Genomic DNA, 57,348 nt, shown 5'->3' with positions numbered 1-57,348 from the left:
CACCCTGCACCTGATCCTGCTCGACGTGCCGGCCGGCACCGCCCGGCAGGGCCAGCGCGAGCGCGGCCGGGGCGTCTCCCGGTACGCCTTCCGCCGTCACCGCGGCGCCACCGCCCGCCTGCTGGGCGCCGTGGAGCGCGGCGAGAGCCCCGCCGACTGCGGCTCGGTGGTCCTGCTGGACCGCGCCTCGGCGGACGGCCTGCGGCGGATCGAGTTCGCCGAGTGAGCGCGGGCAGCCGTACCGGATAGCCTTCTGCACCACAGCATGACTCCCAGCAGGCGGTAGGCACATGGACTTCCCGGCGGACCTTCCCGCGGACTTCCCGGCACAGGCACACCCCCACCCGCACGGCGGTTGGCCCGGCAACGAACTGGAGGAGGTCCTCTCCGCCTCCCTCGGCATACCCGAGGCCGGCGCCCGCCTCATCGAGGTACTGGCGCGCGGCTTCGTGTGGATACCCCTGCCCAGCGGCGGCGGCCCGCACAGCGGCCCGCTCGACCTGCCCACGGTCGACATCGACGGCCAGGTGTACGTCCCGGTCTTCTCCTCCGAGGAGCAGTTCCGCCAGTCGCCGGGCGGACACCTGCCGCACACCGTCGCGCCCGCCGTGGAGTTCGCGCGCGGTCTGCCGCCGCAGGCGGGCATGGTCATCAACCCCGGCGGCGTGGTCGGACTCCCGCTGCCCCCCGAGGCGGTGGCCGAGCTGTGCCGCTCGGGGCGCACCCCGCTGGACGGTCCGGCCACGGGCGGCCGGGTCCGGCTCTTCGAGCCCGACTGGCAGGAGGACCCGGTGGACTTCCTCGCCGCCGCCTCCGCCGAGTTCGCCGCCACCGGCGTCGTCGTCAGCGCCCGCCGCTGCCTCGCCGTCATCGAGACCGCCGACCCGGTCCTCTTCGTCGGCGTCGAACTCGCCCACTGGGAAGGCGACGTGCAGGCCCTCCCGCTGGACGCCCTCGGCAAGGCCCTCGGCCGCGCCCCCGCCCCCTGGCCCGTCAACCTGGTCCTCCTGGAAGCCGCCCAGGACCCGGTGGCCGACTGGCTGAGGAGCAACGTCCGGCCGTTCTACCAGTTCGGCAACTGAGGAACAGAGGCCCGCGGGGCCGACCTCGCGGGGGCGCGGTGGGCGCTTAAGCTGTCTCCCGACGTGGGGAACTTGCAATGAAGGGGCGGTAGGACAGGTGAGCGCGAGCCCAAGCGGCAGCGTCGAGCACATGCTGCGCCAGGTCACTCCCGGACGCTACGACGCCTACGAGGCACTGCTCCGCGCCCTCGCCGACCCCTCGTCCGGCCAGATCTGGATGCTGCTGTGGCACGGCCAGGCCGGCTCCCCCGACGCGCAGTACGCGAACATGCGGGTCGAGGAGTTCGGCTACGCCCCCTGCGTGACCTCCGCGCAGGAACTCTCCGCCAGCGGCTGGAGCCGGTCCTACGAGGTGGTCGACGGCCTCGACGTCGCCCGCACCCTCTACCCGGACCACTACGGCCTCTGGCTCAACCCGCACGCCCCCGGCGGCGGCGTCGGCATCCCCTGGCTGGACCTGCGCCGCATCGCCACCGGCCTCGACCGCCGGCCCGCGGGGCCCCTGCGGCTGTCCGAACCGGCCATCGAGGTACCGCAGTTCTACGCCCTGCTCGCGCAGAACGCCCACCGCACCCCGGCCCTGCGCTCCCTGCGCCGCGCCTGGGTGCAGCCCGCGCTCGGCGCCCCCTACCTCGCCCTCGGCCTGGACGTCTACGACACCACCCCGGCCGCGGTCGACTCGGTCCGCGCGATGATGCAGCAGTCGGTCGGCGCGGTCCCCGAGGGCCTGCCGGTCTCCACGGTCGCCATGACCGACGCGTACGACCCCGTCGTCATGTGGATGCGCGCCAACGCCCGCCCGTTCTACGACCGGGAGGCGCACGGCGCCGCACCGGCCACCGGCGGCTACCCGGTCGCGCCCCCGCGCGGCGCCTACTGATTCCCGGGCGCGTACCCCGCGCCTTTCTCTTTTCGTTCTTTACCTTTTCCTGGTAATTCCGCGTTCCGGAATCCCGCATTTCACGGGGCCACTCCGGTATTTCGGCATGCCCGAAGCGTGCGGCCGGGCGGCGGGCGGGCGATCCGGAACATCTGTGTGAACTGAGTGTTCGTCACACCCTGTTCCGGGTAGGTCACGTGGAGGTCCCGTGTCGCGTCGGTGTGAACTGCACACTGAATAGGACGTGTTCACGCGGAGATGCGAGTGAATGGCAGTCTTTGGCTCGCGTCGTCCCGAATTCACACGTGTCCTACCGCTGTTACCCGCCGTTCGGATATCGGAACGTGCCAGGTTGCATCACGTTTAGGCATCCATTCATCGTCAAGTCTGGAAACCGATCGCCCAAGCGTTGAAGACTCCCGATCCAGGGGTGCTCACCCCGTGTACGACAGTCTTCGAAGCCGCTCGCGCGGCAAGTGTGGGCCGGTTCAGGCCGGTTGAGAGGGGTCCCTGTCAGAATGACGGCACCATTGCACGAGCCGACCGCTGACGCGGCCCCGAACGCGCTCGAGGAGGCGGCGGTGGCGAGCGCCAAGGCGAAGGACGTCCAGGGACGTTCGCTTGGGCGCATCGCCTGGGAGCGGCTGAAGCGGGACAAGCTCGCCCTGGCCGGCGGCACCGTCGTCGTCCTGCTCATCGTGATCGCCCTGCTGGCGCCCGTGCTGACCTCGCTGCTCGGGCAGGACCCGGACGCGTACCACGAGAGCCTGATCGACCCGCTGTTCGGCACCCCCAAGGGGTCCCTGGGCGGCATGAGCGGCGATCACCTGCTGGGCGTCGAGCCGGTCAACGGCCGCGACATCATGGCCCGCATCCTCTACGGCGCACAGATCTCGCTCCTGGTCGGCTTCCTGTCGGCCGTGGTGGCCGTCGCCCTCGGCACCGTGCTCGGCATCCTCGCCGGGTTCTTCGGCGGCTGGGTCGACTCGGCGATCAGCCGGGTGATGGACGGTCTGCTCGCCTTCCCCCAGCTCCTGTTCATCATCGCGCTCGTCTCCGTGATGCCCAACAGCATGCTGGGACTGAGCGGCTCGGCCGTGCGCGTCTTCGTGATGATCCTGGTCATCGGCTTCTTCGGCTGGCCCTACATCGGCCGCGTGGTGCGCGGTCAGACCCTCTCGCTGCGTGAGCGCGAGTACGTCGACGCGGCCCGCTCGCTGGGCGCCGGACGGTTCTACATCCTGTTCAAGGAGCTGCTGCCCAACCTGGTCGCGCCGATCATCGTCTACTCCACGATGATGATCCCGACCAACATCCTCACCGAGGCGGCCCTGAGCTTCCTGGGCGTGGGCGTCAAGCCGCCCACCGCCTCCTGGGGCCAGATGCTCTCGAACGCGATCGACTACTACGACTCGGACCCCATGTACATGGTGGTCCCCGGTGTGGCGATCTTCATCACCGTTCTTGCCTTCAACCTGTTCGGCGACGGCGTCCGGGATGCCCTGGACCCCAAGGCTTCCCGCTGACCATGCCGTACCCCCAAGCGACCCGTGGAACCAGCACGGGGTCTCTCATCAATTCCGGAGGAACCGAGATCGTGACTACCCAGCGCACCTCAGGGCGGGCCAAGCGGACCGCGGCCGCTGCCGCCGTGGTCGCGGCACTGCTGACCACGGCCGCGTGCGGCGGCGGCGACGACGACGGCGGTTCGAAGAACGGTGCGGCCGGCTTCGACGCGGCCAACAACAAGGTCGCCCAGGCGTCCGAGGCCAAGAAGGGCGGCACCCTGCGCTTCGGGTCCGCGCAGGACGCCGACTCGTGGGACACCACGCGTGGCTACTACGGCTTCATGTGGAACTTCTCCCGCTACTACAGCCGCCAGCTCGTCACGAACAAGACCGAGCCGGGCGCCGCGGGTGCGGAGATCACCCCGGACCTCGCCACCGCCGCCGCCAAGGTGACCGACGACGGCAAGACCTACACGTACACCCTGCGTGACGGTGTGACGTGGGAGGACGGCAAGCCGATCACCTCCAAGGACGTCAAGTACGGCATCGAGCGCGTGTGGGCGCAGGACGTGCTGTCCGGCGGTCCGACCTACCTGAAGGAGGTCCTGGACCCCAAGGGTGAGTACAAGGGCCCCTACAAGGACAAGGCCAAGGACCACCTGGGCCTGAAGGCCATCGACACCCCGGACGACAAGACCATCGTCTTCCACCTCCCCGCGGCCAACTCGGACTTCGAGGAGATGCTGGCGCTGACCTCGGGTTCCCCGGTCCGCCAGGACAAGGACACCAAGTCCAAGTACGGTCTGCACCCGTTCTCCTCGGGCCCGTACAAGTTCGCCTCCTACGCCCCCGGCAAGGACCTCAAGCTGGTCCGCAACGCCAACTGGAAGGCGGCCTCGGACCCCGTCCGCAAGGCGTACCCGGACGCGATCACGATCAAGTTCTTCTCCAACGCCAACGACCTGGACCAGCGCCTGATCAACGGCGACCTGGACATCGACCTGGCCCAGACCGGCATGTCGCCCCAGGGCCGCACGGCCGCTCTGAAGCAGCACAAGGCGAACCTGGACAACCCTGTCTCCGGCTACGTCCGTTACGCCACCTTCCCGCAGAGCGTGAAGCCGTTCGACAACGAGCACTGCCGCAAGGCCGTGATCTACGGTGCCGACCACGTCTCGCTCCAGACCGCCCGTGGCGGCCCGGTCGCCGGCGGCGACATCGGCACCAACATGCTCCCGCCGTCGGTCCCCGGCGCCGAGGGCCAGAAGTACGACCCGTACGGCATGGCCGGTGCTAACAAGACCGGTAACGTCGCCAAGGCCAAGGAAGAGCTGAAGGCCTGCGGCAAGCCGAACGGCTTCAGCACCACCATCGCGGTGCGTAACAACAAGCCGGTCGAGGTGGCCACCGCCCAGTCGATGCAGGCGGCGCTGAAGAAGGTCGGCATCAACGCCCAGATCGACCAGTACGACGGTTCGCAGATCGCCGGCATCATCGGCAGCCCCTCGAACGTCAAGAAGAAGAACTACGGCATCATCATCATGGGCTGGGGCCCGGACTTCCCGTCCGTGCAGGGCTACGGCCTCCCGCTGTGGAACAGCAAGTACATCCTCGAGAGCGGCAACAACAACTACGCCCTCATCAAGGACAAGAAGATCGACGGTCTCTTCGGCGACTACGTCAAGACGCTGGACGACGCCGGCAAGGCCAAGATCGCCACTGAGATCAACCACAAGGTGATGGAGGGCGGTTACTACCTGCCCTTCGTCTTCGAGAAGTTCATCAACTGGCGCTCGAACCGAGTGGCGAACATCTACACGTCGAACGGCTACAGCGGCATGTACGACTTCGTCAACCTCGGTCTGAAGTCCTCGAAGTAACCCCGGCACACCCGCCGAACGGCACGAAAGGCAGGTGAAGGCCGGCGCGGCGAGACCGTGAACCGCCGGATGAACTCCGGCGGTTCACGGTCCGCGGCGGGCCGTAAGCTGTGCTCGCTTACCTCATCAGGCGGCTCTTCGCCGCCGTAGTGATGCTCGTGGTCATCGTCATGGTGGTCTTCGGCATCTTCTTCCTCGTCCCCAAGTGGGCGGGGGTCGACGTCGCCACGAGTTTCGTGGGCAAGCAGGCCGACCCCGCGGCAGTCGAGGCGATCCGGGAGAAGCTCGGTCTGAGCGACCCGATCTTCCAGCAGGTGTGGGAGTTCTTCAAGGGCATCTTCGTGGGCCGCACGTACGCGGCCGGCGGCGATGTCACCCACTGTGCCGCACCGTGCTTCGGTTACTCGTTCCGCAGCGAACAGGCCATCTGGCCGGTGCTGACGGACCGTTTCCCGGTCACGCTGTCCCTCGCGCTCGGCGCGGCGATCCTGTGGCTGGTCTTCGGTGTCGCGGCGGGTGTCCTCTCCGCGCTCAAGCGGGGCACCCTGTGGGACCGCACCGCGATGGTGGTGGCGCTGGGCGGCGTCTCGCTCCCCATCTACTTCACCGGTCTGCTCTCCCTGGCGATCTTCTCCTACGGGCTCGGTCTCATCGACGCGCAGTACGTGCCCCTGGGGGACAGCGTCAGCGGCTGGCTCGGCGGCATGATCCTGCCCTGGATCACCCTGGCCTTCCTGTACGCGGCGATGTACGCCCGGATCACCCGCGCCACCATGCTGGAGATCCTCGGCGAGGACTACATCCGCACCGCGCGCGCCAAGGGCCTCAAGGAGCAGACGGTCATCGGCAAGCACGCCATGCGCTCCACGATGACCCCCATCCTGACCATGCTCGGCATGGACCTCGGCGCCCTCATCGGCGGCGCGATCCTGACCGAGACGACGTTCAGCCTGCCCGGCCTCGGCCAGGCCGTCCTCAACGCCATCAAGAATCAGGACCTGCCCGTCATCCTGGGCGTCACCCTGATCACCTCGGTGGCGGTGCTGATAGCCAACCTCCTGGTGGACATCCTGTACGCCGTGATCGACCCGCGCGTGAGGCTCTCATGACCGAACTCAGCAAGACCGGAGCCGCGGTGGGCGAGCCCGCCGACACCAAGTCCGCCGACAAGGCGTTCCTGGACGTGCGCGACCTGAAGGTGCACTTCCCGACCGACGACGGCCTGGTCAAGTCCGTCGACGGACTGACCTTCACGCTGGAGAAGGGCAAGACCCTCGGCATCGTGGGCGAGTCCGGCTCCGGCAAGTCGGTCACCTCGCTCGGCATCATGGGCCTGCACACCGCCGGCCAGTACGGCAAGCAGAAGGCCCGCATCTCGGGCGAGATCTGGCTGAACGGCACCGAGTTGCTGTCGGCCGATCCCGACCAGGTGCGCCGGATGCGCGGCCGCGAGATGGCGATGATCTTCCAGGACCCGCTGTCCGCGCTGCACCCGTACTACACGATCGGCCAGCAGATCGTGGAGGCGTACCGCATCCACCACAAGGTCGACAAGAAGACCGCGCGCAGGCGCGCGGTCGAGATGCTCGACCGCGTGGGCATCCCGCAGCCGGACAAGCGGGTGGACAGCTACCCGCACGAGTTCTCCGGCGGTATGCGCCAGCGCGCCATGATCGCCATGTCGCTGGTCAACAACCCCGAGCTGCTCATCGCCGACGAGCCGACGACCGCCCTGGACGTGACCGTCCAGGCGCAGATCCTCGACCTCATCCGCGATCTGCAGAAGGAGTTCGGCTCCGCGGTCATCGTCATCACCCACGACCTGGGCGTCGTCGCCGAACTCGCCGACGACATCCTGGTGATGTACGGCGGCCGCTGTGTCGAGCGGGGCCCGGCGGAGAAGGTGTTCTACGAGCCCCGGCACCCCTACACCTGGGGTCTGCTCGGTTCGATGCCGCGGCTCGACCGCGAGCAGCAGGACCGTCTGATCCCGGTGAAGGGCTCCCCGCCCTCCCTGATCAACATCCCGTCCGGCTGTGCCTTCAACCCGCGCTGCCCGTACGCCGACCTCCCCAAGGACAACGTGACCCGCACGGTCCGCCCCGAGCTGACCGAGGTCGGCAGCACGCACTGGGCCGCCTGCCACATGAGCACGGAGCAGCGGGAGCGGATCTGGACCGAAGAGATTGCGCCGAAGCTGTGAGCGACGAGAAGGCAGTGACGATCCCCGCGCAGGCCAAACGCGCCGACACCGCGGACGGCGAGATCCTGCTCAAGGTCAGCGGCCTGAAGCGGCACTTCCCCATCAAGAAGGGGCTGCTCCAGCGGCAGGTCGGCGCGGTGCACGCGGTCGACGGCATCGACTTCGAGGTGCGCGCCGGTGAAACCCTGGGCGTCGTGGGCGAGTCGGGCTGCGGCAAGTCCACGATGGGCCGGCTGATCACGCGCCTGGACGAGCCGACCGCGGGCACCATCGAGTTCGAGGGCAAGGACATCACGCACCTCGGGGTCTCGGGCATGCGCCCGATGCGCCGCGACGTGCAGATGGTCTTCCAGGACCCGTACTCCTCGCTGAACCCCCGGCACACCATCGGCACCATCATCGGGGCCCCCTTCCGGCTCCAGGGCGTCGAGCCCGAGGGCGGCATCAAGAAGGAGGTCCAGCGGCTGCTGTCGGTCGTGGGTCTCAACCCCGAGCACTACAACCGCTACCCGCACGAGTTCTCCGGCGGCCAGCGCCAGCGCATCGGCATCGCCCGCGCGCTCGCGCTGAAGCCGAAGCTGGTCGTGGCGGACGAGCCGGTCTCCGCGCTGGACGTGTCGATCCAGGCCCAGGTCGTCAACCTCATGGACGACCTCCAGGAGGAACTGGGCCTGACGTACGTGATCATCGCGCACGACCTCTCGGTCGTCCGGCACGTGTCGGACCGGATCGCGGTGATGTACCTCGGCAAGATGGTCGAGATCGCGGACCGCACCTCGCTGTACGAGGCGCCGATGCACCCGTACACCAAGGCGCTGATGTCGGCCGTGCCGATCCCGGACCCCAAGCGCCGGGGCGCCAAGAGCGACCGCATCCTGCTGCGCGGCGACGTGCCCTCGCCGATCTCGCCGCCCTCCGGCTGCCGGTTCCACACCCGGTGCTGGAAGGCCACGCAGATCTGCAAGACCACCGAGCCCCTGCTCCTGGAGCTGCGGCCGGGGCAGAAGGTCGCCTGCCACCACCCGGAGAACTTCGCCGACCAGGCCCCGCAGGACACCGTCCTGCTGACGGCGGCGAAGGAAGCCTCCGAGCTGGTGCCGGACGCGGTGCTCGAGGAGTCGGCGGAGACGTCGGCCGCCGTCGCGGCGGAGGTCGCGGAGACCGCCGCCACCAAGGACACCGAGGCCGACAAGCCCGCGGTGACCAAGACGGAGAAGCCCGCCGTCGCGAAGGTCGAAAAGGTCGAGAAGCCCGTCGTCGAGAAGACCGACGTGGCCAAGACCGACGCCGCGAAGGCCGACGCGCCGGAGGCCGACGAGAAGTGAGCCGGGCGGCCGCCGTTTTCACGGCGGCCGCCCCTCCCGCCTTGCTTCGCAAGGTGCGCACCCCGCGACAAGTCAGAATGTGCGGGTGCAGCTCGATCAGATCTTCAGTCCCTCCGTCCAGCACACGCTCGATGTCATCGGCATCTTCGTGTTCGCCATCTCCGGCGCCCTGCTGGCCGTCCGCAAGAACTTCGACGTCTTCGGGATGGCCGTCCTCGCCGAGGTGACCGCGCTGGGCGGGGGGCTGATCCGTGACCTGATCATCGGCGCCGTGCCCCCGGCCGCCTTCACGGACCTCGGGTTCTTCGTCACCCCCCTGCTCGCCACGGTCGTGGTCTTCTTCCTCCACCCGCACGTGGAGCGCATCCAGGCGGCGGTGCTCGTCTTCGACGCGGCCGGACTCGGCCTGTTCTGCGTCACCGGCACCACCAAGGCGTACAGCCACGGTCTCGGCCTGACCGCCTCCGCCACCCTGGGCCTGGCCACCGCCGTCGGCGGCGGTGTGCTGCGCGACGTGCTCGCCAACGAGGTGCCCTCGCTGCTGCGCTGGGACCGCGACCTGTACGCGGTGCCCGCCATCGTCGGCGCCACCATGGTGGTGCTGTGCATCCGCTTCGACGCCCTGACCTCCCTCACCAGCGGGATCGCCGCCGCCGTGGCGTTCTTGCTGCGGCTGCTGGCCATGAAGTTCCACTGGCGGGCCCCGCGCGCCTGGAACCGCCGCTCCACCGTGACCGAGGAGTGAGACCCGCTGTTCACGCGGTCGCAACGCAGAAAGCTACCGCTTAGTAATGAGCTGTTGTACCGTTCAGCCATGCCAGAAGCAGCCTCCGTATCCGTCCCCCGAGCCGTGATCGGCGACAGCGAGTTCGACCGTGACACCGAGGTCGTCCGGCGCGCGCCCGGCGTCTACGACATCGACCTCTCGGCCGGCTGGACCATCATCAACGCCGTCAACGGCGGCTATCTGCTGGCCGTGCTCGGCCGGGCCCTCGCGGACACGCTCCCGCATCCGGACCCGTTCACCGTCTCCGCGCACTACCTGACGGCCTCCCAGCCCGGCCCCGCGGTCGTCCGCACCGAGACCGTGCGCACCGGCCGCACCCTCTCCACCGGCCAGGCGTCGCTGTTCCAGTACGACGCCGAGGGCAACGAGGTCGAGCGCATCCGCGTCCTCGCCTCCTACGGCGACCTCGCCGCCCTGCCGGACGACGTGCGGACGACGGCCGTCCCGCCCGCGATCCCGCCCCTGGACCGGTGCCTCGGTCCCGCGGACGGTCCGGCGCCGGTCGACGGCAGCTCGGCCATCACCGAGCGGCTGATGCTCAAGCTGGACCCGGCCACCGTCGGCTGGGCGGTCGGCGCGCCCTCCGGCAAGGGCGAGATGCGGGCCTGGTTCGGGCTGGCGGACGGCCGGGACGCGGACCCGCTCTCGCTGCTGCTCGCGGTGGACGCGCTGCCGCCGACCGCGTTCGAGATCGGGCTGACCGGCTGGGTACCCACCGTCGAACTGACCGTGCACGTCCGGCACCGGCCCGCGCCGGGTCCGCTGCGGGTGTCCATCACCACCCGCAATCTGGCCGGCGGCTTCCTGGAGGAGGACGCCGAGGTCTGGGACAGCGAGGACCGCCTGGTCGCCCAGTCCCGCCAGCTCGCCCGCGTCCGGCTGGGCTGAGCGCGCTTCCTCAGGGTGCGGAGGGCGCGTCCTGGTCCATCCAGTGCCTGCTGCCGAGGGTGATCAGGCGCAGTTGCTGGGTGGCCAGCCGGGTCGCGCGTTCCCACTCGCTCCGGGGGGCCTCCAGCGCCTCCAGGAAGAGCTGGGCCGTGATGAGCATCTGGTCGACGTAGAGATGCGCGAGCATCGCCAGGTCCTCGTCCCCCCAGCCCTCCGCCTCCCGGTCCTCGGCCAGCTCGGCCTTCACCTCCTCGGCGAAACGCGCCAGTTGGGCCCGGATCGCCTCGCGCACCGGCTGCACCCCGCCGTGCCGCTCGCGGGCGATGAAGCGGACGTGCGCCGGGAAGGCCCGTACATGCTGGTCGATCAACTCGACCGCGCGCCCGATGCGTTCCTCCGGGTCGTTCGCCGCCGACACCGTGGGCCCCACCATCGGGTGCAGGCTGCCCAGCGCCTCGTCGACCAGGGCCACCCCGAGGTCCGCCGTGGAGCGGAAGTGCCGGTAGAACGCGGTCGGCGCCACCCCCGCGGCACGGGTCACCTCGCGCAGACCCAGGCTGCTCAGGCTCTGTTCCTCCAGCAGCAGGAGCGCCGCGTCCAGGAACGCCTGACGGGTCTTCTGCTTCTGGGCCTGCCGGGCGCCGAGGGTGTGACTCATGTCATCCAGTTAACAACTGTTCTCCGGAATTGGAAAGCCGCGCGGAGGGTTAGACTCGGAGTCAGTGAACAACTGTTACTACAACTGTTCACCGAGACGTCCCTGAGGGGGGATCGAAACCATGCTGTTCCTCGTCGCCGCACTCATGCTGCTCGGTGTCGCACTCGGCACCGTGGCCCACGCCCCGCTGCCGGTGAGCGTCGCCGTCGCCGCCTTCATCGGCGTCTGGCTCGTGATCTTCGCCGTCCGTGAGCGCCACGGCCGCCGCCACACCTCCGCGGACTGATCCGACCACCCGTGAGCGACCATCAGGAGCTGAGCACCATGCATCTCACCGCACCTGCCACCGGTCACGTCGAGGCGAGGCCGCGCCCGCGCGACGCCGACGGCATGGCCGTCGCGTCCTTCATCCTCGGGCTGCTCGGGCTGCTCGTCCTCAACCTCTTCCTGGGACCGGTCGCCATCGTCCTCGCGGCCGTCTCCCTCTGGCGCGGAACGCGCCGCCGGGGCCGCGCGTTCCTGGGCATGGCCCTCGGTGTGGCCGACATCGTCGTCCTGGTCCTCGCCATGCGGTTGACCGACACCGTGTCCTGGAGTCTGTGAGGCACCGGCGCCGGGCCCGGACCGCCTCCGCGCGGCCCGTAGAATCGGCGTCACCATGGCTTACCTCGACCACGCGGCCACGACCCCGATGCTCCCCGAGGCGGCGCAGGCGCTGACCGCCCACCTGAGCGTGACCGGCAACGCGTCCTCCCTGCACGCCTCCGGCCGCCGGGCCCGCCGCACCGTCGAGGAGTCCCGCGAAACCCTCGCCGAGGCGCTCGGCGCCCGCCCCAGCGAGGTCGTGTTCACCTCCGGCGGCACCGAGGCCGACAACCTCGCCGTCAAGGGCCTGTACTGGTCCCGCCGCGCCGCCGACCCGAACCGGGTCCGGGTGCTGGCCAGCCCCGTCGAGCACCACGCCGTCCTGGACGCCGTGCACTGGCTGGGCGAGCACGAGGGCGCCACCGTCGAGTACCTCCCCGTCGACGCCCACGGCCGCGTCCACCCCGAGGTGCTGCGCGAGGCCATCGCCCGCAACCCCGACGACGTGGCGCTGGCCACCGTCATGTGGGCCAACAACGAGATCGGCACCCTGATGCCGGTGCGTGAACTCGCCGACGTGGCCGCCGAGTCCGGCGTCCCGCTGCACGCCGACGCGGTGCAGGCGTTCGGTCAGGTGCCGGTCGACTTCGCCGCCTCCGGGCTCGCCGCGATGACCGTCTCCGGCCACAAGGTCGGCGGCCCCTACGGCATCGGCGCCCTGCTGCTCGGCCGCGAGCACAGCCCCGTGCCCGTGCTGCACGGCGGCGGCCAGGAGCGCCATGTCCGCTCCGGCACGCTGGACGTCCCCGTCATCGCCTCCTTCGCGGTCGCCGGACGCCTCGCCGCCGAGCGGCAGGAGTGGTTCGCCCGCGAGATCGGCGCCCTGCGCGACCACCTGGTGGAGGCCGTACGCGCCGCCGTCCCGGACGCCCTGCTCGGCGGCGACCCGGCACCCGGCGGCCGGCTGCCCGCCAACGCGCACTTCACCTTCCCCGGCTGCGAGGGCGACTCCCTGCTCCTGCTGCTGGACGCCCAGGGCATCGAGTGCTCCACCGGCTCCGCCTGCACCGCGGGCGTCGCCCAGCCCAGCCACGTCCTGCTCGCCACCGGCACCGACCCGGACCTCGCCCGCGGCACCCTCCGCTTCTCCCTGGGCCACACCTCCACCCAGGACGACGTGGACGCCGTCGCCAAGTCCATCGGCCCCGCCGTGGAACGCGCCCGGGCGGCCGGACTCGTCTAGGCCAGGGTCGTACGCGCCCTGCGCACCAGGCGTATGTAGCGGTCCCAGTCCCAGTGCGGGCCGGGGTCCGTGTGGTCCGTGCCCGGCACCTCGACGTGCCCGATGATGTGCTCCCGGTCCACCGGCATGCCGTACCGCGCGCACATGGCGGCCGTCAGCCGGGCCGACGAGGCGTACATCGCGTCCGTGAAGGACTTCGGGTCGTCCACGAAGCCGACGTGCTCCACGCCGACACTGCGCTCGTTGAAGGACCGGTTGCCCGCGTGGAAGGCCACGTCCAGCTCCCGGACGAGCTGCGTGACGTGGCCGTCCGCCCGCACGATGTAGTGCGCCGCCGCCTGGTGCGCCGGGTCCTGGAACACCTTCACCGCCGACGCGTAGCCGCCCTGGGTGACATGGACGACCACCCGGTCCACCACGTAGTCGTCCGGGCGGTCCGCGTGCCGGTAGTTGGCGGGGGAGGCCGCCACCCAGCGGGCGCCCGCGAAGTCCACCGCGCCCGCCACCCGCTCCCGCTCCACGCCCGGCAGCCGCCAGTACAGCCGGGTCAGCTCCTCATGGGCCAGCGCGGCCGCGCCCGCGGCGGCCACCGCACCGCCGATGAGCAGCGCCCGCCGGCCCGGCCGCCGGTCCCCGTCGTCCGTCTCCACCCTGTACGCCCCCGTTTCCCCGAAGCCCCTCGTGATCGTCAACGCACACCCGGCGTTCGCGGTTCCCGCCGCCCCGTACCCTGGAAGGGCTATGACTGAGACCTCGCCGCGCCCCCTCCGCGTCCTCGCCGCCATGTCCGGTGGCGTGGACTCCGCCGTCGCCGCCGCGCGCGCCGCGGAAGCCGGTCACGACGTGACCGGCGTCCACCTCGCGCTCTCCGCGAACCCGCAATCCTTCCGGACCGGCGCGCGGGGCTGCTGCACCATCGAGGACTCCCGCGACGCCCGCCGCGCCGCCGACGTCATCGGCATCCCGTTCTACGTCTGGGACCTCGCCGACCGCTTCCGCGAGGACGTGGTCGAGGACTTCGTCGCCGAGTACGAGGCCGGCCGCACCCCCAACCCCTGCCTGCGCTGCAACGAGAAGATCAAGTTCGCCGCGCTGCTGGACAAGGCGCTCGCGCTCGGCTTCGACGCGGTCTGCACCGGCCACTACGCCAAGGTGCTCGTGGACGAGGACGGCAACCGCGAGCTGCACCGCGCCTCCGACATGGCCAAGGACCAGTCCTACGTCCTCGGCGTGCTGGACGACCGCCAGCTCGCGCACGCCCTGTTCCCGCTCGGCGACACCGTCACCACCAAGGACGAGATCCGCGCCGAGGCGGAGCGGCGTGGCCTGGCCGTCGCCAAGAAGCCCGACTCGCACGACATCTGCTTCATCGCCGACGGCGACACCCAGGGCTTCCTGGCCGACCGGCTCGGCAAGGCCGAGGGCGACATCGTCGACGAGGACGGCAACCGCCTCGGCACGCACGAGGGCGCCTACGGCTACACCATCGGCCAGCGCAAGGGCCTGCGCCTGGGCACCCCCGCCCCCGACGGCAAGCCGCGCTACGTCCTGGACATCTCCCCGGTCACCAACACCGTCACCGTCGGCCCGGCCGCCGCCCTCGACGTCACCGCGCTGACCGCGATCAAGCCCCGCTGGTGCGGCACCGCCCCCCAGGGCCCCGGCACCTACACCGCCCAGCTCCGCGCCCACGGCGGCGAGACCGAGGTCGCCGCCGAGCTGGTCGACGGCGAACTGCGCGTCACCTTCACCGAGCCCGTCCGGGGCGTCGCCCCCGGCCAGGCGATCGTGCTGTACGACGGCACGCGCGTCGTCGGCTCCGCGACCATCGCCACCACCACCCGCGCCACGGCCGCCGCCCTCTGACCGCACACCCCGGCCGGGACCGCCCCCGGCCGGGGCTCAGCCGGTGAAGAAGTCCGCCAGCACCGGCGCGAGGAAGGCCGGCTCCACCGCGTGCGTCTGCCCCTCCAGCACCGCGTACGTCCCGTCGGGCACCGCCTCCGCGACCGCCCGCGCGCCCGCGCGCAGCCACTCGGGGCTCAGGCTGCCCGCCACCGACAGCACCGGCACCGGGACGCGGGCGAGCACGTCCGCCGGCAGCAGACCGTCGCCCATCAGGGCGGCGTCGTACGCGAGGCTCGGCGCGAGCTGCTCCAGGCCGGGCCACATGGGGGACTGGCGGGCCCGCTGGATCATCTCCTCGGCCAGCCCGGTCAGCCGCAGGAACAGCTCCGCCGCCGCCCCCCTCTCACCCGCCGCCAGTGCCACGTCCAGAGCCGCCGCGTACGCCACCTGGCGCTCCGGGCCCTCGGGCAGGAAGTCGTTGAACGGCACCTCGTACACCGCCGCCTCACGCACCGGCAGCCCGCTCGCGGCCGCCAGGAGCACCAGTGCGCCGCCCGACGACAGGCCGAACAGCGCCGCCTCGCCGCCCAGCGCCTCCATCAGCGCCGCCAGGTCCTCCACCTCGCGCTCCACCGCGTACGGCGCGGTGTCCCCGCTCGCGCCCCGGCCCCGCCGGTCGTAGACGACGGCCCGGAAGCGGTCCGCGAGCGCCGCCGCCAGCGGGGCGAGCGTGAGACCGGTGGACATCGCGCCGCTCACCAGGATCACGGTCGGCCCCTCGCCGGTCACGCGGTACGCGAGAGGGGTGCCGTCGAGGGAAGTCGTCTTCTTGTCCATGCCCGTGGAGACTGCCGTACGGGTGCCGGAGTCACCGGTCACGACACGGCGGCGCGCCGCGAGGTCACGCCACTTCGGGGGCGTAGAAGCAGTAGTGGTCCTTGATCCGGGCCACCTCCGGCTTAGGGTCCGGGTACGCCCACACCAGATCGGGCGCCTTGGGCAGCGACCAGTAGGACGCCGTGCCCTTGAAGGGGCAGTCGGTGTGCGTGTCCGACGGGGTCAGCAGATCGAGCCGGACGTCCTCGGCGGGGATGTAGTACCGGGGCGGACAGCCCGTCTCGTGCAGTACGAGGGGGCGGTCGGTCTCCGCGAGCACCTGGCCGTCGTGTGCGACGCGCACATGCTGCTCGCCCTGTTCGATGGTGATCGTGTGTCCGTGTGCCATACCGGAAAAGCACGGGCGGAGCCGTCGTTGTTCCCGCGTGCCCGCGTACCGTGGCCGGCATGAACATCTGTGTCTTTCTCTCCGCCGCCGACCTCGACGAACGCTACACGCGCCCTGCGCGGGAGTTCGGGAGACTGATCGGCAAGGGCGGGCACACGCTCGTCTGGGGCGGCTCGGACTCCGGTCTGATGAAGGTCGTCGCCGACGGCGTGCAGGAGGCCGGAGGCAGGCTCGTGGGCGTCTCCGTGGAGTTCCTGTCCGCCGTGGCCCGCCCCGGCGCCGACGAGATGGTGGTCGCCGCCGACCTCGCAGAGCGCAAGCGGCTGCTGCTGGAGAAGGCCGACGCCGTGGTCATCATGGTCGGCGGCACCGGCACGCTGGACGAGGCCACCGAGATCCTGGAGCTGAAGAAGCACGGCCGCACCACCAAGCCCGTGGTGCTGCTCAACACCGCCGGCTTCTACGACGGCCTGGAGCAGCAGTTCCGCCGCATGGAGGCGGAGGGCTTCCTGCCGCGCCCGCTGTCGGAGCTGATGTTCTTCGCCGAGGAGCCGGCCGGTGCCCTCGCCCACCTGGAGGAGTCCCTCGCCGGACGCTGATGCGACCATGGCGGGCATGGCTACTCATGTGATCACCGGCGCCGGTTCCGGCATCGGCGCCGCCGTCGCCCGCCGTCTGCACGCGCGCGGGGACGAACTCGTCCTCCACGCGCGCGACGCGGCCCGCGCCAAGGAACTCGCGGCCGAGTTCCCCGGCGCCCGCACCCTGGTGGGCGACCTCGCCGACCCCGACAAGCTGTCCTGGGCCTTCTCCCACCAGTCGCTGCCGGACCGCGTGGACTCGCTGCTGCACATCGCCGGGGTCGTCGACCTCGGCGACGTCGGTGACCTCACCCCCAAGTCCTGGCGCCACCAGCTCAACGTCAACCTGATCGCCCCCGCCGAGCTGACCCGGCACTTCCTGCCCCAGCTCCGCACCGGCCGCGGCCAGGTCCTCTTCGTCAACTCCGGCGCCGGACTCAACGCCCACGCGGGCTGGTCCGCGTACGCCGCCTCCAAGCACGGTCTGAAGGCCCTGGCCGACTCGCTGCGCCACGAGGAGCACGGCAACGGCGTCCGGGTCACCTCCGTCTACCCCGGCCGCACCGCCAGCCCGATGCAGGCCAAGGTGCACCAGCAGGAGGGCAAGGAGTACGACCCCGGCCGGTTCATCGACCCCGAGTCGGTCGCCGACACCGTCCTGCTCGCCCTCGACCTGCCCAGGGACGCCGAGATCAACGACCTGACGGTGCGCCCCGGCCGCTGACGCACCCGCGCCCGGCACGGCATACCCTGCCGGGGTGAGTGAGAACACGCAGGTCACCTTCCCCGCGGCCACCGGCGTCGGTTCGATGCCCGGCGGGGACGCGCGCGAGACCGCCAAGACCGTCACCGGCAGCCTGGACGACTTCCCGTACCTCGCCGAACTGCCCGCGCGCGGCCCCGGCGCCGACATGATCGGCCGCACCGCCGGCATGCTCGTCGATCTGTACGCGCGCGTGGAGCCCAGCGGCTGGCGGCTGTCCGACCGGCCCGGCCGCGACACCCGGCGCGCGCACGCGTGGCTGCGCCAGGACCTCGACGCCCTGGAGGAGTTCACCCAGGGCTACGAGGGCGACGTCAAGGTGCAGGCGGTCGGCCCCTGGACGCTGGCCGCCGCGCTGGAACTGCGCAATGGCGAGGCGGTGCTGTCCGATCCCGGCGCCTGCCGCGACCTCACCGCCTCGCTCGCCGAGGGCCTGCGCCTGCACCTCGCCGACGTCCGCCGCCGCATCCCCGGCGCGCGCGTGGTGCTCCAGCTCGACGAGCCCTCGCTGACCGCCGTGCTGCGCGGCCAGGTCAGGACCGCCAGCGGCTACCGCACCCACCGCGCCGTGGACCGGCAGGTCGTCGAGGCCGGCCTGCGCGAGGTGCTCGGGGCGAGCGTCGGCGGCCCCACCGTCGTCCACTCCTGCGCCCCCGACGTGCCGTTCGCCCTGCTGCGCCGCGCGGGCACCGACGCCGTCTCCTTCGACTTCGCCCTCCTCACCGAGCGTGACGACGATGTGATCGGGGAAGCGGTGGAGGGCGGCACCCGGCTGTTCGCCGGTGTCGTCCCCGGCACGGATGCCGCATTGTCAGACCCTGCCGGTAGCGTCATGGGTGTCAGGACGCTGTGGCGCAGGCTGGGGCTGCGACCGGGACTGCTCGCGGAAGCGATCACGGTCACGCCCACGTGCGGTCTCGCGGGTGCTTCCCCCGCCTACGCCCGCCAGGCGCTCGCCCACTGCGTCCGGGCGGCGAGATCCCTCGCGGACAACCCTGAGTAACTGGGAGGACGACACGGTGGCCGGCGACAAGCAAGCGGCGACGACAGCGGTGCCCGCCGAGGCGCGCGAGAGGCACGGGCGGCTCGCGGAGCAGGTCGAGGAGCACCGCTTCCGGTACTACGTGAAGGACGCTCCCGTCGTCAGCGACGCGGAGTTCGACAAGCTCCTGAGAACCCTGGAGGCTCTGGAGGAGGAGTTCCCGGAGCTGCGCACCCCGGACTCGCCCACCCAGAAGGTCGCCGGGTCCTACGAGACCGAGTTCACCGCGGTCGCGCACCGCGAGCGGATGCTGTCCCTGGACAACGCCTTCGACGACGAGGAACTGGCCGCCTGGGCCGACCGCATCTCCCGCGAACTGGGCGAGCAGACCTACCACTTCCTGTGCGAGCTGAAGGTCGACGGCCTCGCCGTCAACCTCACCTACGAGCACGGCCGCCTCACCCGCGCCGCCACCCGCGGGGACGGCCGCACCGGCGAGGACATCACGCCCAACGTCCGCACCATCACCGACATCCCCGAACGCCTCCGCGGCGACGACGTGCCCGACCTCGTGGAGATCCGCGGCGAGGTCTACTTCCCGATGGACAAGTTCCTCGAGCTGAACGAGCGTCTGGTCGCCGCCGAGGAGAAGCCCTTCGCCAACCCCCGCAACGCGGCAGCCGGTTCACTGCGCCAGAAGGACCCGCGCGTCACCGCGGGCCGCCCGCTGCACATGGTCGTCCACGGCATCGGCGCCCACGAGGGCTTCAGCGGCCTGACCCGGCTGTCCGAGGCGTACGGCCTGCTCAAGACCTGGGGCCTGCCCACCTCCCCGCACAACCGCGTGGTCGACGGCCTCGACGGCGTGCGCGAGTTCATCGCGTACTACGGCGAGAACCGGCACTCCGTCGAGCACGAGATCGACGGCGTCGTCGTCAAGCTCGACGAGATCCGCCTCCAGGGCCGACTCGGCTCCACCGCGCGCGCCCCGCGCTGGGCCATCGCGTACAAGTACGCGCCGGAGGAGGTCAACACCAAGCTCGTCGACATCAAGGTCGGCGTCGGCCGCACCGGCCGCGTCACCCCCTACGCCCAGGTCGAGCCGGTCAAGGTCGCGGGCAGCGAGGTCGAGTTCGCCACCCTGCACAACCAGGAGGTCGTCAAGGCCAAGGGCGTGCTCATCGGCGACACCGTGGTGCTGCGCAAGGCCGGTGACGTCATCCCGGAGATCCTCGGGCCCGTCGCCGACCTCCGGGACGGCAGCGAGCGGGAGTTCGTGATGCCGTCGAACTGCCCCGAGTGCGGCACCCCGCTGCGCCCGATGAAGGAGGGCGACATCGACCTCCGCTGCCCCAACGCCCGTACTTGCCCGGCCCAGTTGCGCGAGCGCGTGGCCTATCTCGCGGGCCGCGAGTGCCTGGACATCGAGCACTTCGGCGGAGTCGCCGCCGCCGCGCTCACCCGGCCCCTGGAGCCCGCCGACCCGCCGCTGGTGGACGAGGGCGACTTGTTCGACCTGACGGTGGAGAAGCTGCTGCCCATCAAGGCGCATGTGCTCGACCCCGACAGCGGACTGCCCAAGCGCGACCCGAAGACCGGCGAGGAGAAGGTCGTCACCGTCTTCGCCAACCAGAAGGGCGAGCCGAAGAAGAACACCCTCTCCCTGCTGGAGCACATCGAGGCGGCCAAGCGGCGCCCGCTGGCCCGGTTCATCAACGGCCTGTCCATCCGGCACGTCGGCCCCGTGGCCGCGCAGGCGCTCGCCCGCGAGTTCCGGTCCGTCGACCGCATCGAAGCGGCCACGGAGGAGGAACTGGCCGCCACCGACGGCGTGGGCCCCATCATCGCCGCCGCGCTCAAGGAGTGGTTCGCCGAGGACTGGCACCGAGAGATCGTGCGCAAGTGGAAGGCGGCCGGTGTCCCGCTGGAGGAGGAGGCCACCGGCGAGTACGAGGGCCCGCGTCCGCTGGAGGGGATGACCGTCGTCGTCACCGGCACGCTGGAGAACTTCACCCGCGACGGGGCCAAGGACGCGCTCCAGAGCCGGGGTGCGAAGGTGACCGGTTCCGTCTCCAAGAAGACCTCGTTCGTGGTCGTCGGCGACAACCCCGGCTCCAAGTACGACAAGGCGATGCAGCTCAAGGTGCCGGTGCTGGACGAGGACGGATTCGCCGTCCTGCTGGAGCGCGGGCCCGAGGCCGCGGCCGAAGTCGCGCTTCCGACCGGGGAGTAGCGGTTGAAGGCCACCCGTTCGGCGCATATCAGATGCATACGGGTGGCCCGTACGCATTCGGGCGACCGTCCACGACCGCTGCCCGAGGAAGCCCTCCGCGGCCTACTGTTGAGAGGTGCGCCCGCCGTGCCCAGCCGCGGCCGGTGCATCCCCGTGCCCGACAGCCGGCACGGGGAAGGGCTTTCCACCGCCGAGCCGCTGACGGTCCTCGGGGCTAGGGCCGCGTGGCGTGGGCACCGCCGGCTGTGAGAGGGACGGGTATGGAACCGACCGAGAGCGCCGCCCCCGGCTCACGGCAGCGCCTGCGCCGCCGCACGGGCGCGTGGCGGGGGAACCGGTGGACCGGACGCAGCAAGGACCGCGCGGGGCCGAACGGCGCGGCGGACAGGGGCGATCCGCACGCGGCGCTGGTCCTCGCCGCCGACCTCGGCCCCTCGCAGGACTCCCAACAGCGCACGCAGGCACCCACGTTGCCCGCCGCGCTCGCCACCGCGGCCGCCCTCGCCCTCGGCGCCGGGCTCTACGGCGCCTTCAGCGGGGGCCGCGCGCTCTTCCCCGCCGGCACGGCCGGGTGGGCGCTGGCGCTGCTCACCGGACTCGTCGTCGGCCATCTCGTCATGCTGGGCCGGGCCCGCTGGGGCGGCGGCACCGCCTCCGGCGCCGCGCTCACCCTCGCCACCCTGCTGCTGTACGGCTGGGTCCCGGCCGGACTGGTCAGCCTCACCGTCGTCGTCCTGGTCGGCGTGGCCCGGCGCAACTGCTGGCGGCAGGGCCTGCTGCACGGCGCGGTGGACATCCTCGGCATCGGCGCCGGAGCCCTCGTGCTCGGCGCCTTCGGCCGGGTGGGCACCGTGGAGGAGCCCTGGCGGCCCGCCGGTTGGGACCTGGGCACCGTCCCCGAGGTGGTGCTCGCGGCGGGGGCGTATCTCCTCGTCAGCCGGGGGCTGTTGTGGTACCTGCACGCCCCGCGCGGGGGCGGGGTGCCCACCATCGCCCGTACCGCGCTGGTCCGGCAGGGACTGGTCGTCGTGGCGCTGCTCGGCATCGCGCCGCTGGTGTGCGTGGTCGCCGACGCCCGGCCGGAGCTGCTGCCGCTGTTCGCCATCCCGCTGATCGCGCTGGACTCCACGCTGTGGATGGCGCGGGCCCGCGCGGAGGAGCAGTTGCGCGACCCGCTGACCGGACTGCCCAACCGGCAGTGGCTGCTGGAGCGGATCTGGACCGCGCTGGACGACGCCGAACGCATCGGCGCCCGCTCGGCGTTGATGCTCATCGACCTCGACCGCTTCCGGTCGGTCAACGACACCCTCGGCCATCTCGCCGGTGACCGGCTGCTGTTGCAGATCGCCGACCGGCTCCAGAAGGCCCTGCCACGCGGAGCGGAGGCCGCGCGGCTGGGCGGGGACGAGTTCGCCGTCTTACTGCCGGTGGCCGACTCCACGACGTCGGCCACCCGGATCGCGCGCGGGCTGGTCACCGCGCTCGGTTCGCCGCTCGACCTCGACGGACTCACGCTCGTGCTGGAGGCCAGCGCGGGCGTCGCCGTCTTCCCCGACCACGCGCTGGACGCCGAGGGCATGCTGCGGCGCGCGGACGTGGCGATGTACCAGGCCAAGCGGGACCGCACCGGCGTGGAGGCGTACGAGTCCAAGCGGGACTCCAACACCCCCGACCGGCTGGCCCTGCTGGGCGATCTGCGCCGGGCGCTGGACGCGCACGAGGTGCAGTTGCACTACCAGCCCAAGGTCCGCTTCGACGGCCAGGTGGCCGGCCTGGAGGCCCTGGTGCGCTGGGTGCACCCGGAGCGGGGCAAGGTCCCGCCGGACGAGTTCATAGCGATCGCCGAGTCCTCCGGGCTGATGCCGCACCTCACCGAGTACGTCCTGGAGACCGCGCTCGCGCAGGTCGCTCGCTGGCGCGAGCAGGGCCTCAGGGTGCCGGTCGCGGTGAACGTCTCCCCGCGTGACGTGCACACCCCCGGCTTCGCCGGTTCCGTCGCCGCCCGGCTGGCCCGGCACGGGGTCCCGGCGGGGGCGCTCCAGTTGGAGATCACCGAGCACGTGCTGCTGGAGGACCCGCAGCGGGCCGCCGACACCCTGGCCGCGCTGGCCGGGCACGGCGTGAAGATGTCCCTGGACGACTTCGGCACCGGCTACTCCTCCCTGGTCCACCTGCGGCGGCTGCCGGTCAGCGAACTGAAGATCGACCGCTCCTTCGTGGCCCGGCTCGCGGTGGACGCCGAGGACGCGGCGATCGTCCGCTGCACGGTCGACCTCGCGCACTCGCTCGGCCTCGTGGTCGTCGCCGAGGGCGTCGAGGACGACGAGACCTGGGAACACCTCCGCGACCTCCACTGCGACGCCGTACAGGGGTGGCTGGTGGCCGCGGCCATGCCTCCCGAGGAGACCACGGCCTGGCTGAAGGCCCGGGGCGCCCGGGGGTGGCAGCGACCGCGCGCGGCCCTTCCCGCGGCGGAGTGAGCCCGCCCAGGCAGCGGTAACGTTTCGCCCTCCGTCCCCCGGACCGGACCCCGTCCGAGGGGTCAGGTGAAGGAGCGGCGGTAGGCGTGGGGGCTGACCCCGGTGGTGCGCTTGAAGCGGTCGCGGAAGGCCGTGGGCGAGCCGAACCCGACCTGGGCGCCGATGCGTTCCACGGACTGCTGGGTGGTCTCCAGCAGATGCTGGGCCTGCCGGACGCGGGCACGGTGGAGCCACTGCAACGGCGTGCTGCCGGTCTGCTCGCGGAAGCGGCGGATCAGGGTGCGTGTGCTGGTCCCGGCCTGGGCGGCGATGTCGGCGAGGGTGAGGTCGGAGCCCAGGTTGTCCCGCAGCCAGTCGAGCAGGGGCTCGAAGGCGGAGCCGTGTGGCGTGGGCGCGTGGTCGTGGACGATGAACTGCGCCTGGCCGCCCTCGCGTTCCAGGGGCATGACGGAGAGCCGCGCTGCGTCGGCGGCGACCGCCGAGCCGTAGTCCCGGCGGATCATGTGCAGACACAGGTCCAGGCCCGCTGCCGCCCCGGCCGACGTCAGGATCTGGCCGTTGTCGACGTACAGCACGTCCGGGTCGACCGCGATCTCCGGGTGGGTGTCCGCCAGCAGGCCGGCCACGGCCCAGTGGGTGGTGGCCCGCAGGCCGTCCAGCAGTCCGGTGGCGGCCAGGACGAAGGTGCCCGAGCAGATGGAGGCGATCCGGGTGCCGTCCCCGGCGGCCGCCAGCAGCGCGTCGTGGACGGCGGGAGCGGGCGGCGCGGTGGGGTCGGCGGTACCGGGCACGACGACCGTGTCCGCGCCCCGGAGCCCCTCCAGCCCCCAGGGAGCGCGCAGGGCGAAGGAGCCCGCGTCGGTCTCCGGATGCTCCGCGCACACCCGGATGCGGTAGCCGGGGCGGCCGTCCGGGAGCCGGGTACGGGTGAAGACGTCGATCGGGGTGGACAGGTCGAACGGGATCACCTGGTCCAGGGCGAGCACGGCGACGGTGTGCATGGCTCGAACATACCCACCCGCACGGTGCGACGCGGGCCTTCACGGCCATGGGACGACAGCCCGGACCTGCACACATGCCCGGAAAAGACTGTCTGGCGATATCCCGTCGGAAGGCGTCACTAATGCCACTGGGGCGGGGGCGGCCCGGCTGGTTGGCTTTTCCGCGAACCCGGCAAGGACCGGACCCCGCCCCTCACGAAGGAATCCCCTCCATGCACGCCCAGAGGCGTCTGACATGACGAAGCTGCTCCTCTCCATCCACGTCCTGGCCGCCCTGCTGGCGATCGGGCCGGTCGCCGTCGCCGCGAGCATGTTCCCGAGGTCGCTGCGCCGCGCGCACGGCGATCCGGGCGACCAGGAGGCGCTCGCGGGCCTGCGGCTGCTGCACCGCGTCTGCCGGGTCTACGCGGCCGTCGGCGTCGCGGTCCCCGTCTTCGGGTTCGCCACGGCGCAGAACCTCGGCGTGCTCGGCAGCGGGTGGCTGATCACCTCGATCGTCCTGACCGCGGTGGCCGCGGCCGTCCTCGGCCTGCTGATCCTGCCCGCCCAGGAAGCCGCGCTGGAAGCCGCTCCGGGGGCGGCGGGCTCCGCCGCCCGCCTCGCCATGCTCACCGGCGTCTTCAACCTGCTGTGGGCGACGGTGACCGTCCTGATGATCGTCCGTCCCGGCTCCACCACGGGGGCCTGACCCGTCCCGGGCGCGGTGGGGGAGGGCCTCGCCGGGGGCCGCCGGGAAACCGTTTACCGGGCAGCGGTCCACGCCCCATAGGATTGGAGCTAGTCGTCCCCTTTCCGTCTGTCACGCGACGCCCGGCACGCACGCTCGCCGCGTTGCCGAATCGCCCACGTGGCTCCGCCACGAGGGCGCTCCGGCGCCTTGCGATCGCACGCACCGGACGCCGCGTGACCCGCCCTCCGGGCGGACGACGGAAAGAGGACGACCAGCCCCGGCCCAAACCACACTCACTCACCCCAGAGGATCGCTGCATGCCTGGCATCACGCGCGAGGAGGTCGCCCACCTCGCCCGGCTGGCGCGTCTGGAGCTGAAGCCCGAAGAGCTCGACCACTTCGCGGGCCAGCTCGACGACATCATCGGCGCGGTCGCCCGCGTCAGCGAGGTCGCCGACCAAGACGTACCGCCGACCTCGCACCCGCTCCCGCTGACGAACGTCATGCGGGCGGACGAGGTCCGTCCCTCGCTCACCCCCGCGCAGGCGCTCTCCGGCGCCCCCGCCCAGGAGCAGCAGCGTTTCAAGGTGCCGCAGATCCTGGGGGAGGACTAACAAGTCATGACCGACATCATCAAGCTCACGGCCGCCGAGATCGCCGGGAAGATCGCCTCCGGCGAGCTCACGGCCGTCGAGGTCACCGAGGCCCACCTGGCCCGGATCGACGCCGTCGACGAGAAGGTGCACGCCTTCCTGCACGTCGACCGCGAGGGCGCCCTCGCCCAGGCCCGCGCCGTGGACGCCAAGCGCGCCCGGGGCGAGAAGCTCGGCCCGCTGGCCGGCGTCCCGCTCGCGCTCAAGGACATCTTCACCACCGAGGGCATCCCGACCACCGTCGGGTCCAAGATCCTCGAGGGCTGGATCCCGCCGTACGACGCGACGCTCACCAAGCGCCTCAAGGACGCCGACGTAGTCATCCTCGGCAAGACCAACATGGACGAGTTCGCCATGGGGTCCTCCACCGAGAACAGCGCCTACGGCCCGACCGGCAACCCCTGGGACCTCACCAAGATCCCCGGCGGCTCCGGCGGCGGCTCCTCCGCCGCGCTCGCCTCCTACGAGGCCCCGCTCGCCATCGGCACCGACACCGGCGGCTCCATCCGCCAGCCGGCCGCCGTCACCGGCACGGTCGGCGTCAAGCCGACCTACGGCTCGGTCTCCCGCTACGGCATGGTCGCCTTCTCGTCCTCCCTGGACCAGGGCGGCCCCTGCGCCCGAACGGTGCTGGACGCGGCCCTGCTGCACGAGGTCATCGCGGGCCACGACCCGCTGGACTCGACCTCCATCGACGCCCCCGTACCGCCGGTCGTCGAGGCCGCGCGGAACGGGTCGGTGGCGGGCATGCGGGTCGGCGTCGTCAAGCAGTTCCGCGGCGAGGGCTACCAGGCCGGCGTCCTGCAGCGCTTCGACGAGTCCGTCGAACTGCTGAAGGAGCTCGGCGCCGAGATCGTCGAGCTGGACTGCCCGTCCTTCGACCTCGCCCTGTCGGCGTACTACCTCATCGCGCCCTCGGAGTGCTCCTCCAACCTCGCCCGCTTCGACGGCCTGCGCTACGGCCGCCGCACCGGCGACGACGGCACCCACTCCGCCGAGGAGGTCACCTCGCTCACCCGTGAGGCGGGCTTCGGCGACGAGGTCAAGCGCCGCATCATGCTCGGCACGTACGCCCTCTCCAGCGGCTACTACGACGCCTACTACGGCTCCGCGCAGAAGGTCCGCACCCTCATCACGCGGGACTTCGAGAAGGCGTTCGAGCAGGTCGACGTCATCGTCTCCCCGACGACCCCGACCACCGCCTTCGCGATCGGCGAGCGCGCCGACGACCCGATGGCGATGTACCTCGCGGACCTGTGCACCATCCCGACGAACCTCGCGGGCAACGCCGCCATGTCGCTGCCGTGCGGTCTCGCCCCGGAGGACAACCTCCCCGTCGGCCTCCAGATCATCGCCCCGGCGCTGAAGGACGACAGGCTGTACAAGGTCGGCGCCGCCGTCGAGGCCGCCTTCGTGGAAAAGTGGGGTCACCCACTGATCGAGGAGGCACCGTCGCTGTGAGCGCACTGAACAAGGCCAAGGGCTTCAAGCAGTCGAGGTCCGGCACGTACCTGTCCATGGCCGGCACCGCGTTCAGCGCGGTCGGCGTGGCCAAGCAGATCAAGAAGGCCCGTTCGGAGCGCGACACGCTGCGCCTGATCGACGCCGCCGCGTCCGCCGTCGCCATCGTCACCGGCCTCGCCATCCTCTACCGCGAGCTGAAGCGGCTGGGCGACGACGACGTCCTGCTGGGCTGAGAGGGAAGTTTTCACCGTGACCACCACGACCGACCTGGTGTCGTACGAGGACGCGCTGTCGTCGTACGACCCCGTCATGGGCCTTGAGGTCCATGTCGAACTCGGCACCAACACCAAGATGTTCTGCGGCTGTTCGACCGAGCTGGGCGCCGAGCCCAACTCGCAGACGTGCCCGGTGTGCCTCGGCATGCCCGGCGCGCTCCCGGTCGTCAACGCGACCGGCGTCGAATCCGCGATCAAGATCGGCCTCGCGCTGAACTGCTCGATCGCCGAGTGGTGCCGCTTCGCCCGGAAGAACTACTTCTATCCGGACATGCCGAAGAACTTCCAGACCTCCCAGTACGACGAGCCGATCGCCTTCGACGGCTACCTCGACGTGCAGTTGGAGGACGGCGAGACCTTCCGCGTGGAGATCGAGCGCGCCCACATGGAGGAGGACACCGGCAAGTCGACGCACGTCGGCGGCGCCACCGGCCGTATCCACGGCGCGTCCCACTCCCTGCTGGACTACAACCGCGCCGGCATCCCGCTCATCGAGATCGTCACCAAGCCCATCGAGGGCGCGGGCGAGCGTGCCCCCGAGGTCGCGCGTGCCTACGTCCGCGAGCTGCGCGAGGTCATCCGTGCCCTCGGGGTCTCCGAGGCGCGGATGGAGATGGGCCAGATGCGCTGCGACGTGAACCTGTCGCTGCGCCCGCACGGCCGCGAGAAGTTCGGCACGCGCTCCGAGACGAAGAACGTCAACTCGCTGCGCTCGGTCGAGCGTGCCGCCCGCTTCGAGATCATGCGCCACGCGGCCGTGCTCGACGGCGGCGGCACGATCATCCAGGAGACCCGCCACTTCCACGAGGACACGGGGTCCACGACCTCGGGCCGCGTGAAGGAGGAGGCCGAGGACTACCGGTACTTCCCGGAGCCCGACCTCGTCCCGGTGGCGCCCTCGCGCGAGTGGGTCGAGGAGATCCGCGCCGCGCTGCCCGAGCTGCCGCTGGCCCGCCGTACCCGCCTGCTGGCGGAGTGGGGCATCTCGGCCACCGACATGCAGTCGATCACCAACGCCGGTGCGCTGGACCTGATCGTCGCCAGCATCGACGCCGGTGCCGACGCGGCCTCCGCCCGCAAGTGGTGGATGGGCGAGCTGGCGCGCAGCGCCAACGAGTCCGGCAAGTCGCTGGACGAGCTGGCGATCACGCCGGTGCAGGTCGCGCGGGTCACCGAGCTGGTGAACTCCGGCGACCTGAACGACAAGCTGGCCCGCCAGGTCATCGAGGGCGTCCTCGCCGGTGAGGGCACGCCGGACGAGGTCGTGGAGAAGCGCGGTCTGAAGGTCGTCTCCGACGAGGGTGCGCTGACCACCGCCGTCGACGAGGCCATCGCCGGCAACCCGGCCATCGCGGACAAGATCCGCGGCGGCAAGGTGGCCGCGGCCGGCGCGCTGGTCGGCGCGGTCATGAAGGCCACCCGTGGCCAGGCCGACGCCGCCCGCGTCAAGGAGCTGATCCTGGACCGGCTGGGCGTGAGCGAGGGCTGAGTCCCGCGCCCACCCGCTGAACGTGGCCCCGGAGGTTCGTCCTCCGGGGCCACGTCCTGTTTCCCGGGGGCGCGGCGAGGCGCCGGAGACGAAGGCGCTACGCTCGCCCGCCATGAGTGGACGTACCGATTCCGTCGCCGGACCCGCCGAGGCCGAGGAGGCGGAACGGACGGAACCCGCCGAGGACGGGAAGGCCGCCGTCGAGCACGACGAGGAGGCCGGGTCCGCCGAGTTCTACGACGAGGAGGCCGGGTCCGCCGAGTTCTACGACGAGGCCCGTCGCGCCCGCTGGACCGCCATCGGCACCGGCGCCGTGCTCGCCCTCGCCGGAGTGGCCGCCGCCCTGCTCCGCCTGTCCGGCCCCGCCCCGGCCCTGGTCCCCGCCGCGTACGCCACGGGAGCCGCCGTGTGCGCCGGTGCCGCCGTCCTCGGCGCACGGGGCCGCACCCGCCGCGCCCTGTGGCTGCTGATAGCGGGGACGATGATCATGGCCCTCGGTGATCAGTTCGACTGAGCCCGTGAAAGGCTCGGTCCGGCCACGGCCGGGAACTGCGGAAGGAACACGGCACGATGTACACCACAGCACTGGGAGACGGCGCCGAGCTGCGCCCCCTGGAGGTCTGGCACGCGGAGGAGCTGTTCGCCAACATCGACGGCGAGCGCGAGTTCATCGGCCGGCACGTCGGCCTGCCGGACGTGGTGCCGGACCTCGCCGGTGCCCGCGCCTTCCTGAAGGGCTACGCCGACAAGCGCGGCACCGACACCGGCAGCCTGCACGGCATCTGGCTGGACGGAAAGCTCGTCGGTGGCCTGATGTTCCGGGTGTGGGACACCGCGAGCGGGGTCTGCGAGGCGGGCTGCTGGCTGGTACCCGCGGCGAGCGGGCGCGGGCTCGTCACGCGGGGCCTGAAGGTCATGCTCGACTGGGCCTTCGACGTACGCGGCATGCACCGGGTGGAGTGGCACGCCTCCTCGGCCAACCAGCCCAGCATCAACGTGGCCCGGCGCCTGGGCATGAGCCGCGAGGGCGTGCTCCGCGAGAACTACCCGCACCGCGGCGTGCGCACCGACACCGAGGTCTGGGCGGTACTGGCCCCCGAGTGGCGCGCGGCCCGCGAAGGCGCAGCGCACAGCGGGCGTTAAGACGCCTCTCAGACTCCGTCCGTACGGTGCCGGGCATGGCTACGAAGACAGCGGAAGGCGCCGGGACCGAGACCGGCGCGCAGCACGACGAGACGGTGGCGGAGACCGCCGTGACCGAGGAAGCCCAGGCACCCGGGCAGGACGAGACCCACGAGGACGCCGCCGTCACCGAGCCGAGCCGTCCGTCCGGGGTCGGCCAGGGCGCCGCGGCCGTGGTGTCCGCCGCGCTCGGCCTGGTCTCGCTCAACGGCGGCTGGGTCGGCACCGTCGCCTCGGCCCGCGCCCAGCTCATGGGCCAGCTCAAGACCTCCTCCCAGGCGGGCGTCGCCCAGCAGATCAAGGCGGTCTACGGCGACGCCTGGCACGCCACCGCCCTGTGGGCCGGCCTCTTCGCGGTGGCCGCGCTGGTCGTGGGCGTGGCCGTGCTCGCCCGGCCCGCGTTCGGCGCGCCGGGACGGCCGCAGGCCCCCTGGATCAAGTCGGTCGCGTGGGGCGGTGTCGCCCTCGGCGTCGTCGGCCTGCTGCTGGCCGCGCTGAAGTACTCCGACGTGCTGCTCGGCCTGCCCTCGGCGGGCTGACCGGACGAGCGGGGGCGGTGCCGCACCGCCCCCGTCAGCGGACCCTCAGCGGACCCTCAGCTCCAGCAGGCGGTCGTCGCCCTTCTCCGGGTCGCCGCGGCCGTCGGTGTCGCTCGTCAGCAGCCACAGCCGGTCCTGCCCGGCCGGGGCCACCGTGCGCAGCCGGCCGTACTCGCCGTCCAGGAACGCCTGCGGAGGGGCCGCCGCCGAGGTGGAGCGCAGCGGGACGCGCCACAGACGCTCCCCCCGCAGCCCCGCCATCCAGATCACGCCGTCCACGTAGGCGATACCGCTCGGGGACGCGTCGTCGGTGTGCCACTGGGCCAGCGGATCCTGGAAGCGCTTGTCGGTGCCCTTGCCCTCGGCGGAGGGCCAGCCGTAGTCGCCGCCGGGCTTGATCGCGTTCAGCTCGTCCCAGGTGTCCTGCCCGAACTCCGAGGCGAACAGCCGCTGTTGCTTGTCCCAGGCCAGGCCCTGCACGTTGCGGTGGCCGTAGGAGTACACCGGGGAGCGGCCGAAGGGGTTGCCCGGCGCCGGCTCGCCCTCCGGGGTGATGCGGAGGATCTTGCCGCCCAGCGACTTCTTGTCCGGGGCGAGCCCGCTGCTGCCGCTCTCACCGGTGCCCACGTACAGCATGCCGTCCGGGCCGAAGGCGATCCGGCCGCCGTTGTGGATGTGGCCCTTGGGGATGCCCTTGAACACCGTGTCGGGGGCGCCCAGTTGATCACCGGCCGCCCGCTTCTCGTCGTACCGCACACGGACGACGCGGTTGTCGGAGGCGGAGGTGAAGTAGGCGTAGACCATGTGGTCCGAGGCGAAGCCGGGGGAGAGGGCGATGCCCAGCAGGCCGCCCTCGCCCGCCGGTTCGACCCCGGAGATCCGGCCCGCCACCGTCTTCCCGCCCGTCTTCGCGTCGATCCGGGTGAGGGTGGCGTCGTCACGGGAGGAGACCAGCAGGTTCCCGTCCGGCAGCGGGGCCAGTCCCCACGGGCTTTTCAGACCCTCGGCGACCGTACGCAGCACCTTCACCGAGCCCTTGGCGGGCGGACCGGTCTCGGAGGCGGACGGCGTCCCCGTCACCGTGCCCTCCGAAGGCGAACCCCGCCCGTCACCCCCGCCCGAGGAGCAGCCCGCGACGAGCAGCAGCGCGGTCGTGGCGAGTACGGCGGGCACGGTTCGGCATCGCACGGTCCAGGTCCCTTCGAAGGGGGGCGCACCGGCACTGCTACCCCACCTGACACCCACTGTGCGCCCTCACGGCACCTCCGCGACGGGAAACCGCCCCGGAACCACCGGATCCGCGCTCCTCAGTCCCAGGAGCCCCGGGCCGCGGGCAGCTCCGAGACGTCCGCGAGGTCCTCGGGAGTCAGGCGCAGACCGGCCGCCGCCGCGTTCTCCCGTGCCCAGCGTTCCCGCTTGGTGCCCGGCAGCGCGATCACCTGCGGCCCCTGCGCCAGCACCCACGCCAGCGCCACCTGCGCCGGGGTGACGTCCTCCCCGTGCCGCCGCGCGATGCGCCGCAGCCCGGCCACGACGGGCTGGTTGGCCGCCATCATCTCGGCCGTGAAGCGGGGATGGCGGGCACGTACGTCGTCCGGCTCGAACCCCTCGCCGGGGGTGAGCGTCCCGGTGAGGAAACCGTTCCCCAGAGGCATCGCCGCGAGGAAGCCGACACCCCGCTCCGCGCACCACGGCAGCAGCGCGTCCAGCGCCTCCGGGGACCACACCGACAGCTCCGCCTGCACCGCGCTCACCGGGAACACCTGCTGCACCCGCCGCAGTTGGCGCAACGTGGTGTCGTGCATCCCCGCTCCCGAACGGCGCCCGGCCCGCGCGCCCACCGCGCACAGCCCCAGCGCCCGCACCTTCCCGGCCCGCACCAGGTCCGCCATCGCGCCCCAGGTCTCCTCGACCGGGACCTCCGGGTCGGCACGGTGCAGTTGGTACAGGTCGATCACGTCGGTCTGCAGGCGCCGCAGCGAGGCGTCGCAGGCCCGCTTCACATAGCCGGGGCGCCCGTTGGCCACGATGTGCTGATCACCCACCAGCAGCCCGGCCTTGGTGGACACGAAGGCGTCCGCGCGCCGCTCCCTCAGCACCCGGCCCAGCAGCAGTTCATTGGTGAACGGGCCGTACATGTCGGCCGTGTCCAGCAGGTCCGAGCCCAGGTCCAGCGCCCGGTGCACGGCCCGTACCGACTCCTCGCCCCGCTGCCGCGAACCGCTGTACGCCCAGCTCATCGGCATGCACCCGAGCCCCACGGCCCCCGCCGAGAGCGCCCCCGTGCCGATCGTCCTGCGCTCCACCTGCCCGCGAACCTCCCTCTTCGAGGTCCCCAACCTAACCAATGCGCCCGCCCGTCCTGAACTAGCCTCCTCGCCATGACCCAAGACGTCTGGCTCCCTCTGCCGCCCGAGGAGATCAAGGGCCTCCCCGCGGGGCTGAACCACCTGTTCTGGGACGGCGACCAGCAGGAGTTCCCCGGCGATCCGGCCAACTGCGCGGTGTACGTGGTGCCCTACATGAGGCGCGAGCCCGTGAAGGTGCGTCCACTGAAGGCGATGACCGGCCTTCAGGTGATCCAGACGCTCACCGCGGGCGTGGACGACATCACCGCGCACCTCGGCCTGGTCGCCCCCGGCGTACGGCTCTGCAACGCGCGCGGTGTGCACGAGACCAGCACCGCCGAGCTGGCCCTCACCCTCACCCTGGCCTCGCTGCGCGGCGTCCCGGGGTTCGTCCGGGCCCAGGACGACGAGCGCTGGCAAGGCGACTTCCGGCCCGCTCTCGCCGACCGGACCGTCCTCATCGTCGGCTACGGCGCGATCGGTGCCGCCATCGAGGACCGGCTCACTCCCTTCGAAGTGGGGCGCGTGAGCCGGGTGGCGCGCTCCGGGCGCACCACCGCGCGCGGTGTCGTGCATCCGCTCACCGAACTGCCCGCCCTGCTCCCCGAGTCGGACGTGGTGATCCTCTCCACGCCCCTCACCGACGGGACGCGGGGCCTCGTCGACGCGGGCTTCCTCGCCCGCATGAAGGACGGCGCCCTGCTCGTCAACGTCGCGCGCGGGCCCGTCGTCGACACCGCGGCCCTGCTCAGGGAGTTGGAGTCCGGCCGGCTCACCGCCGCGCTCGACGTGACCGACCCCGAGCCGCTGCCGCCGGGCCATCCGCTGTGGCGGGCACCGGGCGTCCTGATCACCCCGCATGTGGGCGGCCCCAGTTCGGCGTTCCGGCCGCGCGCCGAGCGGCTCCTGGTGGACCAGTTGACCCGGTTCGTGAACCATGAGCCATTGCGCAACGTGGTCCTCACCACCGGGGCGTGAGCCGCTCGTGGGCACCCTCCGCGACCCTCCGGGCGCGGTGTGTGCCCGCATAGTCGCTGGTCGTCACGGAGAGTAGAGAAGCTATGTCCCTGAGTGACGATCCTGGTGTATCGTCCCGACAGGGGTGCGCCGCCGACCGATCGGCGCCGGGGATGGACATTTCAGCTCTGTGAGGGGGGCGACGGGCGATGCACGGCCTATGGACGAACGATCCGACGCGGCGGAGCCGCCGACGGCGACCCTGGCGCACGACCGCGCGCAGGCGCGAGCGGCACATGAGCCGGCACAGTCTCCACCCCAGGCCGGGCGCCCGCCGCAGGCATCCGCACCGGCCCCCGAGGGACCCTGGCGCGGCCCGGACCGGGAGGGCGCGGTGAGCGCGCCGCCCGTGACCACGACCGCGCTCGACGGGGCGCCCCGCGCGCCGCAGCAGCCCGTCCGCACGCCCCCGACCCGGCCGCCGGCGTCCGGCGACGGATCGCGCCTGGCCCAGCAGCTCGCCCTCGCCGTGATCTGCGCGGCCTACGGCGTCGGCTCGGCCTTCGACTGGGGCTCCCCGCAGATCGCGCTGTTCATGGGCGACTTCGGGCTCAGCGCGGCGGCCGGCACCGCCGCCGTCTCCTGCTTCCTCTACGCCCGCAGCCGTCGCGTCCGCTTCCGCCCCGCCTGGCTGCTCTTCGCCCTCTCCTCCGCGATGGCGGCCCTCGGCAACGCCGTCTGGGGGTGGTACGAGGTCGTCCTCGGCAGCACCGTGCCCAGCCCGAGCTACGCCGACCTGTTCTTCCTCTGCTTCGCCCCGCCCGCCATCGTGGGCCTGCTGGTCCTCGCCAAGCGGCCGGTGAGCCGGGCCGGCTGGATCTGCCTCACGCTGGACGCCTGGCTCATCGGCGGCTCGCTGCTCACCCTCTCCTGGAGTCTGGCGCTCGCCCAGACCGCCCGGATCGACGGACCGAGCGTCGAGCACACCGCCCTCTCGCTGGCCTACCCGCTGCTCGACATCGTCCTGGTCAGCATGGTGCTGGCGCTGCACTTCCGGCGCAGCCCGGGCAACCGCACCGCCGTCAACACCGCGATCGGCGCCCTCGCGCTCACCGTGATGTGCGACGCGCTGTTCACCTCCCCGCTGCTGCACAGCAACTACCGCTCCGGGCAACTGCTGGACGCTGGCTGGTTCGCGGGCTCCCTGCTGCTCGCCTACGCCCCCTGGGCCGCCCCCAGAGGACGCGAGGGCGAGCGGGGCGCGTCCGACGGGCACACCCGCGTCGTCCACGAGCACGTGCCCGGCCAGCGCGGTCCGGTCACACCCCAGGCCCACCCGCAGGGCACGGAGGGTCACCGCTACCCGGCCGGAGCACCGCTCACCGGCTCCCTCGCCGCCCTCACCCCGTATCTCGCCGCCGCCGTCTGCACCCTGGGCATCCTGTACAACGTGCTCAACGGGCGCCGGCCCGACCACGTGGTGCTGATCACCGCGGGCGCCGTGGTGCTGGCCCTCGTCATCCGCCAGGGCATCATGCTGCTGGACAACATCACCCTCACCCAGGAACTGGCCCAGAAGGAGAACCACTTCCGCTCCCTGGTGCAGGGGTCCAGCGACGTCATCATGATCGCCGCGCCCAACGGCGTCCTGCGCTACGTCTCCCCGGCCGCCGCCGGGGTCTACGGCAGCAGCGCCGAGGCCCTGATCGGCATGGAGCTGGCGGCCCTCATCCACCCCGAGGACCTGGACTGCGTGGTGTACGAGGTGCGCCGCTTCCTCGCCGCCGACCCGCTGGACGAGCCCACCACCCGCATCGAGTGCCGCTTCCGCTCGGGCGGGGGCGGCTGGCTCAACGTGGAGTCCACCGTCAACCGCCACCACGGCGGCCTGATCTTCAACAGCCGCGACGTCACCGAGCGGGTGCGGCTGCAGGCCCAGCTCCAGCACAACGCCGAGCACGACCCGCTCACCGACCTGCCCAACCGCGCGCTGTTCACCCGGCGCGTCCAGCAGGCCCTGTCCGGGCGCCGGGCCACCGACCGGGGCGCCGCCCTGCGCGGCACCGCCGTGCTCTTCATCGACCTCGACGGCTTCAAGGCCGTCAACGACACCATCGGACACCAGGCCGGGGACGAGCTGCTGATCCAGGCCGCGCGCAGACTCCAGGACTCCGTCCGCCAGGGGGACACCGCCTCCCGGCTCGGCGGGGACGAGTTCGCGGCCCTGATCACCGGCGACGGCACCCGTGACCGCACCGCCCGCGAGCGGCACATCGTGGAGCTGGCCGACCGGCTCAGGATGACCCTCTCCCAGCCGTACGCCATCGACGGCAACGATGTCCGGGTCAACGCCTCCATCGGCGTCGCCTTCGCGGAACCCGGCCTGGGCGCGGGCGAGTTGCTGCGCAACGCCGACCTGGCGATGTACCGCGCCAAGGCGGGCGGCAAGGGCCGGGTGGAGCTGTACAAACCGCAGATGCAGCAGGACGTCGTCCGCAAGGCCGAACTGGCCGGACGGCTGCGGGCCGCGCTGCACGAGGGCGAGTTCGCGCTGCTGCACCAGCCGGTGGTGTGTCTCACCGGTGGCCGGATCGCCTCCGTCGCCACCCACGCGCGCTGGCGCTCGGCCCAGGGGGTGCTGTTCACCCCGGCCGAGTTCCTGCGGGTGGCCGAGGACGGCGACCGCACGGCCGAACTGGAGCGCTGGATACTCCAGGAAGCGGTCGAGCAGGCCGCCGAGCGGGCCGCGGGCGGCCTGGTCGTCCCGGTGTCCGTCCGGATGAGCGCCCGACGGCTGCTGGACCGCTCGCTGCCGCTCGGCTCGATCGAGGCGCTGCTGACCCGGCACGGGCTGCCGCCCGGCGCGCTGATCATCGAACTCTCCGGCACCGACCCGCGGATCTCCCTGGACGAGCTGGAGCGGCGCCTGACCGCGCTCAGCCGCCTCGGGGTACGGATCGCGCTCGACGGCTTCGGCAGCGGCCACGCGGCCATCACGGCGCTGCGCAGGCTCCCCGTGGACATCCTCAAGCTCGACCGGGGGCTGATCGAGGGCGTCGTGGAGTCCGCCCGGCTGCACAAGATCACCAGCGGGCTGCTGCGCATCGCGGGCGACCTCGGCCTCCAGTCGGTCGCCGAGGGCGTGGACCTGCCGGAACAGGTCGTCGCGCTGCGCGCCATGGGCTGCACCCACGGCCAGGGCATGGCGTTCGCCGGGCCGGTGGACGAGTACCGGCTGCGCCGGGCGCTCGCCTCCGGCCGCTTCCCGGTGCCGCACGCCCCCGCCGAGCCGGTCTTCGCCGGGAAGGGGGCCGGGCTCTACTCCGGGACCATGTCCACCGTCTTCGGCGGGACGGCGCTCCGCTCACATGATGAGACGGCTGTCCCACCCACTTGACACATGGTGCGCGCCGGGGGGAGGGTCAGTGCCATGCGCACCCGAATTCTCGTACTTGGAAAGCGCGTCGGCTGACCTGGGGCTCGACCGGACACCGTCCGGAAATCCCAGCACCTCCACCGACGCGCTCCCCTCGCTTGCCCTTGCGGCACGAGGGGTTTTTTGTTGCACGAGTGACCCTCGTGCGGCCCCCCGCTCCGCATCCGCACCGCCCGAACCTCGCAAACCCTCAAGCTCGAGAAGAGAATGACGATGACCGAGCAGGCCACCGGGGCCCACCATCCGCAGCCGCGGCCCCGATCCGGAGGACAGCACTCCGCCCCCGTCGAGCACGTCACGGGTGCGCAGTCCCTCATCCGCTCGCTCGAGGAGGTCGGGGTCGACACCGTATTCGGCATTCCCGGGGGCACGATCCTTCCCGCGTACGACCCGCTGATGGACTCCACCCGGGTGCGCCATGTGCTGGTCCGGCACGAGCAGGGCGCGGGTCACGCGGCCACCGGGTACGCGCAGGCCACCGGCAAGGTCGGTGTCTGCATGGCGACTTCGGGCCCCGGTGCCACCAACCTGGTCACCCCGATCGCCGACGCCAACATGGACTCGGTGCCGCTGGTCGCGATCACCGGCCAGGTCGTCTCCAAGGCGATCGGCACGGACGCCTTCCAGGAGGCCGACATCGTCGGCATCTCCATGCCGATCACCAAGCACAGCTTCCTGGTCACCAAGGCCGAGGACATCCCGCGGACGATCGCGGAGGCGTTCCACATCGCCTCGACCGGCCGCCCCGGCCCGGTCCTCGTCGACATCCCCAAGGACATCCTCCAGGCGCGGACAACCTTCTCCTGGCCGCCCCAGACCGACCTGCCCGGCTACCGCCCGGTGACCAAGCCGCACGCCAAGCAGATCCGCGAGGCCGCCAAGCTCATCACCGGCGCCCGCCGTCCGATCCTCTACGTCGGCGGCGGCGTGCTCAAGGCCGGCGCCACCGCCGAGCTGAAGGTCCTCGCCGAGCTGACCGGCGCCCCCGTCACCACCACGCTGATGGCACTCGGCGCCTTCCCCGACAGCCACCCGCAGCACGTGGGCATGCCCGGCATGCACGGCTCGGTCACCGCCGTCACCGCGCTGCAGAAGGCCGACCTGATCGTCGCCCTCGGCGCCCGCTTCGACGACCGCGTCACCGGCAAGCTGGACAGCTTCGCCCCCTACGCCAAGATCGTGCACGCCGACATCGACCCGGCCGAGATCGGCAAGAACCGCGAGGCCGACGTGCCGATCGTGGGCGACGCCCGCGAGGTGCTCGCCGACCTGATCCAGGCCGTGCAGAAGGAGCACAGCGAGGGCCACCAGGGCGACCACAGCGCCTGGTGGAGCGACCTGAACCGCTGGCGGGAGACCTATCCGCTCGGCTACGAGACGCCCGGGGACGGCTCGCTCTCCCCGCAGGCGGTCATCGAGCGCATCGGGCAGCTCGCCCCCGACGACACGATCTTCACGGCGGGCGTCGGCCAGCACCAGATGTGGGCCGCCCACTTCATCCAGTACGAGCAGCCCGCGACCTGGCTCAACTCCGGCGGCGCCGGGACCATGGGGTACGCGGTCCCGGCCGCGATGGGCGCCAAGGCCGGACAGCCCGGCCGTACGGTCTGGGCGATCGACGGCGACGGCTGCTTCCAGATGACCAATCAGGAACTGACCACCTGCGCCCTGAACAACATCCCGATCAAGGTCGCCATCATCAACAACGGCGCCCTCGGCATGGTCCGCCAGTGGCAGACGCTGTTCTACAACCAGCGCTACTCCAACACCGTCCTGCACTCCGGCCCCGACGGACCCACGGGCCCCGGCGCCGGCACGCGCGTGCCCGACTTCGTCAAGCTGTCGGAGGCGATGGGCTGCCACGCCATCCGCTGCGAGCGCCCCGAGGACCTGGACAAGGTCATCGAGGAGGCGAACGCGATCAACGACCGTCCGGTCGTCGTCGACTTCATCGTCCACGAGGACGCGATGGTGTGGCCGATGGTCGCCGCCGGGACCTCCAACGACGAGGTCATGGCCGCGCGGGGCGTGCGCCCCGACTTCGGCGACGGCGACCAGGACTGACAACAGGATTCGAGCGAGAGAGACCACGACACATGTCCAAGCACACGCTCTCCGTCCTGGTGGAGAACACGCCGGGCATCCTCGCCCGGATCGCCGCCCTCTTCTCCCGGCGCGGCTTCAACATCGACTCGCTCGCGGTGGGCGTCACCGAGCACCCCGACATCTCCCGCATCACCATCGTGGTGAACGTCGAGGACCTGCCGCTGGAACAGGTGACCAAGCAGCTCAACAAGCTCGTCAACGTGCTGAAGATCGTCGAGCTGGAGCCCGGACAGGCCGTCCAGCGTGAACTCGTTCTGGTGAAGGTCCGCGCCGACAACGAGACCCGGTCCCAGATCGTGGAGATCGTCCAGTTGTTCCGCGCCAAGACCGTCGACGTCTCCCCGGAGGCCGTCACCATCGAGGCCACCGGCTCCGGCGACAAGCTGTCCGCGATGCTGAAGATGCTGGAGCCCTTCGGCATCAAGGAGCTGGTGCAGTCCGGCACCATCGCCATCGGACGCGGCGCCCGCTCCATCACCGACCGCTCGCTGCGCGCCCTCGACCGCACGGCGTGATCCCCGGCCCGGCCGCCCCGCCCGGCGACCGGATGCCGAGACCCCGAAACCTTCCGTCCCCCCACCGCAATACGGTGGGGAGCAGCACCCGCACCTCAAGGAGAGAACCAGTGGCCGAGCTGTTCTACGACGCCGACGCCGACCTGTCCATCATCCAGGGCCGCAAGGTCGCGGTCATCGGCTACGGCAGCCAGGGCCACGCCCACGCCCTGTCGCTGCGGGACTCGGGCGTCGACGTCCGCGTCGGCCTGCCCGAGACCTCCAAGTCCCGCGCCAAGGCCGAGGAGCAGGGTCTGCGCGTGGTCACCGCGGCCGAGGCCGCCGCCGAGGCCGACGTCATCATGATCCTGGTCCCGGACCCGCTGCAGGCCCAGGTCTACGAGGAGTCCATCGCCCCGAACCTGAAGGACGGCGACGCGCTGTTCTTCGGCCACGGCTTCAACATCCGGTTCGGCTTCATCAAGCCCCCGGCCGAGGTCGACGTCTGCATGGTCGCCCCCAAGGGCCCGGGCCACCTGGTCCGCCGCCAGTACGAGGAGGGGCGCGGCGTGCCCTGCATCGTCGCGGTCGAGCAGGACGCCTCCGGCAAGGCCTTCCCGCTGGCCCTGTCGTACGCCAAGGCCATCGGCGGCACCCGCGCCGGCGTCATCAAGACCACCTTCACCGAGGAGACCGAGACCGACCTGTTCGGTGAGCAGGCCGTGCTCTGCGGCGGCACCGCCGCCCTGGTCAAGGCGGGCTTCGAGACGCTGACCGAGGCCGGGTACCAGCCCGAGATCGCCTACTTCGAGTGCCTGCACGAGCTGAAGCTGATCGTGGACCTCATGTACGAGGGCGGCCTGGAGAAGATGCGCTGGTCCATCTCCGAGACCGCCGAGTGGGGCGACTACGTCACCGGCCCGCGCATCATCACCGACGCCACCAAGGCCGAGATGAAGAAGGTCCTCGCCGAGATCCAGGACGGCTCCTTCGCCAAGAACTGGATGGACGAGTACCACGGCGGCCTGAAGAAGTACGACGAGTACAAGAAGCAGGACTCCGAGCACCTGCTGGAGACGACGGGCAAGAAGCTGCGCAAGCTGATGTCCTGGGTCGACGAAGAGGCGTGAGCCGGAGCGTGCCGTGGCGGCGCCCCCTCGCCGGGGGTGCCGCCACGGCACGCCGCGCCGACCGGGCGGGGGAACCGTACGAAATGGAGCTTCCCGTCCGGGTGATCCTTCCGTAGCGGCAGAGGTCCCCGGCCCGCGCGCCACTACACTGCACAACAAACGCGTCAGGCCCACAGTGTCGTGCGTCTTCCACGCGGCTAGCACCCCTCCACCGCCAGCGGCCGTCGGGACGGCCGTCCGCAATGGACTTGTGAGGACTCACGTGAGCTCGTACCCCAGTCGAAAAGCCACGGTACTCATCGCAGAAGAGCTGTCGCCCGCGACCGTGGACGCACTCGGCCCGGACTTCGAGATCCGGCACTGCAACGGAGCCGACCGCGCCGAACTGCTGCCCGCCATCGCGGACGTGGACGCGATTCTCGTCCGCTCCGCGACCAAGGTCGACGCCGAGGCGATCGCCGCGGCCAAGAATCTGAAGGTCGTCGCACGAGCCGGCGTCGGCCTGGACAACGTCGACGTATCCGCCGCCACCAAGGCCGGCGTGATGGTCGTCAACGCCCCCACCTCCAACATCGTCACCGCCGCCGAACTGGCCTGCGGTCTGCTCGTGGCCAGCGCGCGCAACATCCCGCAGGCCAACACCGCCCTCAAGAACGGCGAGTGGAAGCGCAGCAAGTACACCGGCGTCGAGCTGGCCGAGAAGACCCTCGGCGTCGTCGGCCTCGGCCGCATCGGCGCGCTGGTCGCCCAGCGGATGTCGGCCTTCGGCATGAAGGTCGTCGCCTACGACCCCTACGTGCAGCCCGCGCGGGCCGCGCAGATGGGCGTCAAGGTGCTGTCGCTGGACGAGCTGCTCGAGGTCTCCGACTTCATCACCGTCCACCTGCCCAAGACCCCCGAGACCCTCGGCCTGATCGGCGACGAGGCGCTGCGCAAGGTCAAGCCGACCGTGCGCATCGTCAACGCCGCGCGCGGCGGCATCGTCGACGAGGCCGCGCTGTACGCGGCGCTGAAGGAGGGCCGGGTCGCGGGCGCCGGTCTCGACGTCTACGCCAAGGAGCCGTGCACCGACTCCCCGCTCTTCGAGCTGGACCAGGTGGTCTGCACCCCGCACCTGGGCGCCTCCACCGACGAGGCCCAGGAGAAGGCGGGCATCGCGGTGGCCCGTTCGGTGCGCCTCGCCCTCGCCGGTGAGCTGGTGCCGGACGCGGTCAACGTCCAGGGCGGTGTCATCGCCGAGGACGTGAAGCCCGGTCTGCCGCTCGCCGAGCGCCTCGGCCGCATCTTCACCGCCCTCGCGGGCGAGGTCGCGGTCCGCCTCGACGTCGAGGTGTACGGCGAGATCACCCAGCACGACGTGAAGGTGCTCGAACTCTCCGCGCTCAAGGGCGTGTTCGAGGACGTGGTGGACGAGACGGTCTCCTACGTCAACGCCCCGCTGTTCGCGCAGGAGCGCGGTGTCGAGGTCCGCCTGACCACCAGCTCCGAGTCGGCCGACCACCGCAACGTGGTCACCGTGCGCGGCACCCTGGCCGGTGGCGAGGAGGTGTCGGTCTCCGGCACGCTCGCCGGTCCCAAGCACGTCCAGAAGATCGTCGCGGTCGGCGACTACGACGTGGACCTCGCCCTCGCCGAGCACATGGTCGTCCTGCGCTACGAGGACCGTCCCGGTGTCGTCGGCACCGTCGGCCGGGTCCTCGGCGAGTCGGGCATCAACATCGCCGGTATGCAGGTGGCCCGGTCCACCGCCGGCGGTGAGGCGCTGGCCGTCCTCACCGTGGACGACACGGTGTCGCCCGCCACGCTGACCGAGCTGGCCGAGGAGATCGGCGCGACCGCCGCCCGCTCGGTGAACCTGGACTGATCCGCACCCCGCACGCACCGGAGCGCCGGGCGGACCCTCTTCGGGCCGCCCGGCGCTCCGGCGTTCTACGGCTGCTTCGCGTCCCGCCCGGCCAGGGTCAGCGCGGCGCCGATCGCGGCGAGCACCAGCACGACCGCCCCGGCGAGTGCCGCCGCGTGCATCCCGGAGGTGAACGCCTCCCGCGCCGAGGCGAGCAGCGCCTCGCCGGACCGGCCGGGCAGCCGGGCGGCGGTGACCAGCGCGCCGCCCAGGGTCTCGCGGGCCTCCGCCGGTGCGCCGGACGGCATCCGGTGACGGTAGAGGGCCGTGCCGACCGAGCCGAGCACCGCCATGCCCAGCGCCCCGCCGAACTCCGTGGCCGTCTCCAGCAGGGACGAGGCGGTGCCCGCCCGCTCCGCCGGGGCGCTGCTCATGGCCAGGTCGGTGAGCTGGGACAGCACCATCACCGCCCCGCACGCCAGCACCCCGGCCCCGGCCAGCAGCAGCCACAGCGAGCCGGTACCGGTGAGCGCGAGCAGCCCGTACCCGGCCGCGGAGACCGCGAACCCGGCGGCGACCACCCGGCCCCGGTCCACGCCCCGTGCGACCAGCGCGGCCGTCACCGGTCCGGCGACCCCGATCAGCACCGAGGGCAGCAGGCTCCACAGCGCGGCCGACAGCGGGCTCTTGCCCAGCACGGACTGGAGGTACTGCGTGGTGAAGATCGCCGAGCCCATCATGCCGAACGCGGACACCAGGGTCAGCGCCACGGCCGGGGTGAAGCCCCGGTTCCGCAGGAGCGCGGGCGGCACCAAAGGGGAGGCGGCGGTGCGCTGGCGGTGGACGAAGAGCGCGGCGAAGAGCAGGCCGACCGTCACCGACATCACGTACCGCACGTGCCAGCCCTCGGACGGGATCTCCTTCAGGCCGTAGATCACCGGGAGCACGGCGGCCAGTGAGAGCGGGACGCTGATCCAGTCGAAGCGGCCGGGGGAGGGGTTCCGGGACTCGGGGAGCAGGAACGGGCCGAGGATCAGGAGCAGGAGCATCGCGGGCAGGTTGACCAGGAAGACCGAGCCCCACCAGAAGTGCTCCACCAGCACCCCGCTCATCACCGAGCCCAGCGCGATGCCGCCGGTCATCACCCCGGACCACAGTCCGATCGCCTTCGCCCGCTGGGCGGGGTCGGTGAACATCGTGCGCAGCAGCGCCATGGTGGACGGCATCAGGGTGGCCCCGCCGACGCCGAGGACCGCGCGGGCCGCGATCAGGGTGGTGGCGCTGTCGGCGTAGGCGGCGAGGACGGAGGCGGCGCCGAAGGCGGCGGCCCCCGCCAGCAGGAGCCGACGGCTGCCGAAGCGGTCGCCGAGGGCGCCCATCGTCATCAGCAGTCCGGCGAGGACGAAGCCGTAGACGTCGAAGATCCAGAGCTGCTGGGTGCCGGTCGGGCGGAGGTCGGCGCTGATCGCCGGGGTGGCGAAGTACAGCACGGACACGTCCATCGAGACCAGCAGCAGCGGCAGCATCAGCACGCCCAGCGCGGTCCATTCACGCCGTCCGGCCCGAACGGGCGGTACCTGGACGGGAGTCGGGGTGGTGCTCGTCGGGTTCGCCATGCCGAGGAATGTACGCGTGTATTAAACGCCTGTCTAGAACAGACGTATAAGTCATGCGTCTAGGACGCTTGTATGGACAGGGGTACGCTGACCGGCATGGGACACCGTGAGGATCTGCTCGAAGGCGCCAAGCGCTGCCTGCTGGCGAAGGGGTTCGCCCGGACCACCGCGCGCGACATCGTGAAGGAGTCGGGCACCAACCTGGCCTCCATCGGCTACCACTACGGCTCCAAGGACGCCCTGCTCGCGCAGGCGTACGTGGCGCTGGTGGAGGAGGCCGGGGACACCTTCGGCGGGGCGGAGCCCGAGGGGGAGCCCGGCTCGCTGGAGCGCTTCCACTGGGTGTGGTCGAACATCGTCGACACCATGCGGGAGCCCGGTTCGGTCTTCCGGCTCAGCATGGAGGTCATGACCATCGAACTCCCCGAGGTCCGCGCCTACCTGGGCCGCGAGCAGCGCGAGGGCGGGCGCGGCCTCGTCGCACTGCTCACGGGCGTGCCGGAGGAGGAGGTCACCGACGAGACCGCCGACACCCTCGGCCGCTTCTACCTGACGCTGATGACCGGTCTCATCGGCCAGTGGACCTTCGACCCCGGGTCCGCCCCCGACGCGGACGCGCTCACCGCCGGCCTCCGCCAGGTCATCGAGGGCGTCGGCAAGGGCTGACCGCTCAGCCCAGCCGCGCCCGCTTCAGCGCCATGTGGAGCAGCAGCCGGTCCTCGCCGTCGTCCAGGTCCAGCCCGGTCAGGCGCTCCACGCGGCCCAGCCGGTAGTACAGCGTCTGGCGGTGGATGCCCAGCTCGGCCGCGGCGCGGCCCGCCTGGCCCGCGCGGTCGAGGTAGACCTCGGCGGTGCGGGCCAGCTCCTGGTGGGCGGGGGAGAGCAGCTCGGCCGCCACCGGGTCCAGGGCCGACCTCGGCGGCAGCGCGGACAGCAGCCGGTACGGGCCGATGCCCCGCCACTCGGCCACCGGCGCGAACCTCGGCTCGGCCAGCGCGGCCCGCGCCGACGCCGACGCCTCCTGCCACACCGTGCCCAACTCGGCCAGCCCGGCGCGGGGTTCACCGACCCCCACCCCGACCACGGCGCCCTCCGCCTCCTTCACCAGCCGCGCGGCGGCCACCAGCGCCGGGGCCGTCACCTCCGTGCTGCGCAGCCGCACCAGCACCGCGAGGCTCTGCGCCGTCGCGCCCCACGGCACCGTGCACAGCGCGGTGGCGTGCGGGACGGTGCGCACCGAGGGGGCGTCGTCGGGGTCGGCGGAGAACCAGGGGGCGACGCAGACCACGGTGTGCGGGCCGTCGGCGCGCTGGCCCAGCGCGGTCCGCAGTTCGGTGACGGCCATGTCCCGCTGCCAGCCGTCCTCCGCCGTGAGCACCGCCCGCAGCTCCCGGCCGAGCCCCGCCCCGGCCCGCGCCTCGTCGGCGAGGAGCGCGCCGATCCGCCCGGTCACCGGCATGGCGGCGGCCAGTTGGGCGTCGCTCGGTCCGGGATCGTCGTCCAGCAGCCAGACATAGCCGAGGACGACACCCCGATGGCGTACCGGCAGGCAGATCCGGCCCCGGTAGACGCCCGCCTCCGGGGTCGGCGGGATGCGGACCGGCTCGGTCGCGCGGGTGATGCCGAAGCCCTCGAACCACGACCGCACCGCCGCGGTCGAGCGCCGCGTCAGGATCGAACGGGCGCGCACCGGGTCCAGCGCGGTGGGATCGAGCTCGCCCTCGCTGTCGTACGCCCCGAAGGCGATCAGCTCGAAGTCCCGGTTCTCCAGGGTCGCCGGGGCGCCCAGCAGCTCCGAGATCTCGTCCACCAGCTCCTGGTAGTCATCTCTGTAATCGGCCGCCACCCGGGCATTCTGCCGCATTTCCGAGGCGGCTTCATACATCTGTCTGAGAACCGGTGATCGGATGCGTGACGTCTGTCGATGGCCGACCATCGAAGAGATCCCTAGGTTTCACGGTGGTTCTCCGTGCCGTCCCCGAATCGTCGGGTCCCGGCCGTCTTCGGTGCTTTTGTTGTGGAGGTGCCCCGTGCTGGGTCCCGTGATTCTCGCCGCCTCGCGCAGCGACCGGATGCGTCGTCTGATCTCTGCCGCCCCGGTGACCAAGCAGGTCGTCGACCGGTTCATCCCCGGCGAGACCGTGGACGACATCGTCCCGATCATCGCGGACCTCACTGCCAAGGGGCTCGAGCTGACGATGGACGTCGTCGGCGAGGACATCACCACCCCCGAGCAGGCCGCCGCCGCCCGCGACGCCTACCTCGCGCTCGTCGACCACCTGGGGGCGCTCGAACTGGGCGAGCGGGTCGAGATGTCGGTCAAGCTCTCCATGTTCGGCCAGGCGCTGGAAGGCGGCCACGAGCTGGCCCTCGCCAACGTCCGCCCGGTCGTCGAGGCCGCCGCCGCCATCGGCACCACGGTCACGCTGGACGCCGAGGACCACACCACCCTCGACTCGATGTTCGCCATCCACGAGGAGCTGCGGAAGGACTTCCCGCAGACCGGCTGCGTCATCCAGGCGTACCTGTTCCGCACCGAGGCCGACGCCCGCCGCCTGGCCGAGGACGGCAGTCGCGTCCGCCTGGTCAAGGGCGCCTACAAGGAGCCCGCCGAGGTCGCCTACCAGCAGAAGCACGAGATCGACAAGGCGTACGTGCGCATCCTGAAGACGCTGATGGAGGGCGCCGGGTACCCGATGATCGGGAGCCACGACCCCCGCCTCATCTCCATCGCCCAGGAACTCGCGCACCGCGCCGGCCGTAAGCTCGACGAGTACGAGTTCCAGATGCTCTACGGCATCCGGGGCGACGAGCACCTCCGGCTGGCGGCCGAGGGGCACCGTATGCGCGTCTACACCGCCTACGGCACCGACTGGTACGGCTATTTCATGCGCCGTCTCGCCGAGAAGCCGGCGAACCTCCAGTTCTTCGTACGCAGCATGATCACCAAGGGCTGAGCCCGAACACCCGCTCAACGTAAAGGAGTTACGGATCTCATGGACGCTGTGACCCAGGTCCCCACCCCCGTCAACGAGCCGGTGCACGGCTACGCCCCCGGCAGCCCCGAGCGCGCCCGGCTGGAGGCCAAGCTCAAGGAGCTGGCCGAGAACCCGGTCGACCTGCCGATGACCATCGGCGGCGAGAAGCGGATGGGCGGCGGCGAGACCTTCCAGGTGGTCCAGCCGCACAACCACAAGGCCGTGCTCGGCACCCTGCGCAACGCCACCCGCGAGGACGCCCAGGACGCGATCGACGCCGCCCTGGCCGCCGCCCCGGCCTGGCGCGCGATGTCCTTCGACGACCGCGCCGCGATCATCCTGCGCGCCGCCGAGCTGCTCTCCGGCCCCTGGCGCGAGACCATCGCCGCCTCCACCATGCTGGGCCAGTCCAAGACCGCCCAGCAGGCCGAGATCGACAGCCCCTGCGAGCTGGTCGACTTCTGGCGCTTCAACGTGCACTACGCCCGCCAGATCCTGGCCGAGCAGCCCCCGGCCAACTCCCCGGGCGTGTGGAACCGCATGGACCACCGCCCGCTGGAGGGCTTCGTCTACGCGATCACGCCGTTCAACTTCTCGGCCATCGCCGCCAACCTGCCCACCGCGCCCGCCCTCATGGGCAACGTGGTGGTCTGGAAGCCGTCCCCGACGCAGACCCACGCCGCCGTGCTGCTGATGAAGCTGCTGGAGGAGGCCGGGCTGCCCAAGGGCGTCATCAACCTGGTCACCGGCGACGGCATCGCCGTCTCCGAGGTCGCCCTGGAGCACCGCGACCTCGCGGGCATCCACTTCACCGGCTCGACCAAGACCTTCCAGTACCTGTGGAAGACGGTCGGCAACAACATCGAGAAGTACCGCGCCTACCCGCGCCTGGTCGGCGAGACCGGCGGCAAGGACTTCGTCGTCGCGCACCCGAGCGCCGACCGCGCCGTGCTGAAGACCGCGCTGACCCGCGGCTCCTTCGAGTACCAGGGCCAGAAGTGCTCGGCCAGCTCCCGCGCCTACGTCCCGGCCTCCATCTGGAACTCCGGTTTCAAGGAGGAGTTCGCGGCCGAGATCGACGGCCTGACCGTCGGCGACGTCACCGACCTGTCCAACTTCATGGGCGCGGTCATCGACGAGCGCTCCTTCGCCAAGAACAAGGCCGCCATCGACCGCGCCGCCGAGGACCCCACCTGCACCATCGTCGCGGGCGGCTCCTACGACGACGCGGTGGGCTACTTCGTCCGCCCGACCGTCATCGAGTGCACCGACCCCGACAACGAGATCTTCCGCACCGAGTACTTCGGCCCGATCCTTGCCGTGCACGTCTACGAGGACGACAAGTACGACGAGATGCTGACCCAGATGGAGTCGGTCTCGGACTACGCCCTCACCGGCTCGGTCATCTCGGGTGACCGCGCGGCGGCGGCGTACACGATGGAGAAGCTCCGCTACGCGGCGGGCAACTTCTACATCAACGACAAGTCGACCGGCGCCGTCGTCGGCCAGCAGCCCTTCGGCGGCGGCCGCGCCTCCGGCACCGACGACAAGGCCGGCGCCCCGCAGAACCTGATGCGCTGGACCCTGACCCGCGCCATCAAGGAGACGCTGGTCCCGCCGACCGAGTACGGCTACCCGCACATGGGCTGACAGCCCTCACGATCCGGCCCGGCGAGCCTGCCCTGAACAGGCTCGCCGGGCCGCCGTGTTCTCCGGCCGCTGCTAGCGTCGGCCCATGGACGGCACGGGCGGCACGGGCGGCACGGGCGGCACAGGCGGCACGGACGGCTTCTCCCTCTCCTGGTCGGCCCTGCGGCAGGCGGTGGCGGGCCTCGCCGACGAGGACCTCGGCCGGCCCTCCGGGTGCGCCGGCTGGCTCGTACGGGACCTGGTGTGCCACCTCGTCATCGACGCCCAGGACGTCCTGATCACCCTCGTCACCCCCGCGGGCACCGAACCGACCCGCGACGCGGCGACCTACTGGACCGTCACCCACACCCCGCCCACGGGCGAGGACCCCCTGGACGCCCTGACCGTCCGGCTGGCGGCGGCCTACGAGGACCCCGCCCTGCTCAAGTTGCACCTCGACGACGTGGGCTCCGCCGCCGGCCGCGCGGCCCGGCTCGCCGACCCCGCCGCCCGGGTCGCCACCCAGGACGAGGTCCTCACCGCGTCCGACTACCTCTCGGCGTACGTCCTGGAGTGGACCCTCCATCACCTGGACCTGATCGCCCACCTGCCGGACGCCCCGGCCCCGCCGTCCGGGACCCTGGCCGCGGCCCGCGCCCTGCTGGAGCGGATCACCGGGACGCCGTTCCCCGCCGCGCTGTCCGACACGGACGCCCTCCTCCTCGGCACCGGCCGCCGCGCCCCGACGCCCGGCGAGCGGACCCTGCTCGGGAACCTGGCCGACCGGGTGCCCTTCGTCATCGGCTGAGGACGCTCGGGTGAAAGCGCAGGTCAGTCGGCTCGCCGTCTCAGATAGTAGGAAGTCCGAGTAATCGTGCAGACAGGCGCGGCTCGTTCCCTTAGCTTGGGATGAGCCGAACGAATCGCTCCATCCAGCGAATGGCGGTCGTGAGCCGCGCCCCGCGCAGGCAACCCCTGCGGCGTGCGCTCTCCGCCCTTTCCGGCGTCTCACAGCTCATCGCTGCCGTGCAACCACTCTGTCGAAGGAGTCGATTTCCCATGGCCGAGACGACCGTCCGCCGCCGCGTCCGCCACACCTCCCGCTCCGACGAGACCGACCGCGCCAAGGCCGCGGCCGCTCTCCAGCGCGCCCTCGACCGCCGGGACAACGGCGGCGAGACCGGCCACTGAGCCGAATGGCGTGTCCGGACCGTCCGCTGTCCGCATCGCGGACGGTCCGTGTCATCCCGTGGGACGCGGAGTAGGGTGCCGAACATGTCTCGCAGCATCGATCTCGCAGTGATCCCTGGTGACGGCATCGGCCAGGAGGTCGTGGCCGAGGGTCTCAAGGTCCTCTCCGCCGTCCTGCCGCAGGACGTGAAGCTGGAGACCAAGGAGTACGACTTCGGCGCCCGGCGCTATCGCGCCACCGGTGAGACCCTCACCGACGCCGACCTCGACGCCCTCAAGGCCCACGACGCCATCCTGCTCGGCGCCATCGGCGACCCGTCGGTGCCGTCCGGCGTCCTGGAGCGCGGCTTCCTCCTCAAGCTCCGCTTCGCCTTCGACCACCACGTGAACCTGCGCCCCTCCAAGCTGCTCCCCGGCGTCGCCACCCCGCTCGCCGGCCAGCCGGAGATCGACTTCATCGTGGTCCGCGAGGGCACCGAGGGCCCCTACACGGGCAACGGCGGCAGCATCCGCACCGGCACCGAGCACGAGGTCGCCACCGAGGTCTCCGTCAACACCGCCTTCGGTGTCGAGCGCGTCGTCCGCGACGCCTTCGCCCGCGCCCAGGCCCGCCCGCGCAAGAAGCTGACCCTGGTCCACAAGAACAACGTGCTCACCTTCGCCGGGCACCTGTGGACCAACATCTTCCACAAGGTGGCCGAGGAGTTCCCCGAGGTCACCACCGAGTACATCCACGTCGACGCGGCCACCATCTACCTGGTCACCCAGCCCGAGCGCTTCGACGTGATCGTCACCGACAACCTCTTCGGCGACATCATCACCGACCTCGCCGCGGCCGTCTCCGGCGGCATCGGCGTCGCCGCCTCGGGCAACATCAACCCGACGCGCGCGTACCCGTCCATGTTCGAGCCGGTCCACGGCTCGGCCCCGGACATCGCCGGACAGGGCAAGGCCGACCCCACCGCCACGGTCCTCTCCGTGGCCCTGCTGCTGCGCCACCTCGGGCACGAGGCGGAGGCCGACCGGGTGGACGCGGCCGTCGCCGCCGACCTCACCGAGCGCGCGGGCCTACCGCCCCGCACCACCGCCGAGATCGGCGACGCGCTCGTCGTACGAGTAACCGGCTGACCCGCGAGGCCCCGCAAGGGCCGCCGGGTCGCCTCAGGCGCCCGGCGGCCCTTTGCTGTGCCCGTGCCGGGTGCCACCATCGACCCCTGGGCCGTATTCACCCCGATTCCTTCCGGCGCCTCCGCCGCGCGATAATCGAACGCGGAGCCGCGGTATGAGGGAATGCCCGACGACCGCACACCGGCCACCGGTCGTGCGGACGGCGTGAGCGCGGCCCGCCACCACCGGTGCCGCGCTCGGCCGGGGGTGACCCCGGTAACCCGGCCGAGAGGCCGAGCCGCCCGTCCCACGCCAGGAAGAGAAGGACTGCCGCCCATGACGACGCCCACGATCGAGCTCAAGCCCTCCGCCCATCCGCTCGCCGCCGCGGAGCGCGAGGCGATCCTGACCAGCCCCGGCTTCGGCCGCCGCTTCACCGACCACATGGTGACGATCAAGTGGACCGAGGGCCGCGGCTGGCACGACGGCCAGCTCGTCCCGTACGCGCCGATCCCTCTCGACCCGGCCACCAACGTCCTGCACTACGCGCAGGAGATCTTCGAGGGCCTGAAGGCGTACCGGCAGCCCGACGGCACGGTCGCCACCTTCCGTCCCGAGCAGAACGCCCTGCGCTTCCAGCGCTCCGCGCACCGCCTGGGCATGCCCGAGCTGCCGGTCGAGACGTTCATCGAGGCGTGCGACGCGCTGATCGCCCAAGACCAGGACTGGGTGCCGGGGCACGGCGGCGAGGACTCCCTCTACCTGCGCCCCTTCATGATCGGTACCGAGGTCGGCCTCGGCGTGAAGCCGTCCAACGAATACCTCTTCATCGTCATCGCCTCCCCGGCCGGCGCCTACTTCCAGGGCGGCGTGAAGCCGGTGTCGATCTGGGTCTCCGAGGACCGCGTCCGCGCCGTCCCCGGCGGCATGGGCGACGCCAAGACCGGCGGCAACTACGCGGCCTCCCTGCTCGCCCAGGCCGAGGCCGCCACCAAGGGCTGCGACCAGGTCTGCTACCTCGACGCCGTCGAGCACAAGTGGGTCGAGGAACTGGGCGGCATGAACCTGTGCTTCGTCTACGGGGACAAGATCGTCACCCCCACCCTGACCGGCTCCATCCTGGAGGGCGTCACCCGTGACTCCCTGCTGGCCGTCGCCCGCGACCTGGGCTACGAGGCCGAGGAGGGCCGGATCTCGGTCGACCAGTGGCAGCGCGACGCGGAGAACGGCACCCTCACCGAGGTCTTCGCCTGCGGCACCGCCGCCGTGATCACCCCGGTCGGCACCGTCAAGCGGACCGGCGCCGAGTGGAAGCAGAGCGGCGGCGAGCCCGGCGAGGTCACCCTGCGCCTGCGCCGCGCCCTGCTGGACATCCAGCGCGGCGACACCGAGGACAAGCACGGCTGGATGCACCGGATCGGCTAGTCACCCGTACGTGGGACCGCTCCGGGGCTCCGGGGCGGTCCTTCGTGGACAGTGCGGCCCGCATGGTGAGACACCCCGTGGGACGGCGGGCGTCCTGTGCCAGACTGCCCACGTGCTCTCGCTCACCATGATTATGGGCAGCAGGCGCGCCGGTCCGCAGTGACCACCTCGCACGACCACATGCGGGTGGCACCGTCGTCCTCGACCCGCGCGCAGACCTCTCGCACCCGCGAGGGGTTTTTTCGTTTTCCGGCCCAACCGCAGCCGGACGCGGAGCGCGAGGGACCATGGGGGGAACGGTGGAGCCGGTCATTTCCGGTAAGACCGACATTCACAACAGGAGCCTTCAGACCATGACCGCAACCAGCGAGCTCGACGATTCGTTCCACGTCTTCGACACCACGCTGCGCGACGGCGCGCAGCGCGAGGGCATCAACCTCACCGTCGCGGACAAACTGGCCATCGCACGGCACCTGGACGACTTCGGCGTGGGCTTCATCGAGGGCGGCTGGCCCGGCGCCAACCCGCGCGACACCGAGTTCTTCGCCCGCGCCCGCGAGGAGCTGCGCCTGAAGCACGCGACGCTCGTCGCCTTCGGCGCCACCCGCCGCCCCGGCGCCAAAGCCGCCGACGATCCGCAGGTCAGAGCGCTGCTGGAGTCCGGCGCCCCCGTCATCACGCTGGTCGCCAAGGCCCACGACCGGCATGTGGAGCTGGCGCTGCGCACCACGCTCGACGAGAACCTGGAGATGATCCGGGACACCGTCGCCCATCTGCGCGCCGAGGGCCGCCGGGTCTTCGTCGACTGCGAGCACTTCTTCGACGGCTACCGCGCCAACCCCGAGTACGCCAAGGCCGTCGTGCGCACCGCCGCCGAGGCCGGCGCCGACGTGGTCGTCCTGTGCGACACCAACGGCGGGATGCTCCCGGCGCAGATCAGCGCCGTCGTCGGCACCGTCCTCGCCGACACCGGCGCCCGGCTCGGCATCCACGCCCAGGACGACACCGGCTGCGCCGTCGCCAACACCCTCGCCGCCGTCGACGCGGGCGCCACCCACGTCCAGTGCACGGCCAACGGCTACGGCGAGCGCGTCGGCAACGCCAACCTGTTCCCGGTGGTGGCCGCGCTGGAGCTGAAGTACGGCAAGAAGGTCCTCCCCGACGGACACCTGCGCGAGACGACCCGGATCTCGCACGCCATCGCCGAGGTCGTCAACCTCACGCCCTCCACCCACCAGCCCTACGTCGGTGTCTCCGCCTTCGCCCACAAGGCCGGCCTGCACGCCTCCGCGATCAAGGTCGACCCGGACCTGTACCAGCACATCGACCCCGAGCGGGTCGGCAACACCATGCGGATGCTGGTCTCCGACATGGCCGGCCGCGCCTCCATCGAGCTGAAGGGCCGGGAACTCGGCGTCGACCTCGGCGGCGACCGCGCCCTGGTCGGCCGGGTCGTCGAGCGCGTCAAGGAACGCGAGCTGAAGGGCTACACGTACGAGGCCGCCGACGCCTCCTTCGAGCTGCTGCTGCGTGCCGAGGCCCAGGGCGCGCCGCTGAAGTACTTCGAGGTCGAGTCCTGGCGGGCCATCGTGGAGGACCGCCCCGACGGCACCCACGCCAACGAGGCCACGGTGAAGCTGTGGGCCAAGGGCGAGCGGATCGTCGCCACCGCCGAGGGCAACGGCCCGGTCAACGCCCTCGACCAGGCGCTGCGGGTGGCCCTGGAGAAGATCTACCCGCAGCTCGCCAAGCTGGAGCTGGTGGACTACAAGGTCCGCATCCTGGAGGGCAAGCACGGCACCCGCTCCATCACCCGTGTGCTGATCTCCACCAGTGACGGCGCGGGGGAGTGGTCCACGGTCGGCGTCGGGGAGAACGTCATCGCCGCCTCCTGGCAGGCCCTGGAGGACGCCCTCACCTACGGGCTGCTGCGCGCGGGCGTCGAGCCGGCCGAGTAGCGGGATAGCGGGATAGCGGGCACGGCGGGGCGGATCAGGGGGCGCGCCAGACGTTGTCGAAGGCGTCCTCCTCGATCCGCCGCCGCTGCCGTACCGCCTCCAGTTCGGTCAGTGCCTCGCCCAGTGAGGCGAGGACGACCGCCACCCGGTCGTCCTTGACGCTCTCGGCCGCGCCCTCGTGCCCGGTGTCCTCGATGCCGAGGGCGGCGGCGAGGCCCGCCAGGAGCGGCTCGTGCCCGGCCCACCGCCCGGCCGCGTGCCGCCGGGCGTCGGAGTCCATCCGGTCCACCGAACGGTCGGCGCGACGGAACAACCGCCGCAGGCCGGAGCCCGAGGGCTCCGCGTGCTCCAGCGCGTCCCGGTAGGCGGCGGAGAGCCCGTCCCCCCGCCGCCACAGCCAGTCCTCGGCGCTCTCGTACGGCTCCGTGCGGATCAGCGCCGCGCCGGCCCCGTCCAGCAGACGGTCACCGGTGAGGTGCTCCGAGACGGGCACGATCCGGTCGTCCCGCAGGGTGACCACCTGGGCGGCGAGCAGATCGAGCAGCTCGGCCGCCGCCAGGGCCAGCGACAGATCGCCCTGTTCCACGGGCCGGTCGGCGGGCACGTCCAGCGTGACGAACAGCAGATCCTGCGGTGTGGTCATCTCGGGCTCCCGGTCACAGTCGGTACGGCGCGGGTACCACCATCGCCCGCGCCGGAAACCCGAGCCGCCCTACCGCAGGGTCCACTTCTGGTTGGCGGCCCCGGTGCACGTCCAGATCTGGGCCCGTGCCCCGTTGGCCGAGGAGTTGTCCGTCACGTCCAGGCACTTGTCCGCCGCGGTGTTCACCACGTCACCGGTGGCGGTGTTGTACGACCAGCGCTGGGCCGCGGTGCCGTTGCAGTCGTAGAGCTGGACCTTGGCGCCGTCCGCCGTCGACGCCGAGACCACGTCCAGGCACTTGCCGAGGGCCCGGACCGAGCCGTCCGCCGCGACCGTCCACTGCTGGGCGGTGCTGCCGTTGCAGTCGTAGAGCTGCACCGCGGTCCCGTTGGCGTTCGAACCGCCCGCCACGTCCAGGCACTTGCCCGCGAGCCCGGCGAACGCCCCGGTGCGGGAGCTGTCGCCGGACTGGCCGCCGGCCCAGGTGAAGGTGGCCGAGGTGCGCGCGGGCAGCGTGTACGTGGCGTGCTGCGAGCCCCAGTTGATCGTCATCTGCCTGGCCGAGGTGGCGCCGTTGTACGCGATGAGCGCCTTGCTGCCGTCCGGGTTGCGCCAGGCGACGTTGGGCACGGCACCGGACGCCGTGGAGGCGATGCGCTGGGCGCCGGGGCGGACGAACTTGGTGAGGTGGCCCATGTCGTAGTACTCGACGGTGTAGTCCACGCTCCCGCTGCGGCCGTCACCGTTGTGCACGGTGACCAGGCCGGTGCAGGTGCCGCAGCCGCCGTTGTGCGGGCCCATGTCCTGATCCACCGCGAGGGACCACTTGGTCACCGACTTCGCCCAGTTGCGGGTGTAGTCGATGATGTCGGAAAGGTCCTCGCGCTGCTGGTCCGCGATCCAGGTGCCCCCGGAGTGCTCGGTGGCGAAGGCGTCCAGCGCGGGGTACTGGTTGTGCACGGCCGTCTGCTTGTTCACGTCGCCGCCGTAGCCGTGCCAGGCGATGCCGCCGAAGTTGGGGTGACTGCGCACGGCCGCGTCGTCCACGGTCTGGGCGGCGTAGGAGTCGTAGGTGTCCCAGTTCCAGTCGTGCGCCAGGACCTTGGTGGAGAGTCCGGCCTGCTGCAGCTTGGGCAGCAGCTCGCTCTTGGTGAAGTAGGCCAGGCCGCTCGCGTTCCAGCTCATCGACGGGTAGCCCGAACAGCAGGTCGGCTCGTTCTGCGCGGTGACGTACGAGACGGGCACGCCCTGATCACGCCACCCCTGGAGGTACTTGACGAAGTACGAGGCGTAGGCGCCGTAGTCCTCCGCCTTCAGCCAGCCGCCGTTCAGGGAGCCGCTGTCCTTCATCCATGCCGGGGCCGTCCACGGGGACGCCATCACCGTGAGGTTCGGGTTGAGCTGGCGGGCCTGCCGGGTCAGCGGGAGGACGTCCGCGAGGTCGCGGGCCAGGGAGAACTTCGCCAGCGAGGGGTCGCTCTGCCCGGCCGGCACGTCGTCGTAGGTGTAGCCGGAGCGGGCCAGGTCGGAGGCGCCCATGGGGTTGCGCAGGAAGGACAGCCCGATGCCGTCCGTGGGCGAGAACAGCTTGCGCATGGTGGCGTCCCGCGTCGCCTGGGACAGGGCGCCGCTGCTGTTCATCAGCCAGGCGGCGGTGTCGGTGAAGGAGGCTCCACCGCCGGTGAACGTCTGGTAGCGGGTGTTCTCGTCCACGGTGATGTTCTCGCCGCCGCCACCGGTACCGGCGGAGAAGGCGAACGGCGTCTGCGGCTCCAGACCGCGCACGACGTGCCGTCCGGCGGAGTCGTCGGTGGTGGTCAGCCAGGCCGTGACCGGCTCGCCCGCCGCGTGCGCGGCCGGGGTGGCGAACGTGGTGATCCCGGCGGTCGTCAGCAGCGCGGCCAGCAGCAGCCGGGCCGGACGCAGGGGTCGTCTCATGGGGCGCCGCCCTTCAAGAGGTGGGGGGATGAGGGAACAGCGGCGTGCGAGCCGTGAGTAAATGACGGCTCCGGGGCCGCGTCAAGGGGTCTCGCATTCAGAAGGCGAACGCTCAACCCGACTGC

The 57,348-nt window shown here is 71.6% G+C and carries 52 protein-coding genes (1 of these 52 cut by a window edge); 41 read left to right on the top strand and 11 right to left on the bottom strand.

Features of this window, described 5'->3' with window-relative positions; genetic code table 11:
* The 10 genes from HEK131_RS24205 to HEK131_RS24160 all read left to right on the top strand — a co-directional run.
* On the top strand, nt 1-226 hold the 3' portion of the coding sequence (locus HEK131_RS24205) for an AAA family ATPase (RefSeq protein ID WP_244452133.1). 449 nt of this gene lie to the left of the window's left edge; only the last 226 of its 675 coding nucleotides appear in the window; the start codon falls outside the window, past its left edge; the stop codon is at nt 224-226.
* Nucleotides 227-290: 64 nt separating this feature from the next.
* On the top strand, nt 291-1,082 hold the full coding sequence (locus HEK131_RS24200; RefSeq protein WP_217461744.1) for an enhanced serine sensitivity protein SseB: 792 nt from the start codon (nt 291-293) through the stop codon (nt 1,080-1,082).
* 130 nt (nt 1,083-1,212) lie between these two features.
* Nucleotides 1,213-1,962, top strand: a complete 750-nt coding sequence (locus tag HEK131_RS24195; protein WP_244452132.1) for an enhanced serine sensitivity protein SseB C-terminal domain-containing protein — start codon at nt 1,213-1,215, stop codon at nt 1,960-1,962.
* A 518-nt stretch (nt 1,963-2,480) separates the two neighbouring features.
* Nucleotides 2,481-3,488: an ABC transporter permease gene (locus tag HEK131_RS24190; protein ID WP_244337003.1), complete on the top strand. Its 1,008-nt coding sequence runs from the start codon at nt 2,481-2,483 to the stop codon at nt 3,486-3,488.
* A gap of 71 nt (nt 3,489-3,559) precedes the next feature.
* Nucleotides 3,560-5,350, top strand: a complete 1,791-nt coding sequence (locus HEK131_RS24185) for an ABC transporter substrate-binding protein (protein ID WP_217461741.1) — start codon at nt 3,560-3,562, stop codon at nt 5,348-5,350.
* Between the two features lie 110 nt (nt 5,351-5,460).
* Complete coding sequence (locus tag HEK131_RS24180) at nt 5,461-6,459, top strand: ABC transporter permease (protein WP_217461740.1); 999 nt, start codon at nt 5,461-5,463, stop codon at nt 6,457-6,459.
* Nucleotides 6,456-7,553, top strand: coding sequence for an ABC transporter ATP-binding protein (locus HEK131_RS24175; RefSeq protein WP_217461739.1), 1,098 nt, complete (start codon nt 6,456-6,458; stop codon nt 7,551-7,553). Before HEK131_RS24180 ends, HEK131_RS24175 begins: the two co-directional genes overlap by 4 nt.
* A complete protein-coding gene (locus HEK131_RS24170; RefSeq protein ID WP_244337002.1) occupies nt 7,550-8,878 on the top strand; it encodes an ABC transporter ATP-binding protein in 1,329 nt (442 codons plus the stop codon). Before HEK131_RS24175 ends, HEK131_RS24170 begins: the two co-directional genes overlap by 4 nt.
* 85 nt (nt 8,879-8,963) lie before the next feature.
* A complete protein-coding gene (locus HEK131_RS24165) occupies nt 8,964-9,623 on the top strand; it encodes a trimeric intracellular cation channel family protein (protein ID WP_217461737.1) in 660 nt (219 codons plus the stop codon).
* Between the two features lie 69 nt (nt 9,624-9,692).
* The gene (locus tag HEK131_RS24160) at nt 9,693-10,553 is read left to right on the top strand and encodes a thioesterase family protein (RefSeq protein WP_217461736.1); all 861 of its coding nucleotides are present in this window, start codon (nt 9,693-9,695) and stop codon (nt 10,551-10,553) included.
* Between the two features lie 10 nt (nt 10,554-10,563).
* Here the strand turns inward: HEK131_RS24160 and HEK131_RS24155 are convergent, their stop codons facing one another.
* Nucleotides 10,564-11,211, bottom strand: a complete 648-nt coding sequence (locus tag HEK131_RS24155) for a TetR family transcriptional regulator (protein ID WP_244337001.1) — start codon at nt 11,209-11,211, stop codon at nt 10,564-10,566.
* Nucleotides 11,212-11,332: 121 nt separating this feature from the next.
* On the opposite strand from HEK131_RS24155, the gene HEK131_RS24150 reads away from it, so the two are divergent.
* From HEK131_RS24150 to HEK131_RS24140, 3 genes are read left to right on the top strand one after another with little or no spacing between them, the layout of a single operon-like run.
* Nucleotides 11,333-11,497, top strand: a complete 165-nt coding sequence (locus tag HEK131_RS24150) for a hypothetical protein (protein WP_217461734.1) — start codon at nt 11,333-11,335, stop codon at nt 11,495-11,497.
* A 38-nt stretch (nt 11,498-11,535) separates the two neighbouring features.
* Entirely contained in the window at nt 11,536-11,814 is a 279-nt protein-coding gene (locus HEK131_RS24145) for a DUF4190 domain-containing protein (protein ID WP_161146046.1), read from the top strand.
* Between the two features lie 55 nt (nt 11,815-11,869).
* On the top strand, nt 11,870-13,039 hold the full coding sequence (locus HEK131_RS24140) for a cysteine desulfurase family protein (protein WP_217461733.1): 1,170 nt from the start codon (nt 11,870-11,872) through the stop codon (nt 13,037-13,039).
* Here HEK131_RS24140 and HEK131_RS24135 read toward each other — a convergent pair.
* Nucleotides 13,036-13,689 (bottom strand): N-acetylmuramoyl-L-alanine amidase, encoded by a 654-nt coding sequence (locus HEK131_RS24135; RefSeq protein WP_244337000.1) that lies wholly within the window; start codon nt 13,687-13,689, stop codon nt 13,036-13,038. The two genes, HEK131_RS24140 and HEK131_RS24135, sit on opposite strands and share 4 nt — an antisense overlap.
* 91 nt (nt 13,690-13,780) lie before the next feature.
* Here HEK131_RS24135 and mnmA point away from each other — a divergent pair, with 91 nt between their 5' ends.
* Nucleotides 13,781-14,905 (top strand): tRNA 2-thiouridine(34) synthase MnmA, encoded by a 1,125-nt coding sequence (mnmA, locus tag HEK131_RS24130; RefSeq protein ID WP_217461731.1) that lies wholly within the window; start codon nt 13,781-13,783, stop codon nt 14,903-14,905.
* Between the two features lie 36 nt (nt 14,906-14,941).
* On the opposite strand, the gene HEK131_RS24125 is transcribed toward mnmA, so the two are convergent.
* Entirely contained in the window at nt 14,942-15,724 is a 783-nt protein-coding gene (locus tag HEK131_RS24125) for an alpha/beta fold hydrolase (RefSeq protein ID WP_244336999.1), read from the bottom strand.
* Between the two features lie 64 nt (nt 15,725-15,788).
* A complete protein-coding gene (locus HEK131_RS24120) occupies nt 15,789-16,112 on the bottom strand; it encodes a DUF427 domain-containing protein (RefSeq protein WP_244336998.1) in 324 nt (107 codons plus the stop codon).
* Between the two features lie 59 nt (nt 16,113-16,171).
* Here HEK131_RS24120 and HEK131_RS24115 point away from each other — a divergent pair, with 59 nt between their 5' ends.
* The 5 genes from HEK131_RS24115 to HEK131_RS24095 all read left to right on the top strand — a co-directional run bounded on the left by HEK131_RS24115 (nt 16,172) and on the right by HEK131_RS24095 (nt 23,151).
* Complete coding sequence (locus HEK131_RS24115) at nt 16,172-16,711, top strand: TIGR00730 family Rossman fold protein (RefSeq protein ID WP_217461728.1); 540 nt, start codon at nt 16,172-16,174, stop codon at nt 16,709-16,711.
* Nucleotides 16,712-16,718: 7 nt separating this feature from the next.
* Entirely contained in the window at nt 16,719-17,417 is a 699-nt protein-coding gene (locus HEK131_RS24110; protein ID WP_217461727.1) for an SDR family oxidoreductase, read from the top strand.
* A gap of 34 nt (nt 17,418-17,451) precedes the next feature.
* Nucleotides 17,452-18,459, top strand: coding sequence for a methionine synthase (locus tag HEK131_RS24105; RefSeq protein ID WP_244336997.1), 1,008 nt, complete (start codon nt 17,452-17,454; stop codon nt 18,457-18,459).
* A 16-nt stretch (nt 18,460-18,475) separates the two neighbouring features.
* Nucleotides 18,476-20,671 (top strand): NAD-dependent DNA ligase LigA, encoded by a 2,196-nt coding sequence (ligA, locus tag HEK131_RS24100; RefSeq protein ID WP_244336996.1) that lies wholly within the window; start codon nt 18,476-18,478, stop codon nt 20,669-20,671.
* Between the two features lie 260 nt (nt 20,672-20,931).
* Complete coding sequence (locus tag HEK131_RS24095; protein ID WP_217461724.1) at nt 20,932-23,151, top strand: putative bifunctional diguanylate cyclase/phosphodiesterase; 2,220 nt, start codon at nt 20,932-20,934, stop codon at nt 23,149-23,151.
* Nucleotides 23,152-23,213: 62 nt separating this feature from the next.
* On the opposite strand, the gene HEK131_RS24090 is transcribed toward HEK131_RS24095, so the two are convergent.
* A complete protein-coding gene (locus HEK131_RS24090; RefSeq protein WP_244336995.1) occupies nt 23,214-24,152 on the bottom strand; it encodes a GlxA family transcriptional regulator in 939 nt (312 codons plus the stop codon).
* Between the two features lie 235 nt (nt 24,153-24,387).
* Here HEK131_RS24090 and HEK131_RS24085 point away from each other — a divergent pair, with 235 nt between their 5' ends.
* From HEK131_RS24085 to HEK131_RS24050, 8 genes are all read left to right on the top strand, one after another.
* A complete protein-coding gene (locus tag HEK131_RS24085; RefSeq protein ID WP_244336994.1) occupies nt 24,388-24,840 on the top strand; it encodes a hypothetical protein in 453 nt (150 codons plus the stop codon).
* Nucleotides 24,841-25,139: 299 nt separating this feature from the next.
* Nucleotides 25,140-25,436: an Asp-tRNA(Asn)/Glu-tRNA(Gln) amidotransferase subunit GatC gene (gene gatC / locus HEK131_RS24080; protein WP_018544665.1), complete on the top strand. Its 297-nt coding sequence runs from the start codon at nt 25,140-25,142 to the stop codon at nt 25,434-25,436.
* A 6-nt stretch (nt 25,437-25,442) separates the two neighbouring features.
* Nucleotides 25,443-26,936: an Asp-tRNA(Asn)/Glu-tRNA(Gln) amidotransferase subunit GatA gene (gatA, locus tag HEK131_RS24075; RefSeq protein WP_244336993.1), complete on the top strand. Its 1,494-nt coding sequence runs from the start codon at nt 25,443-25,445 to the stop codon at nt 26,934-26,936.
* On the top strand, nt 26,933-27,172 hold the full coding sequence (locus tag HEK131_RS24070) for a hypothetical protein (protein ID WP_217461720.1): 240 nt from the start codon (nt 26,933-26,935) through the stop codon (nt 27,170-27,172). Before gatA ends, HEK131_RS24070 begins: the two co-directional genes overlap by 4 nt.
* 16 nt (nt 27,173-27,188) lie before the next feature.
* Nucleotides 27,189-28,703: an Asp-tRNA(Asn)/Glu-tRNA(Gln) amidotransferase subunit GatB gene (gene gatB, locus HEK131_RS24065; RefSeq protein WP_217461719.1), complete on the top strand. Its 1,515-nt coding sequence runs from the start codon at nt 27,189-27,191 to the stop codon at nt 28,701-28,703.
* A 112-nt stretch (nt 28,704-28,815) separates the two neighbouring features.
* Nucleotides 28,816-29,217 carry a hypothetical protein gene (locus HEK131_RS24060; RefSeq protein ID WP_244336992.1) on the top strand — a complete coding sequence of 134 codons (402 nt, stop codon included), beginning with the start codon at nt 28,816-28,818 and terminating at the stop codon, nt 29,215-29,217.
* Between the two features lie 56 nt (nt 29,218-29,273).
* The gene (locus HEK131_RS24055; RefSeq protein ID WP_217461718.1) at nt 29,274-29,846 is read left to right on the top strand and encodes a GNAT family N-acetyltransferase; all 573 of its coding nucleotides are present in this window, start codon (nt 29,274-29,276) and stop codon (nt 29,844-29,846) included.
* Between the two features lie 35 nt (nt 29,847-29,881).
* Nucleotides 29,882-30,424, top strand: coding sequence for a hypothetical protein (locus tag HEK131_RS24050; protein WP_217461717.1), 543 nt, complete (start codon nt 29,882-29,884; stop codon nt 30,422-30,424).
* A 45-nt stretch (nt 30,425-30,469) separates the two neighbouring features.
* On the opposite strand, the gene HEK131_RS24045 is transcribed toward HEK131_RS24050, so the two are convergent.
* Both HEK131_RS24045 and HEK131_RS24040 read right to left on the bottom strand, forming a co-directional pair.
* Complete coding sequence (locus tag HEK131_RS24045) at nt 30,470-31,597, bottom strand: PQQ-dependent sugar dehydrogenase (RefSeq protein WP_244336991.1); 1,128 nt, start codon at nt 31,595-31,597, stop codon at nt 30,470-30,472.
* Nucleotides 31,598-31,731: 134 nt separating this feature from the next.
* Nucleotides 31,732-32,730, bottom strand: a complete 999-nt coding sequence (locus tag HEK131_RS24040) for an aldo/keto reductase (RefSeq protein WP_217461716.1) — start codon at nt 32,728-32,730, stop codon at nt 31,732-31,734.
* 75 nt (nt 32,731-32,805) lie between these two features.
* Here HEK131_RS24040 and HEK131_RS24035 point away from each other — a divergent pair, with 75 nt between their 5' ends.
* The 6 genes from HEK131_RS24035 to serA all read left to right on the top strand — a co-directional run bounded on the left by HEK131_RS24035 (nt 32,806) and on the right by serA (nt 42,759).
* Entirely contained in the window at nt 32,806-33,750 is a 945-nt protein-coding gene (locus HEK131_RS24035) for a 2-hydroxyacid dehydrogenase (protein WP_244336990.1), read from the top strand.
* 373 nt (nt 33,751-34,123) lie between these two features.
* Complete coding sequence (locus tag HEK131_RS24030) at nt 34,124-37,126, top strand: putative bifunctional diguanylate cyclase/phosphodiesterase (protein ID WP_217461714.1); 3,003 nt, start codon at nt 34,124-34,126, stop codon at nt 37,124-37,126.
* Between the two features lie 252 nt (nt 37,127-37,378).
* The gene (locus HEK131_RS24025; protein ID WP_244336989.1) at nt 37,379-39,229 is read left to right on the top strand and encodes an acetolactate synthase large subunit; all 1,851 of its coding nucleotides are present in this window, start codon (nt 37,379-37,381) and stop codon (nt 39,227-39,229) included.
* Between the two features lie 32 nt (nt 39,230-39,261).
* A complete protein-coding gene (gene ilvN, locus HEK131_RS24020) occupies nt 39,262-39,786 on the top strand; it encodes an acetolactate synthase small subunit (protein WP_217461712.1) in 525 nt (174 codons plus the stop codon).
* A 110-nt stretch (nt 39,787-39,896) separates the two neighbouring features.
* Nucleotides 39,897-40,895: a ketol-acid reductoisomerase gene (gene ilvC, locus HEK131_RS24015; RefSeq protein ID WP_244336987.1), complete on the top strand. Its 999-nt coding sequence runs from the start codon at nt 39,897-39,899 to the stop codon at nt 40,893-40,895.
* Between the two features lie 262 nt (nt 40,896-41,157).
* The gene (serA, locus tag HEK131_RS24010; RefSeq protein WP_217461710.1) at nt 41,158-42,759 is read left to right on the top strand and encodes a phosphoglycerate dehydrogenase; all 1,602 of its coding nucleotides are present in this window, start codon (nt 41,158-41,160) and stop codon (nt 42,757-42,759) included.
* Between the two features lie 65 nt (nt 42,760-42,824).
* On the opposite strand, the gene HEK131_RS24005 is transcribed toward serA, so the two are convergent.
* Complete coding sequence (locus HEK131_RS24005) at nt 42,825-44,354, bottom strand: MFS transporter (RefSeq protein ID WP_244336986.1); 1,530 nt, start codon at nt 44,352-44,354, stop codon at nt 42,825-42,827.
* 96 nt (nt 44,355-44,450) lie between these two features.
* Between HEK131_RS24005 and HEK131_RS24000 the strand changes: the two genes are divergently transcribed.
* Entirely contained in the window at nt 44,451-45,020 is a 570-nt protein-coding gene (locus tag HEK131_RS24000) for a TetR/AcrR family transcriptional regulator (protein WP_217461708.1), read from the top strand.
* Between the two features lie 4 nt (nt 45,021-45,024).
* Here HEK131_RS24000 and HEK131_RS23995 read toward each other — a convergent pair whose 3' ends face one another.
* Nucleotides 45,025-46,218: a PucR family transcriptional regulator gene (locus HEK131_RS23995; RefSeq protein WP_347881868.1), complete on the bottom strand. Its 1,194-nt coding sequence runs from the start codon at nt 46,216-46,218 to the stop codon at nt 45,025-45,027.
* A gap of 166 nt (nt 46,219-46,384) precedes the next feature.
* Here HEK131_RS23995 and HEK131_RS23990 point away from each other — a divergent pair, with 166 nt between their 5' ends.
* The 7 genes from HEK131_RS23990 to cimA all read left to right on the top strand — a co-directional run bounded on the left by HEK131_RS23990 (nt 46,385) and on the right by cimA (nt 54,642).
* Nucleotides 46,385-47,311, top strand: coding sequence for a proline dehydrogenase family protein (locus HEK131_RS23990; protein WP_244336983.1), 927 nt, complete (start codon nt 46,385-46,387; stop codon nt 47,309-47,311).
* A 39-nt stretch (nt 47,312-47,350) separates the two neighbouring features.
* A complete protein-coding gene (gene pruA / locus HEK131_RS23985) occupies nt 47,351-48,982 on the top strand; it encodes an L-glutamate gamma-semialdehyde dehydrogenase (RefSeq protein WP_244336982.1) in 1,632 nt (543 codons plus the stop codon).
* Between the two features lie 85 nt (nt 48,983-49,067).
* Entirely contained in the window at nt 49,068-49,769 is a 702-nt protein-coding gene (locus tag HEK131_RS23980) for a maleylpyruvate isomerase N-terminal domain-containing protein (RefSeq protein ID WP_244336980.1), read from the top strand.
* A 251-nt stretch (nt 49,770-50,020) separates the two neighbouring features.
* Nucleotides 50,021-50,152, top strand: a complete 132-nt coding sequence (locus HEK131_RS30185) for a hypothetical protein (protein WP_279614272.1) — start codon at nt 50,021-50,023, stop codon at nt 50,150-50,152.
* Nucleotides 50,153-50,236: 84 nt separating this feature from the next.
* Nucleotides 50,237-51,280 carry a 3-isopropylmalate dehydrogenase gene (locus HEK131_RS23975; RefSeq protein ID WP_217461703.1) on the top strand — a complete coding sequence of 348 codons (1,044 nt, stop codon included), beginning with the start codon at nt 50,237-50,239 and terminating at the stop codon, nt 51,278-51,280.
* Nucleotides 51,281-51,595: 315 nt separating this feature from the next.
* Nucleotides 51,596-52,684 carry a branched-chain amino acid aminotransferase gene (locus HEK131_RS23970; protein WP_217461702.1) on the top strand — a complete coding sequence of 363 codons (1,089 nt, stop codon included), beginning with the start codon at nt 51,596-51,598 and terminating at the stop codon, nt 52,682-52,684.
* A gap of 353 nt (nt 52,685-53,037) precedes the next feature.
* Entirely contained in the window at nt 53,038-54,642 is a 1,605-nt protein-coding gene (cimA, locus tag HEK131_RS23965) for a citramalate synthase (RefSeq protein WP_217461701.1), read from the top strand.
* Between the two features lie 34 nt (nt 54,643-54,676).
* On the opposite strand, the gene HEK131_RS23960 is transcribed toward cimA, so the two are convergent.
* Together HEK131_RS23960 and HEK131_RS23955 are read right to left on the bottom strand one after the other, a co-directional pair.
* Nucleotides 54,677-55,285: a GPP34 family phosphoprotein gene (locus HEK131_RS23960; protein WP_244336978.1), complete on the bottom strand. Its 609-nt coding sequence runs from the start codon at nt 55,283-55,285 to the stop codon at nt 54,677-54,679.
* 69 nt (nt 55,286-55,354) lie between these two features.
* Nucleotides 55,355-57,223: a ricin-type beta-trefoil lectin domain protein gene (locus HEK131_RS23955; RefSeq protein WP_244336976.1), complete on the bottom strand. Its 1,869-nt coding sequence runs from the start codon at nt 57,221-57,223 to the stop codon at nt 55,355-55,357.
* Nucleotides 57,224-57,348: the final 125 nt, after the last annotated feature.

Origin of the sequence: Streptomyces seoulensis (assembly GCF_022846655.1) — a bacterium.
Lineage (GTDB): Bacteria > Actinomycetota > Actinomycetes > Streptomycetales > Streptomycetaceae > Streptomyces.
This window is presented reverse-complemented; position numbering and strand designations above follow the sequence as displayed.

Coding starts and splice junctions, on each gene's coding strand:
- ilvN (WP_217461712.1), top strand. CDS start 39,262: ATGTCCAAGCACACGCTCTCCGTCCTGGTGGAGAACACGCCGGGCATC.
- HEK131_RS24140 (WP_217461733.1), top strand. CDS start 11,870: ATGGCTTACCTCGACCACGCGGCCACGACCCCGATGCTCCCCGAGGCG.
- gatC (WP_018544665.1), top strand. CDS start 25,140: ATGCCTGGCATCACGCGCGAGGAGGTCGCCCACCTCGCCCGGCTGGCG.
- HEK131_RS24025 (WP_244336989.1), top strand. CDS start 37,379: ATGACCGAGCAGGCCACCGGGGCCCACCATCCGCAGCCGCGGCCCCGA.
- HEK131_RS23955 (WP_244336976.1), bottom strand. CDS start 57,223: ATGAGACGACCCCTGCGTCCGGCCCGGCTGCTGCTGGCCGCGCTGCTG.
- HEK131_RS24050 (WP_217461717.1), top strand. CDS start 29,882: ATGGCTACGAAGACAGCGGAAGGCGCCGGGACCGAGACCGGCGCGCAG.
- HEK131_RS23980 (WP_244336980.1), top strand. CDS start 49,068: ATGGACGGCACGGGCGGCACGGGCGGCACGGGCGGCACAGGCGGCACG.
- HEK131_RS24125 (WP_244336999.1), bottom strand. CDS start 15,724: ATGGACAAGAAGACGACTTCCCTCGACGGCACCCCTCTCGCGTACCGC.
- HEK131_RS24035 (WP_244336990.1), top strand. CDS start 32,806: ATGACCCAAGACGTCTGGCTCCCTCTGCCGCCCGAGGAGATCAAGGGC.
- HEK131_RS24155 (WP_244337001.1), bottom strand. CDS start 11,211: ATGAGTCACACCCTCGGCGCCCGGCAGGCCCAGAAGCAGAAGACCCGT.
- HEK131_RS24090 (WP_244336995.1), bottom strand. CDS start 24,152: ATGCACACCGTCGCCGTGCTCGCCCTGGACCAGGTGATCCCGTTCGAC.
- HEK131_RS23970 (WP_217461702.1), top strand. CDS start 51,596: ATGACGACGCCCACGATCGAGCTCAAGCCCTCCGCCCATCCGCTCGCC.
- gatA (WP_244336993.1), top strand. CDS start 25,443: ATGACCGACATCATCAAGCTCACGGCCGCCGAGATCGCCGGGAAGATC.
- HEK131_RS24145 (WP_161146046.1), top strand. CDS start 11,536: ATGCATCTCACCGCACCTGCCACCGGTCACGTCGAGGCGAGGCCGCGC.
- mnmA (WP_217461731.1), top strand. CDS start 13,781: ATGACTGAGACCTCGCCGCGCCCCCTCCGCGTCCTCGCCGCCATGTCC.
- HEK131_RS24085 (WP_244336994.1), top strand. CDS start 24,388: ATGACGAAGCTGCTCCTCTCCATCCACGTCCTGGCCGCCCTGCTGGCG.
- HEK131_RS24120 (WP_244336998.1), bottom strand. CDS start 16,112: ATGGCACACGGACACACGATCACCATCGAACAGGGCGAGCAGCATGTG.
- HEK131_RS23960 (WP_244336978.1), bottom strand. CDS start 55,285: ATGACCACACCGCAGGATCTGCTGTTCGTCACGCTGGACGTGCCCGCC.
- HEK131_RS24160 (WP_217461736.1), top strand. CDS start 9,693: ATGCCAGAAGCAGCCTCCGTATCCGTCCCCCGAGCCGTGATCGGCGAC.
- HEK131_RS24150 (WP_217461734.1), top strand. CDS start 11,333: ATGCTGTTCCTCGTCGCCGCACTCATGCTGCTCGGTGTCGCACTCGGC.
- cimA (WP_217461701.1), top strand. CDS start 53,038: ATGACCGCAACCAGCGAGCTCGACGATTCGTTCCACGTCTTCGACACC.
- HEK131_RS24055 (WP_217461718.1), top strand. CDS start 29,274: ATGTACACCACAGCACTGGGAGACGGCGCCGAGCTGCGCCCCCTGGAG.
- HEK131_RS23975 (WP_217461703.1), top strand. CDS start 50,237: ATGTCTCGCAGCATCGATCTCGCAGTGATCCCTGGTGACGGCATCGGC.
- HEK131_RS24195 (WP_244452132.1), top strand. CDS start 1,213: ATGCTGCGCCAGGTCACTCCCGGACGCTACGACGCCTACGAGGCACTG.
- HEK131_RS24000 (WP_217461708.1), top strand. CDS start 44,451: ATGGGACACCGTGAGGATCTGCTCGAAGGCGCCAAGCGCTGCCTGCTG.
- HEK131_RS24200 (WP_217461744.1), top strand. CDS start 291: ATGGACTTCCCGGCGGACCTTCCCGCGGACTTCCCGGCACAGGCACAC.
- HEK131_RS24175 (WP_217461739.1), top strand. CDS start 6,456: ATGACCGAACTCAGCAAGACCGGAGCCGCGGTGGGCGAGCCCGCCGAC.
- HEK131_RS24110 (WP_217461727.1), top strand. CDS start 16,719: ATGGCGGGCATGGCTACTCATGTGATCACCGGCGCCGGTTCCGGCATC.
- HEK131_RS24005 (WP_244336986.1), bottom strand. CDS start 44,354: ATGGCGAACCCGACGAGCACCACCCCGACTCCCGTCCAGGTACCGCCC.
- HEK131_RS24115 (WP_217461728.1), top strand. CDS start 16,172: ATGAACATCTGTGTCTTTCTCTCCGCCGCCGACCTCGACGAACGCTAC.
- pruA (WP_244336982.1), top strand. CDS start 47,351: ATGGACGCTGTGACCCAGGTCCCCACCCCCGTCAACGAGCCGGTGCAC.
- HEK131_RS23995 (WP_347881868.1), bottom strand. CDS start 46,218: ATGCGGCAGAATGCCCGGGTGGCGGCCGATTACAGAGATGACTACCAG.
- HEK131_RS30185 (WP_279614272.1), top strand. CDS start 50,021: ATGGCCGAGACGACCGTCCGCCGCCGCGTCCGCCACACCTCCCGCTCC.
- HEK131_RS24190 (WP_244337003.1), top strand. CDS start 2,481: ATGACGGCACCATTGCACGAGCCGACCGCTGACGCGGCCCCGAACGCG.
- HEK131_RS24095 (WP_217461724.1), top strand. CDS start 20,932: ATGGAACCGACCGAGAGCGCCGCCCCCGGCTCACGGCAGCGCCTGCGC.
- HEK131_RS24060 (WP_244336992.1), top strand. CDS start 28,816: ATGAGTGGACGTACCGATTCCGTCGCCGGACCCGCCGAGGCCGAGGAG.